The organism is Streptococcus sp. Z554 (assembly GCF_053010305.1).
Map to the genome: position 1 here is coordinate 1 of NZ_JBRKNV010000003.1, position 57,671 is coordinate 57,671.

Genomic DNA, 57,671 nt, shown 5'->3' on the forward strand with positions numbered 1-57,671 from the left:
TATCCGCCATAGCTCAGTTGGTAGTAGCGCATGACTGTTAATCATGATGTCGTAGGTTCGAGTCCTACTGGCGGAGTATTTAAACGTTCTTAGGAACGTTTTTTTTTATTTTATAATTTTTTTAGAACTTTTATTTTTTTACCTATCAATACCTATTTTCTCTTTTTTATGTTAGTTTAGCTTTTGATTCTTACTTTATAGGATTTATGTTCATTTTAGTAGCCTTTTCTGATAAACTTTTTTTATCAATAAGAAAGGTTTTTTATATGCTTCAAAAATACTACGATCGTTCTTTGCTTTTTCTAAAACAAGTCGAAGAAGAATATTCATTTTTTCTACAGAGTAATGATGAATGGGAATTACTTCATCTAAAATTTTTATTATATTACTTAATTCGTTTTAGGATAAAGAATGAGAATGATTTTATTCTCTGTCATTTTAGAGCAGCATATCGTCTTTATCTCAATTATTTACTAGGTAAGAATTTAAATTATTCATTTTAAATTCCTTTTCTTTCATTTTTTACGAACAATATTAATAAATTAATAAAATTTATATAGAATAAGCTAAATAATTGTTGTTTTTCAATTTAAAAATAAAAGAAATCCCTAATCTTTTCTAGTGTTTATCCTTGATAAAATAGGCTTTTTTTCTTATAATAAATTGTAAGATATTATTGTGGGTGAGAGTCCCACCATGTATATGAGAAAGGACGAGCCTTTTGGCTCAGACGAAAATTTATTATGACTTCAGTTGTTGTTGTAGGTACCCAGTGGGGTGATGAAGGTAAAGGGAAAATTACAGACTTTCTTTCAGCTAATGCGGAAGTGATTGCTCGTTACCAAGGCGGAGATAATGCAGGTCACACAATTGTTATTGATGGAAAGAAATTTAAATTGCACTTGATCCCTTCAGGTATTTTCTTCCCAGAAAAAATCTCTGTTATTGGTAATGGGATGGTTGTCAACCCTAAATCTCTTGTGAAAGAATTGTCTTATTTGCATGAAGAAGGTGTTACAACAGATAATCTTAGAATTTCTGATCGTGCGCATGTTATTTTGCCTTATCACATTGAGTTAGACCGTCTTCAAGAAGAAGCAAAGGGTGATAATAAGATTGGGACGACAATTAAAGGAATTGGTCCAGCCTATATGGACAAGGCAGCTCGTGTTGGAATTCGTATTGCGGATCTTTTGGATAAAGAAATCTTCCGTGAACGTTTAGAACGTAATCTTGCTGAGAAAAATCGTCAATTTGTAAAATTGTATGATAGTGAACCTATTTCATTTGATGAGATCTTTGAAGAATACTATGAGTATGGCCAACAAATCAAGCAATATGTGACTGATACTTCTGTTATCTTGAACGACGCGCTTGATAATGGTAAACGGGTTCTCTTTGAGGGTGCACAAGGTGTCATGTTGGATATTGACCAAGGTACTTATCCATTTGTTACTTCATCAAACCCAGTGGCTGGTGGTGTAACGATTGGTTCAGGTGTAGGTCCAAGTAAGATTGACAAGGTTGTAGGTGTATGTAAAGCCTATACGAGTCGTGTAGGTGATGGTCCTTTCCCAACTGAGCTATTTGATGAAGTTGGTGATCGTATTCGTGAAGTGGGGCATGAGTATGGGACAACCACTGGGCGTCCTCGTCGTGTAGGTTGGTTCGACTCAGTTGTTATGCGTCACAGCCGTCGTGTTTCTGGTATCACGAATCTTTCTTTGAACTCTATTGATGTTTTAAGTGGTTTGGATACAGTGAAAATCTGTGTGGCTTATGATCTTGACGGTCAACGTATTGACTACTATCCAGCAAGTCTTGAACAATTGAAACGTTGTAAACCAATTTATGAAGAACTACCAGGATGGTCAGAAGATATTACAGGAGTTCGTAATTTAGAAGACCTTCCTGAAAATGCGCGCAACTATGTTCGTCGTGTAAGCGAGTTGGTAGGTGTTCGTATCTCTACATTCTCAGTAGGTCCAGGTCGTGAACAAACTAATATTTTAGAAAGTGTTTGGTCATAAGAGATTTTTAAGATTTGTTTAAGATAGGTCGATTATACTATAGACAGTTACAAGAAGACCTCCTAACTTGTTGTAACAAATTTCCTAAACTTTTCTTTTTCATAATAATCTCCCTATAAAGTCACCGCATTCGGTGGCTTTTTTTGTCAGCTTTTAAGTCATATTTAAGTGGCTTCTTTACTTTTAAGACTAAGAAAAAAACAGTGGGACAGAAATCTTTAGACCAACTCTCGATTTGGTACACCCAGATCTGTGAGGTTTCAACATTTGGGTAAATTGGTTAAAGTTGTGAATTGAGAAAAGAAGTTTTGGTAAAAGAAGCTTTTTGAATTCTCAAATACCAACAAACCGTTCAATTTGCCATCACATCAGAGATGCATAACTAAGAAAAAATGAGGCTGGGATTTCTGATCCCAGCCTCTGCAGTGAACTATTTTCTTGAGAATTTGAAAGTTAGACAAACTTGAATTTTTTCTGAATCAGCTTACTTGATTATCTGATTTATCACTTTGAAATTGCTTCATTTCGTGCATAAAAGCATCTGCTTTTAGTTTGTCTGTGATGATATTGACACTGACTAGCTTATTTAGTTTTTTTTCATGTCCTTCTAAAAAAATAGGATTTCTAATTTTTATGCTTAACTTTACGCAATTAAAAGGACGCTTTTTAATGGTTATTTGTTCGATATCTTGAAGTCCAAATTGATAATGTAATAGGCTGTGGCCTCTACTGCTATAGGTATAATACTGAACAATATTGTTTTTATAAATTTCTAATTTTACTCCATTTATGAAGAGATAATACCCCATAAACCATATAAGGAGGGGAGCATAAATCAGCGCTACCGCCATAACAATCTTGTCTGCAAAATCAGTATTGTAAGTCATCAGATGCTTCAGAATCCAGAGAATCATAACAGATATAGATATCATGGATGGTCCCCCTACTCTATTAAATGTATCTTTATATGGAAACATCAAGGTAAGTTTTGGTTCATCCTGTAAAAATTCTAATTGCATTAGTTACCCTTTCATCTTGTTTATTATTTAAATCTCAGGATAATCATCTCTTGGAGACTTATGGTTAAAAATCTTCCGACAGATCTGGACATTCTGTATCAGTTGTCTCCATTACTCTCAGTTCATGATTTCTAGTGTTTCTCTAAATTTTGCTACTATTATACTCTTTTTATAACATTATTTCTACAAACCAGAGATTGAATACTATCTAAAGTTGGTTTCTGCAAATATTATAGAGGTCTTTTTTTGTCTAGGAAAACATGCTATAATGATAGAATTGATAGCTAGGAAGAGAGAAGAGATGAATTACACGCTTGAAGAAAAAGAAGCCTTTATGAGGGAGGCCTTAAAAGAGGCAGAGATTGCTTTAGAGCATGATGAAATCCCAATTGGTTGTGTCATTGTAAAGGATGGAGAAATCATTAGTCGGGGGCACAATGCACGTGAGGAGTTGCAACGAGCAGTCATGCATGCGGAAATTATGGCCATTGAGAATGCTAATTTGAGCGAAGAGAGTTGGCGTTTGCTCGATTGTACGCTTTTTGTGACCATTGAGCCTTGTGTTATGTGTAGTGGGGCAATTGGTCTCGCACGGATTCCAAACGTGGTCTACGGGGCTAAAAACCAGAAATTTGGCGCCGCTGGAAGTCTGTATGATATTTTGACAGATGAGCGCCTCAATCATCGTGTAGAGGTTGAAACAGGGATTTTAGAGAGTGAATGTGCAGGCATTATGCAGGAATTTTTCAGAAATCGTCGTAAAAAATAATTTCTCTTTAAAAATAGATGGGAATGTGGTATAATAACTAGTGGAGCAACAGTTCTGCGTGAAGCGGGTCAGGGGAGGAATCCAGCAGCCCTAAGCGAGTGTGAATTGTGTGCTCTTTTTTCGTGCTTTTTTCGAATAAATAAGATAAAATAGCCTAGAATAAAAGATAATAGAAAAGAGAAAATATGAAAATTCGTGGTTTTGAATTGGTTTCTAGTTTTACAGATGAAAACTTATTGCCTAAGCGCGAGACAGCGCATGCAGCTGGCTACGACTTAAAGGTTGCAGAACGAGCTGTCATCGCTCCAGGAGAGATTGTCTTGGTTCCGACAGGGGTTAAGGCTTATATGCAGCCGACAGAAGTGCTCTATCTTTATGATCGTTCTTCTAATCCTCGTAAAAAAGGTCTGGTCTTGATTAACTCTGTGGGTGTCATTGACGGAGACTATTATGGAAATCCTGGGAATGAAGGACATATCTTTGCTCAGATGAAAAATATTACCGATCAGGAAGTTGTTCTTGAAGTTGGTGAACGTGTGGTTCAGGCTGTCTTTGCACCATTTTTAATCGCGGATGGAGATGAGGCAGACGGAGTTCGTACTGGTGGATTTGGATCGACAGGGCATTAGGATGAAGATTATCTTTGTACGCCACGGGGAACCAGATTATAGTATGCTTGATAAACTTGAAAATCCGCAACTCTATAGTGGTTTTGGTCGTGATTTAGCACCATTGACAGGAAAAGGTCGCAGTCTGGCAAAAGAAGTTGCTAAAACTGCATGTTTTGGAAAGGCAGAGATTATTATTTCATCGTCTGTGACGAGGGCTTTAGAAACAGCACATTATATAGCAGTTGAAACAGGATTGGACTTATTTGTAGAGCCGTTTTTTCATGAGTGGCGTCCAGACTTAGATGGCACGAACTCTGATTTAACTAGTGTATTGGTAGCTCATGAATATTATCTAAAACATCAAGGAGTTTTATCTGAAGATTCTCCTTATCGCTATGAAACTGATCTAGAGATGCGTCATCGTTTTTTAAGAGCTTTGGAAAAATATAAAGATTATAAAACTATTATCATTGTAACTCACGGAATGCTCATGCGCCAATTTGTACCAGACGATAAGATTGATTTTTGCCAAGTGATTGAGTGTGAGATAGAGATATAGAAAGAGGTTTATTATCGCAAAGAAAAAGGCGACATTTGTGTGTCAAAATTGTGAGTACAATTCACCTAAGTATTTAGGACGTTGCCCCAACTGTGGCTCTTGGTCTTCCTTTGTGGAGGAAGTCGAAGTTGCAGAAGTCAAAAATGCGCGTGTGTCCTTGACAGGTGAGAAAACCAAGCCTATGAAATTGGCTGAAGTAACTTCTATTAACGTCAATCGAACCAAGACTGAGATGGAGGAATTTAACCGTGTACTCGGTGGGGGTGTGGTACCAGGAAGTCTCGTCCTTATCGGTGGAGATCCAGGGATTGGTAAATCAACCCTTCTCTTACAAGTCTCAACCCAGTTGTCTCAAGTGGGGACTGTTCTCTACGTCAGTGGGGAGGAGTCTGCTCAACAGATCAAACTCCGTGCAGAGCGCTTGGGGGATATTGATAGTGAATTTTATCTCTATGCAGAAACCAATATGCAGAGCGTGCGGGCAGAAGTGGAGCGAATCCAGCCAGATTTTCTCATCATTGACTCGATACAGACCATTATGTCTCCTGAGATTTCGGGAGTTCAAGGGTCAGTTTCTCAAGTGCGGGAAGTGACGGCAGAGCTCATGCAGCTGGCCAAGACTAATAATATCGCCATCTTTATCGTCGGCCATGTGACCAAGGAAGGAACCTTGGCGGGTCCGCGTATGTTGGAACATATGGTAGATACTGTGCTTTACTTTGAAGGGGAGCGCCACCATACCTTCCGTATCTTGAGAGCTGTCAAAAACCGCTTTGGTTCGACCAATGAGATTGGAATCTTTGAGATGCAGTCAGGTGGCTTGGTTGAGGTTCTCAATCCAAGTGAGGTATTTCTGGAAGAACGCTTGGATGGAGCGACCGGTTCGTCCATAGTAGTGACCATGGAGGGGACCCGTCCAATTCTTGCTGAAGTGCAGGCCTTGGTGACGCCGACCATGTTTGGAAACGCCAAGCGTACGACGACAGGGCTTGATTTCAATCGTGCTAGTTTGATTATGGCTGTTTTGGAAAAACGAGCAGGGCTTCTCTTGCAAAATCAGGATGCCTATCTCAAATCAGCTGGTGGTGTCAAATTAGATGAACCTGCTATTGACCTGGCTGTTGCAGTTGCTATTGCTTCCAGCTACAAGGACAAACCAACCAATCCGCAAGAATGTTTTGTAGGAGAGTTGGGCTTGACGGGAGAGATTCGGCGCGTAAATCGTATCGAACAACGGATTAATGAAGCTGCTAAGCTTGGATTTACAAAAATCTATGTGCCAAAAAATTCTTTGACTGGCATTAAACCGCCTAAGGAAATTCAGGTGGTTGGAGTGACGACTATTCAGGAAGTCTTGAAAAAGGTATTCTCCTAATAGTTATGCTCAGTTTTAGATTGTAAAATATTTTATTGCTAACATTTATTAAAACAAGGAGGAATTTCTGATGAAATTTTCTATGGATAGTAACATGCAATTTCCTTTGGTAGAGTTGTCACTCAATCAAGGAGAAACTGTCTATATTCAGCGTGGTAGCATGGTCTACCACACACCCAATGTAAGTCTCAATACTCAGCTCAATGCTAGCGGTTCTGGTTTGGGACGTTTTGTCAAAGCTGTGGGGCGTTCCATGGTTTCTGGCGAAAGCACCTTTATCACACAAGCTGTTGCAGAGTCTGATAATGGACATCTCGCTTTAGCGCCAGATACTCCTGGTCAAGTGATTGCTCTTGAACTAGGAGAAAAGCAGTATCGACTGAATGATGGGGCCTTTCTAGCTCTTGATGGTTCGGCAACCTATACAATGGAGCGTCAGTCTATTGGGAAAGCCCTGTTCGGAGGGCAAGGTGGTCTCTTTGTGATGACGACCAAAGGTCAGGGGACTCTTTTGGCCAATGCTTTTGGATCTATTAAGAAAATTGAGCTGCAAAACCAAGAAATAACCATCGACAATGCCCATGTGGTAGCTTGGAGTCAATCTCTGGACTATAATATCCACTTAGAAAATGGCTTCTGGCAGTCTATCGGTACAGGTGAGGGAGTGGTGAATACCTTCCGAGGTACTGGTGAAGTCTATGTACAAAGTCTTAATCTTCAGAGTTTTGCAGGGGCGCTCAACAAGTATATTCCAAAAAGTAGTTCATAAAAATAAAACTAGGATAGAAACCCAAGCTAGAAGCCGGACGTTTCTGTCCCAGTTTTTTTATATGAAAGTTGACAGCTGACAAGACAAAGAAAAGATGGTAAGATAGGAGATAAATAATTTGGTGTTCAAATTATCTGGCAGACTAGAAAGTGAGTTGTCATGTCCTATTTTGAAAATTTTTTAAAAGCCAATCAAGCTTATGTAGAACTACATGGAGATTTGCATTTATCCATTAAACCCAAGACCAAGGTTGCAATCGTAACTTGTATGGATTCGCGTCTACACGTTGCGCCAGCTCTAGGGTTAGCTCTGGGAGATGCCCATATTTTACGGAATGCGGGTGGTCGAGTGACGGAGGATATGATTCGCTCGCTTGTGATTTCCCAGCAACAAATGGGAACAAGAGAAATTGTGGTGCTCCATCATACAGACTGCGGCGCACAGACATTTGAAAATGGTCCTTTTCAGGAGTATTTGAAAAAAGAACTAGGAGTGGATGTTTCTGACAAGGACTTTTTACCGTTTCAAGACATCGATGAGAGCGTGAGAGAAGACATGCAGTTGTTGCGAGAATCCCCACTGATTCCTGAAGATGTCATTATTTCAGGAGCTGTTTATGATGTGGATACAGGGTGTATGAGAGAAGTATACTAACTTCATAGTTGAAAATTTCCAATGTGCCGTGAAGTAGGATGATAAGATTGATACATTTCATCCTCAATATTACCAATATAAAATAGCACAAGATAAGAGTATAAAAGTCAACTCTTGTCTTATTTTTTATTGAAAAATTGAGAAAAAAGCGCTACAATGGTAGATGGAAAATGTTGCAACAAACACAAGTGATACATAAATACCGGAGGAAATCATGTCTTTTTCTGATTTAAAGCTGTTTGCCCTTTCTTCAAATAGAGAATTGGCAGAGCGTGTGGCGCAAGAGATTGGGATAGAGTTAGGGAAATCGACTGTTCGTCAATTTTCAGATGGAGAAATTCAAGTTAACATCGAAGAATCTATTCGTGGGAAACATGTCTTTATTCTACAATCAACGAGCTCACCAGTAAATGATAATCTACTAGAGATTTTGATTATGGTAGACGCTTTGAAGCGTGCCAGTGCAGAATCTGTCAACGTTGTGATGCCTTATTATGGCTATGCACGTCAGGATAGAAAGGCAAGAGCGCGTGAGCCAATCACTGCAAAGCTCGTTGCAAATATGCTTGAAGTCGCTGGTGTCGATCGTTTGTTGACGATTGACTTGCACGCTGCACAGATTCAAGGATTCTTTGATATTCCTGTTGATCACTTGATGGGTGCTCCATTGATTGCAGATTACTTTGAGCGCCGTGGCATGGTTGGTTCCGACTATGTCGTTGTCAGCCCGGACCATGGTGGGGTGACTCGTGCTCGTAAATTAGCAGAATTCTTAAAAACTCCAATTGCCATTATCGACAAGCGTCGTAGTGTAGACAAGATGAATACTAGTGAAGTGATGAATATCATTGGTAAGGTAGAAGGGAAAACTTGTATCTTGATTGATGATATGATTGACACAGCTGGAACTATTTGTCATGCGGCTGATGCTCTAGCAGAAGCAGGTGCTGTTGAAGTGTATGCGAGCTGTACACACCCAGTCCTTTCTGGTCCAGCAATGGAGAATATCCAGAAATCAGCCATTAAAAAATTGGTTGTTTTGGATACCATCTACCTTCCAGAAGAGCGTTTGATTGATAAGATTGAACAGATCTCTATCGCTCATCTCCTTGGTGATGCTATTGTACGTATCCATGAAAAACGACCTCTTTCTCCATTATTTAGTATCGAGAAAAAAATCTAAACTTTCACTTGAATAAACGAATTTCCTAGCAGACTTTTCTCTTGCTAGGAAATTTTTTGTAGCCAAAAACTGCAAGCCTTTTCAAAATATGCTATACTGATGAAAAAGGAGGGTTTCTATGACTCAAGAATTTATCAATCCAAGTGATGGCGTGGTCCGTCAGTATCTAGCAACTAGTAAAACTCTAGCTGTAGTAGGCTTGTCCAATCGTGAGGAAACAACTAGCAATCGAGTGACTAAGGAAATGCAGGCTCGAGGTTATAAAATTATTCCAGTTAATCCTAAGGCTGCAGGTGGTGAAATCTTGGGAGAAAAGGCTTATGCTAGCTTAGCTGAGATTCCTTTTCCTGTAGACATTGTCAATGTTTACCGACGCAGTCAATTTTTACCGGATGTAGCACGAGACTTTCTCAAGGCGGATGCCAAGATTTTCTGGGCACAACTAGGACTTGAAAGTTTGGAAGCAGAAGAAATCTTGCGTGCTGGGGGATGCGATGATATCGTCATGAACCGTTGTATTAAGAGAGAACATACACGTTTAATTCTTGAACAATAAAAAGGTAGCCTTTAGGCTACCTTTTTTATTAGAAAATGCCAATGAGCGATTGCATACCAAGACTAGTCAGGATGATGGCAATCCAGCAAAGGGCTCCAAGAAGAATGGCCCGTCCACTGGATTTGATCAATCCAATGAGATTGGTTTTGAGGCCGATAGCACTCATGGCCATGACGATGAGGAATTTGGAGAGTTGCTTGAGAGGTGCAAAAAAGTTACTGCTCACACCGAATGAAGTGAGAATAGTCGTTAGCAGAGAAGCTAGGATAAAGTAGAGAATGAAAACGGGGAAGATTTTTTTAAGCTTTACCCCTTGGTTGTTATCTTGTTGACGGCTTTGCCAGTAGGAGAGGAAGAGAGTAATAGGGATAATAGCCAGGGTGCGTGTCAGTTTGACAATAGTGGCAGACTCAAGAGTGTTTGTATGGTAAAGACTATCCCAAGCGCTAGCTGTGGCTGTTACAGAGGAAGTGTCGTTGACCGCAGTTCCTGCAAATAGGGCAAAGCCTTCGTTGGAGAAATGGAGCCAAGAACCTAGAGTTGGAAAGATAAGAGCTGCCAAGACATTGAAGAAAAAGATAACAGAAATGGCTTGGGCCACTTCTTTTTCCTTAGCATGGATGACAGGTGCTGTCGCAGCAATGGCAGAACCGCCACAGATAGAAGATCCAACTCCAATCAAGGTAGCTAGCTTTGTATCCATGTTAAAAAATCGTTGGAAAAAGAAAGCTATAATCAAAGCGATAGAAATGGTTGAAAGGATAACAGGGAGGGAAGATTTTCCAACTGCGAAAACTTGTGAGATATTGAGTCCAAACCCAAGCAAGATAACAGCATACTGAAGCAGTTTTTTTGAGCTATAAGTCAAGCCAGCATCCAGTTGTGTATAGGAAGTGAGAAAGGGATGGAGAATCATTCCGATAAAAATGGCGAAAACAGGTGCTCCCACAACAGGAAGAAATCCTCCTAAAACCCAAGAGATGATAGAAATGATCAGACAGACTAACAGTCCTGCCCAATTTTTTGATAGAAATGACATAAAAACCTCCGAAAAAATACTCCTTATTATAATCTTTTCTGTCAGAAAAGTAAAATAGAAAGTGAGAAGAAGGTTGCAAATAAATGGAATTTTGCGGTCAGGGAGCTTTTGTAGTATAATAGATATATGTTCTTTGATCAAGGAGGGTATCTATGGATTTAACCAAGCGCTTTAATAAACAACTAGATAAGATTCAAGTTTCCTTGATTCGTCAGTTTGACCAGGCGATTTCAGAGATTCCTGGAGTCCTGCGATTGACCTTGGGAGAACCAGATTTTACAACGCCAGATCATGTCAAGGAAGCTGCAAAGCGAGCCATTGATCAAGACCAATCCTACTATACAGGGATGAGCGGTTTGTTGACCTTGCGCCAAGCGGCTAGTGATTTTGTAAAAGAAAAATATCAGTTGGACTACAATCCTGAAAATGAAATCTTAGTCACAATTGGTGCGACAGAAGCTTTATCAGCAACTTTGACAGCTATTTTGGAGGAAGGAGACAAGGTTCTCTTGCCGGCTCCTGCCTATCCAGGTTACGAGCCTATTGTCAATCTAGTTGGCGCAGAGATCGTTGAGATTGATACGACTGAAAATGGTTTTGTCTTGACCCCTGAGATGTTGGAAAAGGCTATTTTGGAGCAAGGGGACAAGCTCAAAGCAGTTATTCTCAACTATCCAGCTAACCCTACAGGAATTACCTATAGTCGTGAACAATTAGAAGCCTTGGCAAAGGTGTTACGCAAGTATGAGATTTTTGTTGTGTGTGATGAGGTCTACTCAGAATTGACCTACACAGGGGAAAATCATGTATCGTTGGGGACTATGCTGAGAGATCAAGCCATTATCATCAATGGTCTATCCAAATCTCATGCCATGACCGGTTGGCGTTTAGGCTTTATCTTTGCACCAGCAAACTTTACAGCTCAACTCATCAAGAGTCATCAGTATTTGGTAACTGCTGCAAACACCATGGCTCAACATGCTGCAGTAGAAGCCTTAACAGCTGGTAAGAACGATGCAGAACCCATGAAGAAGGAATATATCCAGCGTCGGGACTATATTATCAACAAGATGACTGACCTTGGTTTTGAGATTATCAAACCAGATGGGGCTTTTTATATCTTTGCTAAGATTCCGGCAGGCTATAATCAAGATTCCTTTGCTTTTCTGAAGGATTTTGCCCAGAAGAAGGCTGTTGCTTTTATCCCTGGTGCTGCCTTTGGACAGTATGGAGAAGGCTATGTTCGCCTATCTTATGCAGCTAGCATGGGAACCATTAGGGAAGCTATGAAACGACTTGAGGAGTACATGAGAGAAGCATGATTCAATCGATTACGAGTCAGGGTCTAGTACTTTACAATCGAAACTTTCGAGAGGATGATAAGCTTGTTAAAATCTTTACAGAACAGGCAGGCAAGCGCATGTTTTTTGTCAAACACGCTGGCCAATCCAAACTAGCCCCTGTCATTCAACCTTTAGTTTTGGCCCATTTTCTCCTAAAAGTCAATGATGATGGTCTCAGTTATATAGAAGATTATCATGAGGTAAAGACTTTTCCGAAAATCAATAGCGACCTCTTTGTTATGGCCTATGCGACCTATGTTGCGGCCTTGGCAGATGCGAGTTTGCAGGATAATCAACAAGATGCTCCCTTATTTGCTTTTTTGCAAAAGACCTTGGAGTTGATGGAAGATGGCCTAGATTATCAAGTTTTGACTAATATTTTTGAAATTCAGATTTTGACTCGTTTTGGAATCAGTCTTAATTTTAATGAGTGTGCTTTTTGTCACCGTGTGGGTCAAGCCTTTGACTTTTCCTTCAAATATGGTGGCTGTCTTTGTCCAGAGCATTACCATGAAGACGAGAAACGATGTAATCTAAATCCCAATATTCCTTATCTGCTCAATCAATTTCAAGCTATTGATTTTGAGACCTTGGAGACTATCTCACTTAAGGCCGAAATCAAGCAGGACTTGCGTAAGTTTATGGACCAAATCTACGAGGAATATGTCGGCATTCATCTGAAATCAAAGAAATTTATTGATTCCCTAGCCGACTGGGGACAACTACTGAAAGAGGAAGACAAATGAAAAAAATCGCAGTTGATGCAATGGGTGGCGATTACGCACCACAAGCTATTGTAGAGGGAGTTAATCAAGCCCTTGCTGACTTTTCAGATATTGAAGTCCAACTTTATGGAGATGAAAGCAAAATCAAGCAATATCTAACAGCTACAGAGAGCGTTAGTATTATCCATACAGATGAGAAAATAAATTCTGATGATGAACCTACAAAAGCCATCCGCAAGAAGAAAAATGCCAGCATGGTATTGGCGGCTAAGGCTGTCAAAGATGGAGAGGCAGATGCAGTTCTTTCTGCAGGAAATACAGGCGCCTTGTTAGCAGCGGGATTCTTCATCGTTGGTCGTATCAAAAATATCGATCGACCAGGTCTTATGTCAACCTTGCCAACTATTGATGGAAAAGGTTTTGACATGCTTGACCTTGGTGCCAATGCAGAAAATACAGCTCATCACCTGCATCAATACGCCATCCTAGGATCGTTCTATGCCAAGAATGTTCGTGGAATTGAAAAACCTCGTGTAGGTTTGCTTAATAACGGGACAGAGAGCAGCAAGGGAGACCCACTTCGTAAGGAAGCTTATGAATTATTAGCAGCTGATGAAAGCTTAAACTTTATTGGGAACGTAGAAGCGCGTGATTTGATGGATGGTGTTGCTGATGTAGTTGTGACAGATGGTTTCACGGGAAACGCTGTGCTCAAAGCTATTGAAGGTACCGCTATGGGGATCATGGGCTTGCTCAAAAATGCTATTGCAGGTGGGGGACTTAGAGCTAAGCTAGGCGCTCTCCTTCTTAAGGATAATCTCAGAGGTTTAAAAAAACAGCTCAACTATTCAGATGTTGGGGGTGCAGTTTTATTTGGTGTTAAGGCACCAGTGGTTAAGACTCATGGCTCAAGTGATGCCAAGGCTGTCTATAGCACCATACGCCAAATTCGTACCATGCTTGAGACAGATGTAGTTGCCCAAACTGCGCGTGAATTTTCAGAGGAATAAGGAGAATAATATGACAGAACAAGAAATTTTTGACCGTATCGTGACCATCATCCAAGAACGTCAAGGAGAGAACTTTGTAGTTACTGAAAACTTGAGTTTGAAGGATGATTTAGACGCTGATTCAGTAGATTTGATGGAATTTGTCCTAACAATTGAGGATGAATTTGGAATCGAAATCGCTGATGAAGAAATTGATCATCTCCAAAGCGTTGCAGATGTATTAGAAATTATCAAAAATAGAATATAAGAAAAAGCAACATGCAGGGCATGTTGCTTTTTTGTCGTGTGGAATATTTATTTTAACGAATTTTAAAATCCATATGCTTGCTTAAACTTTTAAAAGTGCTATTTGGGTGTAGATACTGTTTTTTTAGAAAGAGTTGTCAATTTCTTATTTTGTTTGGCTAAAATAATCTTACAGAACTTTTAATTAGGTTGTTAAGAAAAGGATAAGAATATGAAATTTAGAAAAAAACACTATCGCTCACAGATGGATCAGAAGGACTGCGGAGTGGCTTCGTTGGCCATGGTGTTTGGCTGTTTTGGAAGCCATTATTCATTAGCATATCTGCGTGAATTAGCCAAAACGACTATAAATGGGACAACAGCTTTGGGTCTGGTGAAGACTGCGGAAACATTAGGTTTTGAGACACAAGCCATTCAAGCAGATATGACTTTGTTTGATTCTCCAAATTTAATCTTTCCTTTTGTGGTTCACGTGCTTAAGGACAAAGAATTATTTCATTATTATGTAGTGACAGGGATGGATAAGCAGAATATCCATATAGCTGATCCAGATCCAGAGGTTAGATTGACCAAACTGTCGCGTGAAAGATTCGAAGAAGAATGGACAGGAACAACTATCTTTGTGGCTCCCTCCCCAAATTATCAGCCACATAAGGACAAGAATCAGAGTTTGACTTCTTTTCTACCTATTTTGATAAATCAGAAAGGTTTGATCACCAATATCATATTAGCGACCGTTCTAGTAACCTTGATTAACATCGTTGGTTCATACTATCTACAATCTATTATTGATACCTATGTACCAAATCAGACATCTTCGACCCTAAGTATTATTTCTATATGCCTTGTTGTCGTTTATGCTCTTCAGCAGATTTTTTCTTTTGCTCAAGATTACCTTTTAATTGTCCTTGGACAACGTCTATCGATTGATGTTATTTTATCTTATATCAAACATATTTTTAATCTACCTATGTCCTTTTTTGCAACACGTCGGACGGGGGAAATCGTGTCACGATTTACAGATGCTAATAGTATCATAGATGCCTTGGCTTCAACCATTATTTCAATTTTTTTGGATATATCTATGATGTTGATGATTTCCATAATTTTGTTTTTGCAAAATAATAATCTCTTTTTCATAAGCTTATTAAGCCTTCCTATTTATGCTGTAATTATTATTGCTTTTATGAAACCTTTTGAAAAGATGAACCGGGATACCATGGAAGCAAATGCAACCCTATCATCTTCTATTATAGAGGATATTAATGGTATTGAAACGATTAAATCCTTAGCTAGCGAAAAAACACGCTACCAAAAGCTTGATAGGGAATTTGTGGACTATCTGAAAAGGTCCTTTACTTATAGCAGAGCAGAAAGTCAGCAAAAAGCTCTTAAAAAATTTGCTCAACTGCTGCTAAATGTCTGCGTATTATGGATGGGTGCTAATTTCGTTATGGATGGAAAGATGAGTTTAGGCCAGTTGATTACATATAATACGCTTCTTTATTATTTCACCAATCCTTTAGAAAACATTATCAACCTTCAGAGTAAGCTCCAAACAGCTCAAGTTGCGAATAGTCGTCTCAACGAGGTGTATCGGGTCAAATCTGAGTTTGAAGGACAGAAAATGGTAGAGGATTTGAGCATGGTTCAAGGAGATATGACTTTTAAGGGAATTCACTACAAGTATGATTATGGTCAAGATATTTTATCGGATATCAATTTGAACATCAAACAGGGCTCTAAAATAGCTCTTGTAGGGGTTTCAGGATCAGGGAAGTCGACCTTGGCTAAGATGATGGTTAATTTTTTCAACCCAAGTCAGGGAGAAATCAGATTGGGGGATATGAATTTAAATCAGATTGATAAGAAGTCTCTGCGCCAACATATCAACTATTTACCTCAGCAACCTTATGTATTTAATGGAACAATTTTAGAAAATCTTCTCCTTGGAGCCAAGGAGGGTACGACTCAGGAGGATATACTACGTGCAGTTGAGCTAGCAGAAATTCGTGAAGATATTGAGCGTATGCCCTTGAATTACCAGACAGAATTGACTTATGATGGAGCCGGGATTTCTGGTGGTCAACGCCAGAGGATTGCTTTGGCGCGTGCTATCTTGACAGATGCCCCTATCTTGATTTTGGATGAGGCGACGAGCAGTCTAGATATCTTAACAGAGAAACGGATAGTGGACAATCTCATGAATCTAGATAAGACCTTGGTTTTCATTGCTCATCGCTTGACTATTGCTGAACGGGTGGAGAAAGTTATTGTTTTGGATCGGGGTAAGATTGTAGAAGAGGGGAATCATGCTGACTTGCTTGCTCAAAATAGTTTTTATGCTCATTTAGTTAACTGTTAGAAAGGAGAAAGAATGCACCTTGAATTTTTAGAAAGTGCGGAATTTTATAATCGACGTTATCATAATTTTTCCAGTCGAGTGATTTTTCCTATGTCACTTTTGGTAGTGTTTATGTTTGGATTTGCAATGTTTGCAGAAAAGGAAATAAGTTTATCTTCGAAAGCTACAGTTGAACCTAGTCGTATCATTGCTAATATCCAGTCAACTAGTAATCGGCGTATGGTAGTTAACCATCTGGAAGGGAACAAACAGGTGCAACAAGGAGATTTACTTGTTCAGTATCAGGAATTAGGTGATGTACTTCAGGATGAAGTCAATGCTAGTCAGTTGGAGAACTTTAGAGACCATCAAAGTAAAACAAGTAATCTGAAGAATAGTGCTACACGGCAAAATATAGGTCTCTCTTCACAGAGTTCTTCGATTGTACAAGAGCAGATAGATTCAGAAGTAGAAATAGGAGAAAAAAGCCAAACTAGCTTACTCGAAAGAGGAACAATAAGAGCCAAGGAGGACGGAGTTCTTTATCTCAATCCTGAAAGAAATCAATCTGCGGTAGTCACAGAAGGAACATTACTGGCTAAATTATATCCACGATTGGATAGAGAAGGAGCAGCAAAATTGACGGCCTATCTTAGTTCAAAAGATATTGTCGGGATCAAGATTGGAGATTTTGTGCGCTTTACCACGACTAATGCCACCAATGATCAAGTAAGACTTGTTTCTACTATCACTAGTATTGATACAATTGCAACCAAAACTGATCAAGGAAATTTCTTTAAAATAGAAGCGGAAACAAAAATAACGCGAGAACAAGCTGAAAAGCTTAGGTATGGTTTAGAAGGCCGTTTACAAATAATCACAGGCAAGAAAAGTTATTTACGCTATTATTTGGATGATTTTTTGAATAGGGAATAAGATTCACTTTTTTAAATAATATTTTAAAACTGTAATCCTAAAAGGATTTACAGTTTTTATCAAACTCAAAGAGAGAATACGTTTTCGTTCGTGAAATATTTGATTTTTGCTTATCCTTGTGTTAAAATGAGGTCAAGCAATACGAAAGGCGAATTATAAAATGTCCAGTAAACTTATTTATACGGGAAAAGCTAAAGATATCTATACTACAGAAGACGAACATGTGATTAGGTCCGTTTATAAGGACCAGGCTACCATGCTGAATGGTGCTCGTAAAGAGACTATCGAAGGTAAAGGTGTGCTCAATAATCAGATTTCGTCTCTTATTTTTGAAAAATTGAATGCTGCGGGTGTGGCTACTCACTTTATCGAACGTATCTCTGATACAGAACAACTTAACAAGAAGGTTTCAATCATTCCTTTGGAAGTTGTGCTTCGTAACGTGACTGCGGGTTCTTTCTCAAAACGTTTTGGTGTTGAAGAAGGTTTAGACTTAAAAACTCCAATCGTTGAATTTTACTACAAAAACGATGAGTTGGATGATCCCTTTATCAATGATGAGCATGTGAAGTTTTTGGATATTGCTAATGATGAGCAAATTGCTTATATCAAGGAAGAAACACGTCGTATCAATGAGTTGTTGAAGAGTTGGTTTGAGCAAATTGGTCTTCGTTTGATTGACTTTAAATTGGAATTTGGTTTTGATAAGGATGGCAAGATTATCTTGGCCGATGAATTCTCACCAGATAACTGTCGCCTTTGGGATGCAGAAGGGCACCATATGGACAAGGATGTTTTCCGTAGAGATTTGGGCAGTTTGACAGATGTTTATAAGGTTGTCTTGGAAAAATTGCAGGGCTTGAAGTAATCTTTTTGAAACGGAAAACCTTCGTCTTCAAGAGCATGTTTGAATAGAAAAAGGAAATAAAATGGATAAACGTATTTTCGTTGAGAAAAAAGCTGATTTTCGTGTAAAATCTGACTCTTTAGTAAAAGAATTACAGCATAATCTTCAGTTGAAAACTCTGAAGGATCTTCGGATTGTGCAGGTTTACGATGTCTTTAATTTGGCAGAGGATTTGTTTGCGCGTGCGGGAAAACACATTTTCTCTGAGCAAGTGACCGATACTGTTTTGGATGAAGCTACGATCAAGGCAGGTTTTGCTAACTATGCTTTCTTTGCTATCGAAAGCTTGCCTGGTCAATTTGACCAACGTGCAGCATCTTCACAAGAAGCTTTGCTGTTGCTTGGTAGCTCAAGTGATGTAACGGTAAATACTGCTCAATTGTACTTGGTTAACAAGGATATTGATGCGAATGAATTGGAAGCTGTTAAAAATTATCTCTTGAATCCAGTGGACTCTCGTTTCAAGGATATCACGACAGGGATTGCCAAGCAGGATTTCTCAGAGTCTGATAAGACCATTCCAAACTTGGATTTCTTTGAAACATATACGGCAGAAGATTTTGCACAGTATAAGGCCGAGCAAGGATTGGCCATGGAAGTGGACGACCTTCTCTTCATTCAAGATTACTTCAAGTCTATTGGTCGTGTGCCAACTGAGACGGAGCTTAAGGTTTTGGATACTTATTGGTCTGACCACTGCCGTCACACAACGTTCGAGACTGAGTTGAAAAACATCGACTTCTCGGCTTCTAAATTCCAAAAACAATTGCAAGCAACTTATGACAAATATATCGCCATGCGTGATGAGTTGGGACGTACGGAAAAACCTCAAACCTTGATGGATATGGCGACTATTTTTGGTCGCTATGAGCGTGCCAATGGTCGTTTGGATGACATGGAAGTGTCTGATGAAATCAATGCCTGCTCTGTTGAAATTGAAGTAGATGTTAATGGTATCAAAGAGCCATGGCTTCTCATGTTCAAAAACGAAACTCACAACCACCCAACGGAAATCGAACCGTTTGGTGGAGCGGCTACTTGTATCGGTGGTGCTATTCGTGACCCATTGTCAGGTCGTTCCTACGTTTACCAAGCCATGCGTATCTCAGGTGCTGGTGATATTACAGCTCCGATTGCTGAAACTCGCGCTGGGAAATTGCCGCAACAAGTCATTTCTAAAACAGCGGCTCATGGTTACTCTTCTTACGGTAACCAAATTGGTCTTGCAACTACCTATGTTCGTGAATACTTCCACCCAGGCTTTGTAGCCAAACGCATGGAGCTAGGTGCAGTTGTCGGTGCAGCTCCAAAAGAGAATGTTGTTCGTGAAAAACCAGAAGCGGGCGATGTCATTATCCTTCTCGGTGGTAAGACTGGACGTGACGGTGTCGGTGGTGCGACAGGTTCTTCTAAAGTTCAAACGGTTGAATCAGTTGAAACAGCTGGTGCTGAAGTTCAAAAAGGAAATGCCATCGAAGAACGTAAGATTCAACGTCTTTTCCGTAATGGGGATGTGACACGTCTGATCAAAAAATCAAATGACTTTGGTGCTGGTGGTGTCTGTGTGGCTATCGGTGAATTGGCAGATGGTCTTGAAATTGACCTAGACAAAGTGCCATTGAAATACCAAGGTTTGAACGGTACCGAAATTGCCATTTCTGAATCTCAGGAACGTATGGCTGTAGTAGTTCGTCCAGAAGACGTAGACGCCTTCATTGCAGCATGTAACAAAGAAAATATTGATGCAGTTGTTGTTGCGACAGTTACTGAAAAACCAAATCTTGTTATGCACTGGAATGGTGAAACCATTGTTGATTTGGAACGTCGTTTCCTTGATACGAACGGGGTACGTGTCGTCGTAGATGCTAAGGTAGTTGACAAGGATGTCAAGCTTCCAGAAGAACGCCAAACATCTGCTGAAACCCTTGAAGCAGATACTCTTGAAGTCTTGGCTGACCTGAATCATGCAAGTCAAAAAGGTTTACAAACTATCTTTGATAGCTCAGTTGGTCGTTCAACAGTCAATCACCCACTTGGTGGTCGCTACCAAATCACACCAACGGAAGCTTCTGTACAGAAATTGCCAGTTCAACATGGCGTGACTCATACTGCTTCTGTCATGGCGCAAGGATTTAACCCTTATGTAGCTGAATGGTCTCCATATCATGGAGCTGCTTATGCGGTCATCGAAGCGACAGCTCGCTTGGTTGCTGCTGGTGCAAACTGGTCTAAGGCTCGTTTCTCTTATCAAGAGTACTTCGAGCGTATGGATAAACAAGCAGACCGTTTTGGTCAACCAGTAGCCGCTCTTCTTGGATCAATCGAAGCTCAGATTCAACTTAGTTTGCCATCTATTGGTGGTAAGGACTCCATGTCTGGTACCTTTGAAGAATTGACAGTACCACCAACCTTGGTTGCCTTTGGTGTGACAACAGCAGATAGCCGTAAGGTTCTTTCTCCAGAATTTAAAGCTACTGGTGAAAATATTTACTATATTCCAGGTCAAGCTTTGGCACAAGAAATTGACTTTGATCTTATCAAGTCTAACTTTGCTCAATTTGAAGCCATCCAAGCTGACCACAAAGTCACAGCAGCATCAGCTGTCAAATATGGTGGTGTGGTTGAAACGCTTGCTCTTGCAACATTTGGTAACCATATTGGTGCCACTGTAACCCTTGAAAACCTTGAGACTGCCTTGACAGCTCAATTGGGTGGATTCGTCTTCACATCTCCGGAAGAGATTTCAGGTGTTGCCAAGATTGGACAAACAGCAGCTGACTTTACACTTACTGTCAACGATGTAACGCTTGATGGAAACAAGCTTGACAGTGCCTTCCAAGGTAAATTAGAAGAGGTTTACCCAACGGAATTTGCACAAGCAACTGAGTTGGAAGAAGTACCAGCTGTGGCATCAGATGCTGTTATCAAAGCCAAAGAAACAGTTGAGACACCAGTGGTTTACATCCCAGTGTTCCCAGGGACCAACTCAGAGTACGATTCGGCCAAGGCCTTTGAAAAAGAAGGCGCCAAAGTCAACTTGGTACCATTTGTCACATTGAATGAAGAGGCAATTGTCAAGTCTGTTGACACAATGGTTGACAATATCGAAAAAGCTAACATTATCTTCTTTGCTGGCGGCTTCTCAGCAGCAGATGAACCAGATGGATCAGCTAAATTTATCGTGAACATCTTACTCAATGAAAAAGTGCGTGCAGCCATTGATAGCTTCATCGAACGTGGAGGTTTGATCATCGGTATCTGTAATGGATTCCAAGCCCTTGTTAAATCAGGTCTCCTTCCATACGGTAACTTTGAAGATGCAAGCAGTACTAGTCCAACCCTCTTCTACAATGATGCCAACCAACACGTGGCTAAGATGGTTGAAACACGTATTGCCAATACCAACTCACCATGGCTTGCTGGAGTGGAAGTTGGTGACATCCATGCCATCCCAGTATCACACGGTGAAGGGAAGTTTGTCGTGACATCTGAGGAATTTACAGAGCTTCGTGACAATGGTCAAATCTTTAGCCAATACGTTGATTTCGAAGGCAAACCTAGCATGGATTCCAAGTACAATCCAAATGGTTCTGTCCATGCGATTGAAGGTATTACCAGCAAGAACGGTCAAATCATTGGGAAGATGGGACACTCAGAACGTTTCGAAGACGGTCTCTTCCAAAATATTCCAGGAAATAAAGACCAACACCTCTTTGCATCAGCGGTTAAATACTTTACTGGGAAATAGGCTTTGCAGATTTTCTAATAGATAACCATCAGTAAATGTAAAATCAAGTAGATCTAACTTACGACAATTGAAAATGATTTATTGTTGCGAGTGAAACGAGCTTCTACCGTATCATTCCGCAGTAGTACCGTTAGGGAGTATTTGAGACTTCGGCTCAATACTAGCTCGAAAATTTCCTGATAGACTTTCTGTTTTTTCGTCGGCATTCATGACGACAATGAAAAAATTAGAAAGTCATCAAAGAAAGTTGAGAGCGACCCTACTACTAAAGGAATGATACACAAATAAAAATTAGGTATATAAAATGACATACGAAGTAAAATCTCTTAATGAAGAATGTGGTGTTTTTGGTATCTGGGGTCACCCAGACGCTGCCAAATTGACCTATTTTGGACTCCATAGTCTTCAGCACCGTGGTCAGGAGGGGGCAGGAATCCTCTCCAATGACCAAGGAAAATTGAAGCGTCATCGTGATATGGGGCTTTTATCAGAAGTCTTCAAAAATCCTGCTAATTTGGATAAATTGACAGGGAATGGAGCGATTGGACACGTGCGTTATGCGACTGCGGGAGAAGCTTCTGTAGACAATATCCAACCTTTCCTTTTCCGCTTTCACGATATGCAGTTTGGTTTGGCTCATAATGGAAATCTGACCAATGCAGGATCTCTCAAGCAAGAATTGGAACAAAGAGGGGCAATTTTCAGCTCGACTTCAGATTCTGAAATTTTGGCTCACCTTATTCGCCGTAGCCACAATCCAAACTTGATGGGTAAAATCAAGGAAGCACTTAGTCTTGTCAAAGGTGGTTTCGCTTATCTCTTGATGTTTGAAGATAAGTTGATTGCAGCTCTTGATCCAAACGGCTTTCGACCTCTATCAATCGGGAAAATGGCTAATGGAGCAGTTGTTGTTTCATCTGAAACATGCGCCTTTGAAGTCATCGGTGCTGAGTGGGTTCGCGATGTGAAACCAGGCGAGATTGTCATTGTTGACGACAATGGCATCCAGTATGATAGCTACACAAACGATACTCAGTTGGCTATCTGTTCCATGGAATATATCTATTTTGCTCGACCTGACTCCAACATCCATGGGGTCAATGTCCATACAGCTCGTAAGCGAATGGGGGCTCAATTGGCACGTGAGTTCAAGCACGAAGCAGATATCGTAGTCGGTGTGCCAAATTCCTCGCTCAGCGCAGCTATGGGATTTGCTGAAGAATCAGGTCTGCCAAATGAAATGGGTCTGATCAAAAACCAATATACGCAACGTACCTTTATCCAACCAACTCAAGAATTGCGTGAGCAAGGGGTTCGGATGAAGCTTTCTGCCGTTTCTGGTGTCGTGAAAGGTAAGCGCGTGGTCATGATTGATGACTCCATTGTACGAGGTACGACTTCTCGCCGCATTGTCCAACTTTTGAAAGAAGCGGGAGCATCAGAAGTGCACGTTGCTATTGGGAGTCCTGCTCTTGCCTACCCATGTTTCTACGGGATTGATATCCAGACACGTCAGGAGCTGATTGCGGCTAATCATACCGTTGAGGAAACTTGCCAAATCATAGGTGCGGATAGTCTGACTTATCTTTCTATTGATGGCTTGATTGACTCTATTGGGATTGAAACAGATGCGCCGAACGGTGGTCTCTGTGTGGCTTACTTTGATGGGAAATATCCAACTCCTCTCTATGACTATGAAGAAGAATATCGTAGAAGTTTGGAAGAGAAAACGAGTTTTTACAAATAAAATTCCCATTGAAGGAAAGGAATAGAAAAATGACAAATAAGAATGCTTATGCGCCACGTCTCACTACTGACTAAAAGCTAAAGCATTTGTCAGTAGACGCTTTGCCCTATGGGACCAAAGCTAGAGACCTGACTAGTATTTTTAGATAAAATAATTGTTTATCTAAAAATACGTCGCACTCTTTCTCAAAAAAGAAAAGGATTAAAAAATGACAAATAAAAATGCATACGCTCAATCGGGTGTGGATGTTGAAGCGGGTTATGAAGTTGTTGAACGGATCAAAAAACACGTAGCTCGTACCGAGCGTGCAGGTGTTATGGGAGCTCTTGGTGGTTTCGGTGGTATGTTTGACCTTTCAAAAACAGGTGTTAAAGAGCCGGTTTTGATTTCAGGAACTGACGGTGTTGGAACCAAGCTCATGCTTGCTATCAAGTACGACAAACACGATACGATTGGACAAGACTGTGTGGCTATGTGTGTCAACGATATCATCGCTGCAGGTGCTGAGCCCCTTTACTTCCTTGACTACGTAGCAACTGGTAAAAATGAACCAGCTAAACTAGAACAAGTCGTTGCTGGTGTGGCTGAAGGTTGTGTACAAGCAGGTGCGGCCCTCATCGGTGGGGAAACTGCTGAAATGCCTGGTATGTATGGTGAAGACGACTATGACTTGGCTGGTTTCGCAGTCGGTGTGGCAGAAAAATCTCAAATCATCGACGGTTCAAAAGTAGCAGAGGGAGACGTCCTTCTCGGACTTGCTTCAAGCGGAATCCACTCAAATGGTTACTCGCTCGTCCGTCGTGTCTTTGCAGACTACACCGGCGAAGAAGTCTTGCCAGAATTGGAAGGTAAGAAACTCAAGGAGGTTCTTCTTGAGCCAACTCGTATCTATGTCAAGGCTGTTTTACCACTCATTAAGGAAGAGTTGGTCAACGGGATTGCCCACATCACAGGTGGTGGTTTCATTGAAAATGTACCACGTATGTTCTCAGATGACTTGGCTGCTGAAATTGACGAAAGCAAAGTACCAGTCCTTCCAATTTTCAAAGCCCTTGAAAAATATGGCCAAATCAAACACGAAGAAATGTTTGAAATCTTCAATATGGGCGTAGGGCTCATGTTGGCAGTCAGCCCTGAAAATGTAGAGCGTATCAAGGAACTTCTTGACGAACCTGTTTATGAAATCGGTCGAATTGTGAAGAAGACAGATGCTAGTGTGGTGATTAAATAATGGCTAAAAAAATTGCTGTTTTTGCCTCTGGGAACGGCTCAAACTTTCAGGTGATTGCGGAACAATTTCCAGTAGAGTTTGTTTTTTCAGATCATCGTGATGCCTATGTACTTGAGCGTGCAGAAAAGCTTGGGATTTTAACCTATGCCTTCGAACTCAAGGAGTTTGAGAGCAAGGCAGACTACGAAGCAGCTATTGTCGAGCTTTTGGATGAGCACGAGATTGACCTAGTCTGTTTGGCTGGTTATATGAAAATCGTCGGTCCAACCTTGCTAGCAGCTTATGAAGGCCGTATCATCAATATCCACCCGGCTTACCTCCCTGAATTTCCAGGCGCTCATGGTATTGAGGATGCTTGGAATGCAGGTGTCGACCAGTCTGGTGTGACCATTCATTGGGTGGATTCTGGTGTGGATACCGGTAAGGTCATCAAACAAGTCCGTGTCCCACGCCTTGAAGGGGATACCCTTGATACTTTCGAGACTCGCATCCACGAAACAGAGTACAAACTCTATCCAGAAGTCTTGGATAGTTTGGGAGTAGCGAGAAAATGAGGAAGTGCTAGAGTTGTGCGAAAATTTTCGACTGTAGCAGAGAAAGAACTTTAAAAAAGGAAAATAAAATGACTAAACGCGCACTAATTAGTGTCTCAGATAAAGCGGGCATTGTTGAATTTGCCCAAGAACTCAAAAAACTCGGTTGGGACATTATCTCAACAGGTGGTACCAAGGTTGCCCTTGACAATGCTGGGGTAGATACCATTGCCATCGATGATGTGACTGGTTTCCCAGAGATGATGGACGGTCGTGTCAAGACTCTCCACCCCAATATCCACGGTGGTCTTCTCGCTCGTCGTGACCTTGATAGCCACCTTCAAGCGGCTAAGGACAACAATATCGAATTGATCGATCTTGTTGTGGTCAACCTTTACCCATTCAAGGAGACTATTCTCAAACCAGATGTGACCTATGCGGACGCGGTTGAGAACATCGATATCGGTGGACCATCTATGCTTCGTTCCGCAGCGAAAAACCATGCCAGCGTTACAGTTGTGGTAGACCCTGCTGACTATGCTGTAGTTTTGGACGAATTGGCAGCTAATGGCGAAACAAGCTACGAAACTCGTCAACGTTTGGCAGCCAAGGTTTTCCGTCACACAGCGGCTTATGATGCCTTGATTGCAGAATACTTCACAGCTCAAGTCGGTGAAAGCAAACCTGAAAAACTCACTCTGACTTATGACCTTAAACAATCAATGCGTTACGGTGAAAATCCTCAACAAGACGCAGACTTCTACCAAAAAGGTTTGCCAACGGCTTACTCAATTGCTTCAGCTAAACAACTTAACGGTAAAGAATTGTCATTCAACAATATCCGTGACGCAGATGCCGCTATCCGTATCATCCGTGATTTCAAAGAACGTCCAACAGTTGTGGCTCTCAAACACATGAACCCATGTGGTATCGGTCAAGCAGATGACATCGAAACAGCTTGGGACTACGCTTATGAGTCTGACCCAGTTTCTATCTTTGGTGGGATCGTCGTTCTCAACCGTGAGGTAGATGCTGCGACAGCTGAGAAAATGCATGGTGTTTTCCTTGAAATCATCATCGCACCAAGCTATACAGATGAAGCGCTAGCTATTTTGACCAACAAAAAGAAAAATTTGCGCATTCTTGCCTTGCCATTTGATGCACAAGATGCTAGTGAAGTGGAGGCAGAATACACAGGTGTTGTTGGAGGCCTCCTCGTTCAAAACCAAGACGTGATCAAAGAAAGTCCCGCTGACTGGCAAGTGGTTACTAAACGCCAACCAACAGAGACAGAAGCGACTGCTCTAGAGTTTGCTTGGAAAGCCATCAAGTATGTCAAATCAAACGGAATCATCGTGACTAATGACCACATGACACTTGGCGTTGGCCCTGGTCAAACCAACCGTGTGGCTTCCGTCCGTATCGCCATTGAACAAGCTAAAGACCGTCTTGATGGCGCTGTTCTTGCTTCAGATGCCTTCTTCCCATTTGCGGATAACGTGGAAGAAATCGCTAAAGCAGGTATCAAGGCCATCATCCAGCCAGGAGGCTCCGTTCGTGACCAAGAGTCTATCGAAGCTGCTGATAAATACGGCTTGACTATGGTCTTCACAGGTGTGAGACATTTTAGACATTAAAAAACAAAAGGGAAGAAAACAGTTTCTTTCCCTTTTTTGCTTAAAAACGCTTAACGAAACAAGATTAAAACGAACGTTTGTGATATAATAATATTAAATAATTCGCAAAAGAGGTTGAGAGATGAAACTGCTTGTTGTCGGTTCAGGTGGTCGTGAGCACGCGATTGCTAAGAAGTTGCTGGAGTCAAAAAACGTAGAAAAAGTCTTTGTGGCTCCTGGGAATGACGGGATGCGATTAGATGGTCTAGATTTGATTAATATCGGAATTTCCGAACATTCTAAGTTGATAGACTTCGCAAAAGTCAACGATATTGCTTGGACCTTTGTTGGACCAGATGATGCCCTTGCGGCTGGGATCGTGGATGAGTTCAATGCAGCTGGTCTCAAGGCCTTTGGTCCGACAAGATTGGCAGCGGAGTTGGAGTGGTCTAAGGATTTTGCTAAGGAAATCATGATCAAATACGGCGTTCCGACAGCAGCCTATGGCACATTTTCTGATTTCGAGGAAGCCAAAGCCTATATCGAAGAGAAAGGCGCTCCAATCGTAGTCAAGGCAGACGGTTTGGCCCTTGGGAAAGGTGTCGTCGTTGCTGAAACGGTTGAGCAAGCAGTAGAAGCCACTCACGAGATCCTTTTGGACAATAAATTCGGCGACTCAGGTGCGCGTGTGGTTATCGAGGAGTTTCTTGAAGGAGAGGAATTTTCACTTTTTGCCTTTGTCAATGGGGACAAGTTCTACATCATGCCAACGGCTCAGGACCACAAACGTGCCTATGATGGCGACAAGGGGCCCAACACTGGTGGGATGGGTGCCTATGCGCCAGTTCCTCACTTGCCACAGAGCGTGGTTGACACAGCGGTTGACACCATTGTCAAGCCAGTACTCGAAGGCATGATCAAAGAAGGTCGTCCATATCTTGGTGTCCTTTACGCTGGTCTTATCTTGACAGCTGATGGACCCAAAGTCATCGAGTTTAACGCTCGTTTTGGAGATCCTGAAACACAAATTATCCTGCCTCGTTTGACATCTGACTTTGCACAAAATATCACTGACATTTTGGAGCGCAAAGAGCCAGCCATCACTTGGACGGACAAGGGTGTGACACTGGGTGTGGTTGTCGCATCAAACGGTTACCCACTCGCTTATGAGAAAGGTGTCAAGCTTCCAGCCAAGACAAAGGGCGAAATCATCACCTACTATGCAGGGGCTAAGTTTGCGGAAAATAGCAGAGCACTGCTATCCAACGGCGGACGTGTCTACATGCTGGTCACAACAGCAGACACCGTCAAAGACGGCCAAAACATTATCTACAGCCAACTCAACAAACAAAACACAGAAGGCCTCTTCTACCGTACGGATATCGGTAGCAAGGCGAACAAATAAAATTTCAAAAGCGACTGAGTCGCCAAAACCGATAATGGTCGCTTAATTTGCGAGCGTTAGCGAGCTGATATAGAGCAATCACCGCCGTTGTGAAAGAACGATTGGATGATAAGCCAATAGTTCAGGGAAATCGGAAGACCTTGGGCTTCCGATTTAGGCATGAGACACCTTTGGTGGCTGCTGCCGTCCCTCACAACCTAAGGTGATTGTCAAAAAAAGAAAAAGGATTAAAAATGAAACCAGTAATTTCCATCATCATGGGCTCAAAATCTGACTGGGCAACCATGCAAAAAACAGCCGAAGTCCTAGACCGCTTCGGTGTAGCCTACGAAAAGAAAGTTGTTTCTGCACACCGGACGCCTGACCTCATGTTCAAACATGCCGAAGAAGCACGTAGCCGTGGCATCAAGGTCATCATTGCAGGTGCAGGTGGCGCTGCTCACTTGCCAGGGATGGTTGCTGCTAAAACAACCCTTCCAGTCATAGGAGTACCAGTCAAATCACGTGCTCTTAGTGGCGTGGACTCGCTCTACTCGATCGTACAGATGCCAGGCGGAGTACCAGTCGCAACTATGGCTATCGGTGAAGCAGGGGCGACAAACGCTGCTCTCTTTGCCCTCCGTCTTCTGTCAGTAGAGGATCAGGCTATCGCGACAGCTTTAGCAGATTTTGCAGAAGAACAAGGAAAAATCGCAGAGGAGTCGACAAATGAGCTCATCTAAAACAATCGGAATTATCGGTGGTGGTCAGCTGGGGCAGATGATGGCCATTTCTGCTATCTACATGGGCCACAAGGTTATCGCGCTAGATCCTGCGGCGGATTGCCCGGCCTCTCGCGTAGCGGAAATCATCGTGGCGCCTTATAATGATGTGGACGCACTTCGTCAGTTGGCAGATCGCTGTGATGTTCTCACTTATGAGTTTGAGAATGTCGATGCCGACGGTTTGGATGCTGTCATCAAGGAGGGACAACTCCCTCAAGGAACTGACTTGCTCCGTATTTCTCAAAATCGTATTTTTGAAAAGGACTTTCTCTCAAACAAGGCACAAGTCACTGTGGCACCCTACAAGGTTGTGACTTCAAGCCAGGATTTGGCAGATATCGACCTTTCTAAAAACTATGTCCTCAAGACGGCGACTGGTGGCTACGATGGGCATGGGCAAAAGGTCATTCGCTCAGAAGCAGACTTGGAGGAAGCCCGTGCACTAGCCGACTCAGCAGACTGTGTTTTGGAAGAATTCGTCAGCTTTGACCTTGAAATTTCTGTCATTGTGTCAGGAAACGGCAAGGATGTGACAGTTTTCCCAGTTCAGGAAAATATCCATCGTAACAACATCCTGTCTAAGACCGTCGTGCCTGCTCGTATTTCAGAAAGTCTAGCTGAAAAAGCCAAAGCTATGGCAGTGAAGATTGCTGAACAACTGAACCTCTCTGGAACCCTTTGTGTAGAAATGTTTGCGACCGCTGATGACATCATTGTCAACGAAATCGCGCCACGTCCGCACAATTCAGGACACTACTCCATCGAAGCCTGCGACTTTTCACAATTTGACACGCATATCTTGGGTGTTCTCGGTGCACCATTGCCAGACATCAAACTACATGCGCCAGCCGTCATGCTCAATGTCCTCGGCCAGCATGTTGAGGCCGCTGAAAAATATGTCACAGAAAATCCAAGCGCCCATCTTCATATGTATGGTAAAATAGAAGCAAAGCACAACCGCAAGATGGGGCATGTGACTTTGTTTAGTGATGTGCCGGATGAGGTGGAGGAGTTTTAGAAATGGAAGAAATCGCACAAGTTCTTTGTAATGTTACTGATGAATTGAAAAGTAGTGAAGTATTTATTGAATTACATCATTATTTAGAAAGTCAGGAGGAGATTCCAGTAGACTCTATTTATTTAATTAGTAAGCCGATAATGGAGTCAAATGAGTATGAATATGATTATAAAAATGGTTTTTTACTCTTAATTAAGAACCATAAAGTGATGTTCTTTACCACAGATTCTTTAGATAATGATGATTTTATTACATTTAAAGAGGATTTTTTGGAGGACACAGGAGCTCTTGCTAGGAAATTCGAATATGTTGGTTTAATAGGCAGAAGTAGGGACTGGAAATCAAAAGGGATTATTTCAAGTATTTGCTTGGATGAAGAAACTGATTTTACTCACCTTCTTCAAGAGAATAAATTAGATGAAGTTAATTCTAGAGTATCTAATTTAATAATTTCTCTATTAACAGGTAGTATAAATAATGTCTCAGAGTTGGATAAGGAACTGTTTTCACAAGAACAAACCTTATTAGAGTCTATTAAGAATAGAATTATGCTTTTTGATACTAATCAAACAAAGTTTGTTTACAATGAAGATAGTAAGTCACCTATTATTAGGATACAGGGACTAGCAGGCTCAGGAAAAACAGAGTTGTTGTTGCATAAATTGAAAAAATTATATGTTGAAGATAAGGGGAGTCGTATAGCGTTTACTTGTTTTAACAAGGTGTTAGCGGATAAATTAAGAGGCCGTGTGCCAGAATTTTTTAACTATATGAAGGTTGATGAGCAAATAAATTATCAGAGATTATTTATTGCTTCTAGCTGGGGTTCTGGTCGTTATCCTGATGCTGGATTATATTCAAAGATTTGTGCAAATTATGGTTTAAAATTTCATCCTTTTTCTAGGACAAAGGATAAGAGTGAAATTTGGAAAGAAGCAATTTCAGAATTAACTTCTTTGAGTAATTTTGAGCCAATGTTTGACTATATTTTAATAGATGAAAGTCAAGATTTTGAAAAAGAATATATTGAACTTTGTCAGTTAGTTACTGCGAAAAAAATATATGTTGCTGGAGATATTTTACAAGATATATTCTCAATCAATAAAGAGACTGAAACAGACTTTCTATTAAACAAAGTTTACCGAACGGATCCTCGGACAGTACTTTTTTCGCATGTCTTAGGTTTCGGACTATATGAGAACAGAGCGGTTCGATGGTTGAGTGAGGAAGAATGGGTAATGTCAGGATATTCTATTGTGGAAGAATCTGCAGATGAGTATGAAATTAGTCGCTCCCCACTAAAAAGATTTGGAGAGGAATTGGATGAGGCGTCGTATAGATCAATTGTTGTAAAAGAAGAAAATGATTATATCAATGGGGTCATTAATACTGTGAAAGAATTAAGAGGTCAGTATGAAGGTATACAACCATCTGATGTTGCTATAATATACATGAACTATGATAAGGAAGCGAGTTCACACGCTGAGGAAGTTAGTCGACGCTTGTATAAGGAGTTTAATTGGTATTCAGTCATAGCTCCTCATGAGAAAAGGGTTAATGATAATGATGAAGTACTAATAACAAATGTTAATAATGTGAAAGGACTCGAGTTTTCATTTGTTATTATTGTGAACAATCATCGAATTGAAGAAATTCAAGATTCTAATATAGAACGAGAAGTTAGGCATAGAAATGCGTTGTATATGACTTTAACGAGATCTTTTATATCATCGACATTGATTATATCTGAAAGATACGCTACTAGAGAATATATTGATCAGATAAAACAATTATCTAATGACTTATATGAACGTGGACCAAGTACAATTGTTCATAAGCCGATTGAAATTATAGATGAGAATGAATTATATCATGTAACTCATCAGGAAGTAAAATCTCAGTTTGATATTATTGAAGAATGCTTCGTTGAGCGATCTATAGTTGGGAAGACCCGAGAAGATATGCTACCAATGCTTATGACAATTCCAGCGATTAAAGACGGAACAACGGAGAAACAAGAGATATTAAAATTGATTATTCAGTTAGAACCTATATTTAAAATAAAAAAATGACAAGATACTATTTAGCGGATGAAAGATTTATAAGAAGTCCATTGAAAGAGACTGCTCAAACATTTGGAGTTAAGAGTAAATTAGATAAAATGAATAATCTTCATTTTAAAGAAAAAATTGTAATAATTGATTTTCTTCTATATGTGTATATTCAAATACTAGAAAAAAAGTTACAACAAAGTAGAGCTCAGAACAAATTTAGTTTTGAAATTTTAAAGAAACAACATAGATTAGTGCTTTTTTCAGAAGAAAAATTTTTTTCTGTTGCCTTACCCTTTAATATACTATCAAATAATGGTGGCTTTTATTTAAAATCATCAAAATATAAAGAAGAAATTACAATAGAAGCCTTGCGAATTTTAAAAATTTTATTCGATAGAATCATAATTGAGGACTTGTCATTATCCCTCTTAGATTATGCGATGCTTGCTGAAGATATTTATAAAGATTATTGTGAAGATAATGGAATAGTTACAACCAATAAAGATGTAATAGAAAAATTATTGTTAGAATTACTAGAGTATGAGTCTTCCTATATTCGATTTGATATTGATTTTAAGAACTGTCGAGATGAAAAGGGAGAAATGACTGATGCAAGAATTGGCGTACATCCGCCTTATCATTTTGATACAGATTTTCGAGATTCTGTAAGTTTTAAAATTGGTATGGACTATCAGTTGGTGGAGGAGGACTTTAAGAGTATGTTTTTTGCAGATGGGGATTGTTTATTTATAAAAAAAGGGTATAAACCCAATGTTTCATATTTTAGGAGAAAATAAAAAATGATTATACGTTACTCTCGCCCCGAAATGGCGAACATTTGGACTGAAGAAAATAAATACCGTGCTTGGCTTGAGGTGGAAATCTTGGCCGACGAAGCATGGGCTGAGTTGGGGGAAATCCCTAAGGAAGATGTGGCTTTGATTCGTGAAAAAGCGGACTTTGACATCGACCGTATTTTGGAGATTGAGCAGGAGACTCGCCACGATGTGGTAGCTTTCACGCGTGCAGTTTCTGAGACTCTTGGTGAAGAGCGCAAGTGGGTTCACTATGGGTTGACTTCTACTGACGTGGTGGATACGGCCTACGGTTACCTCTACAAACAAGCCAACGATATCATCCGCAAGGATCTTGAAAACTTCCTTAACATCATCGCTGACAAAGCGAAAGAACACAAGTTCACTATCATGATGGGTCGTACTCACGGTGTGCACGCTGAACCGACAACTTTTGGTCTTAAATTGGCAACTTGGTACAGCGAAATGAAGCGTAACATCGAGCGTTTCGAGCATGCGGCTGCTGGTGTGGAAGCTGGTAAGATTTCTGGTGCGGTTGGTAACTTTGCCAACATCCCGCCATTCGTTGAGCAATACGTCTGCGACAAATTGGGTATCCGTGCCCAAGAAATCTCTACACAGGTCCTTCCTCGTGACCTTCACGCTGAGTACTTTGCAGTTCTTGCCAGCATCGCAACTTCCATCGAGCGTATGGCGACTGAAATCCGTGGTCTTCAAAAATCTGAACAACGTGAAGTGGAAGAGTTCTTTGCTAAAGGTCAAAAAGGGTCTTCAGCAATGCCTCACAAACGTAACCCTATCGGTTCTGAAAATATGACAGGTCTGGCGCGTGTTATTCGTGGTCACATGGTAACAGCTTATGAAAACGTCGCTCTCTGGCACGAACGTGATATCTCTCACTCATCAGCTGAGCGAATTATCGCACCAGATACAACCATCTTGATTGACTACATGCTTAACCGTTTTGGAAACATCGTTAAGAACTTGACAGTCTTCCCTGAAAACATGATTCGCAACATGAACTCAACTTTTGGTTTGATTTTCAGTCAACGTGCCATGTTGACTTTGATTGAAAAAGGCATGACCCGTGAGCAAGCTTACGACCTTGTTCAACCGAAGACAGCTCAATCATGGGATAACCAAGTAGACTTCAAACCACTTCTTGAAGCAGATCCTGAAGTCACTTCACGTCTTACACAAGAGGAAATCGATGAAATCTTCAACCCAACTTACTACACCAAACGGGTGGATGAGATCTTCGAACGCATCGGTTTGGGTGACTAACCATAAAACAAAAAAGCGAGATTGTATCTCGCTTTTTATTTGTGCTTAATCTTTTTTCTTGCTAAGTCCATATGCTGTGAGTGCAGCCATCAGACCAGTAGCAATCAACCATTCTGAACCTTGGCTTCCTGTTTCAGGAAGTTTATTTTCTTTTGCTACAGGAGCTGGTCCTTGAGGAAGGGTTTTGTTTTCCTCGGCAGGAGCAGTTGCTGGAGCAGGTTTACTTGGAACTTCTAGTTTTGGTTTTTCTTCTGCAATAGGAGCAGGTTTACTTGGAACTTCTAGTTTTGGTTTTTCTTCTGCAGTAGGAGCTGGTTCATTTGGAATCTCTAGTTTTGGTTTTTCTTCCGCAACAGGAGCTAGTCCTTTTTCATCTCCCACATGCGTTACAGGAGTTCCAACTTCGATGATTTGATTAACTGGTTCTTGAGCGACAACACTAGTAACCAATGTCTTCACTTCGCTTCCGTCAGCAGCAGTAGACACTGAATAGAAATGACTACGACGACCCTTAACACCTTCAGTTACTACACGAGTTTCTCCCTTAGGTAATGCATCCGTTTCACGAGTGATCGTTGTAAACGGAATTTCTTCGTCCTCGATGACAACACGTGGTTTGGCATCCGCAACAGGAGCTAGTCCTTTTTCATCTCCCACATGCGTTACAGGAGTTCCGACTTCGATGATTTGATTAACTGGTTCTTGAGCGACAACGCTAGTAACCAATGTTTTCACTTCGCTTCCGTCAGCAGCAGTAGACACAGAGTAGAAATGACTACGACGTCCTTTAACACCTTCGGTTACTACACGAGTTTCTCCCTTAGGCAATGCATCCGTTTCACGAGTGATCGTTGTAAACGAAATTTCTTCGTCTTCGATTACAACACGAGGTTTTTCTTCAGCGATAGTAGCTTGACCTTTATCATCACCAACATGAGTGACAGGATTACCAATTTCTACGATTTGAGTCACTGGTTCTTGAACAACAACAGTGTTGACTAAAGTTTTCACTTCAGAACCATCAGCAGCAGTAGTCACAGAATAGAAATGTGTACGACGGCCATTGACACCAGCGCTCTCCACACGAGATTGTCCCTTAGGCAATGCATCCGTTTCACGAGTGATCGTTGTAAACGAAATTTCTTCGTCTTCGATTACAACACGAGGTTTTTCTTCAGCGATAGTAGCTTGACCTTTATCATCACCAACATGAGTGACAGGATTACCAATTTCTACGATTTGAGTCACTGGTTCTTGAACAACAACAGTGTTGACTAAAGTTTTCACTTCAGAACCATCAGCAGCAGTAGTCACAGAATAGAAATGTGTACGACGGCCATTGACACCAGCGCTCTCCACACGAGATTGTCCCTTAGGTAGTTGGTCGGTTTCGCGAGTGATAGTAGTGAATGGAATTTCTTCTTCCTCAATCACGACACGAGGTTTTTCTTCAGCGATAGCAGCTTGACCTTTATCATCACCGACATGAGTGACAGGAGTTCCAACTTCAACCACTTGATTGACAGCTTCTTTTGTGACTTTGCTTTCAAGAACTGTTTCGGTTTCCTTACCATTTTCAGTAGTAACTGAGACGTAGATTGTACGTTCACCTTTGACACCTTCAGTAACAACTTTTTCTTGTCCCGCTGGAAGGTTAGGATTTTCCTTCTTAACAATCTCAAATGGGATTTCTTCCGTTCTTGTGATTAGCTCTGGTCGGTTTTCAACAGCGGCAGGACTTTCGCTTTCATCAAGACTTCCTGAGTGAGTTGCAGCTGGTTTGAGACCAAGTCTAGCAGCTTTAAGGTTAGCTACAAGTGTATCCAACTCAGCTTGTTTATTGCGGTTGAGATTGTAGTTCAGAGCTTCTTTAGCAGCCTTGAGAGCAGCGAGGCTTTCTGTGCTATATCCTTCTAAGTTTTCAGGGATTTGAGCAAGTTCTTCGCGAAGAGCCTTGTAGTCAGCACGGAAGTAGTCTTTGTTGTGATCTGCAAAAGCAGTCATGAGCTCAAAGATTTCTTCTTCTTTGTACTCAGCGCTTGGTCTATCTGCCCAGATAGCTACCATACTACCAACAGTAGGTAGATCAACCTCAGGATATTTAGTTGAAGCTAGCTGGTTGAATGGAGTTTTTTCAGTGTTTTCGATAGCTTTCTTGAGGAAACCACCACCATCTTCAGGTTTTTGACCGAGGATATAGTACCAGTCTCCGTTAGTGTTAAGGAACTTATACCCCTTGCTTGCTAGATATTGAGGAGATGCAAGGTTATAACCCCACCAACCTTTAGACCAGTAAGAGATGATAACATCTTTATCAAACTCTACATCGTCCTTATCTTCATAGTAGAAGCCATCGTTAAAGGCCATTGGTTGAAGACCTTTTTCTTTAGCCATGGCAGCTAGACTATTAGCATAATCTGCAAACTTACCATAGAGTCCATACCACTTGAGGTAGTACCAACCTTGAGCATTAGTAGCATCATTGGCATACTCATCTGTACCATAGTTAAAGATTTTAGTCTTGCCTGCAAAGAAGTCCATGTATTTGCCGATAAGGGCTTTTGTAAAGTTCATTGCTTCTTCGTTTTCAAGGTCCATGGTTGTTTTTGAAACCTTGTCAAAGTTAGCTTGAGGGTTTGCAATGCCCAATTTTTCCATAGCGACAAGCATAGCATCCATGTGGCCAGGACTGTTGATAGCAGGGATGATTCCAATGCCTCTATCCTTAGCATATTGGATAAGCTCAGTGATTTCAGCCTGGTTCAAAGTTGTTCCATTTGGATCGTCGTAGTAAGATTTTGTTCCTTCAATGATGGCATTTTTCACATCGTCACTTGCATAGGTTTTACCGTTTGCAGTGATTGTCATGTCATCCAAGAGGAAGCGAAGTCCATCATTTCCAAGGAGGAGATGAAGGTCAGAGTAACCAAGTTCGCTAGCTTTATCTACGATACGTTTGAGTTGATCTAGAGTGAAGTACTTACGTCCAGCATCGATTGAGATAACCTTGTTTTTCTCAAGTTTTTCAACTTCACGTTTAGCATCTTCTTCTTTTTGAGCTTCTGGAGTGAAGGTCAAGTTACCGACAGCTTCTTGGAGTTTTGCAATCGCTTGGTCAATGCTATCTTGTTGAGCTCGGCTAAGGTTGCTATCAAGAGAGCGGATGGCTTTTTCAGCCTCTTTAACGGCTGCAACACTTTCTGCTGTATAGCGACTAAGGTCAGTTGGCACTTCTTTCAGAGCTTTTTCAGCAGCCTCGTAGTCAGCAGCGAAGTATTCAGCATTTGAATCTGCGAATTGACGCATGAGCTTGAAGAGACGAGATGGAGAGTAGCGAGCAGATGGAGTATCAGCCCAAGCAGCTACCATACCACCGATGATAGGGATATCGGCACCTTCAGTTTTTGGAACTGAAGTAATCGGTGTACTCTTAATACCATTCAAACCTTGGTCCAGGTTATACCAACCTTGTCCATCAGCATTACGTCCGAGAACGTAGTACCAGGCATCATTAGTGTTGAGGATTTCGTGTCCCTTTTCAACTAGTAGTTTAGAAGAAGCGACATCGTAACCACCCCAACCACCAGTCCACATAGACACGATGATGTCCTTATCAAAGGTACCAAAAGTAGTGTCACTATTATAGTAGATACCGTCGTTGAAGGCCATTGGTTTCAAACCGTGAGATTTAACGATACGAGCTAGATCATTAGCGTAGGCGATGAATTTATCATACCCCTTGTCTGGGAATCCATCTTCTGGGTACCATTTATAGGCTTGTAGGACACTCCATCCTTTGGCATTCGTAGCATCGTTAGCGTATTCATCCAAACCGATGTTAAAGATTTCAGACTTGCCAGCAAAGTAAGCTGCATACTTATCAATCAAAGCTTTTGTAAAGGCAACAGCCTTTTCATTGTCAAGGTCAACAGTACGTTCTGATTCTTTGCCAAAGTAGTTGAAGTTAGGTTTTTCAATACCAAGTTCTTTCATGGCATTGAGAATAGCATCCATGTGACCAGGACTGTTAACTGTTGGGATAAGCCCAATTCCTTTATCCTTAGCATAACTAATCAAGTCGGTCATTTGGCTTTCAGTTAGGTGATTACCATTTGGATCGTTGTAGTAGGCATTGGTTCCGTTTTCAACAGCACGTTTGACATCGTCGCTGGCATAAGTCTTGTCACCTACAGTTAGAGACATATCATCAAGCATGAAGCGCAAGCCGTCATTTCCGACTAAAAGATGAAGGTCAGTATAGCCATAGTGTTTGGCTTTGTCGATGATTTCTTTCAGTTGGTCTGGAGAGAAGTATTTACGTCCAGCATCGATAGAAACAATTTTCTTTTTAGCCAGTTTTTCATTGACTTGAGTTGCTCTTTCTGTAGCGACAGCAGGTGCTTCAACTTTAGCAACTTCTTTGTTTTCTTCTTGTTTTTCAGATTCTGCCTTCTTAGCTTCTTCAGTTACTTCTGGTTTAGCTGGAACTTCTTCGGCTGTGACAGGCTCTGCTACGGCAGGTGCAGGAGCAACTTCAACTTTTGGTGCTTCAGAGTTTGTCGCTGGAGCGGCTGGCGTAGCTTTTTCTGTTGAAGGAGTAGCTGGAGTAGCATTTTCTGTTGAAGGAGCAGTCTCGACTTTTTCTTCACTCGGTGGTGGAGTGACTTCTCCAGTGGTTTGGACAGCAGGCTGATTCTCTGTTGGAGCAGGCACAACTCCGTCAGCAGCAACAGCTTGAGCCTGAAAGGCAAAGCCAATCAATACAGAAGCGGCCCCGATTGCATATTTACGAATAGAGAAGCGCTGTTTATTTTCTGGTTTCATTAAAAATCTCCCTTTTGAATTTTTTGATAGCGTTTTCACATACTAATCCTATTTTATGTTCTAACTAACATAAAGTCAAGCTTTTGAGGAAATTACTATAAAAAATAGAATAATTTATAAATTAAGATACATTTTTCTGCTTTTGACTATTTTTTAGTAAAAAGGTTACTAATTATAGAATTGCTTGAAATGCTATTCTCTTAAAAGAGAGGCAGTGCTATAATGGGTATACAAAAAACCTGAGACAGTTGCCTCAGGATTTTTAAAATTAGTGACCACGGTCACGAGAGATGAATTTAATTTTGTAGAAATCAGAACGTTTATAAGTTTCGATGTATTCCAACACTTGACCAGTTGCTTCAAGCTGCGTTGTCTTCGTTTGGAAAACAGTTGGGAATTTAGTGTCAATCCCTAGGATAGAAGCGGCATGTTTTGGAGTTGGAAATACAATTTCATTGATTTCTTCAAAATGCTCGTCATTCATGTGAATGTGGTAATCCAATTTGAAACGATTATAGATAGAACTATAGTATTCAAGATTTGGATAGTTGGCATTGATGTATTGTTCAGGAATGTATGAATTGTGATAGATATAGGTAACGCCATTTGTTTCACGAATACGTTCGATCTTGTAATAGAATTGATCGCCGCGTAGGCCGAGTTTTTCTAAGTATTTAAGTTCGTTCCCGCGTTCGATAGAAAGAACAGTTACTTTATCATCTTTAGTTTCGAAGATTTCTACATCAGAAAATTCAACGAGTTTGTGTTTACGTGCACGAGCAACGAAAGTTCCTTTCCCTTGTTGGCGGACGATATATCCGTCTTTGGCAAGGTCGTTCAAGGCACGAACTACTGTGATTGAACTAACATCATACATGGAAATCAATTCTGCTTCCGTGTAGAACTTATCTCCACTAGCGAATTGACCAGAAATGATCTTATTTTTCAATTCATCTTTAATGTATTGATACTTTGGAATTGCCATATTTTCACCTCATTTTTTTCCTTCTCCACTTATCATTTTAACATAAAATCTAAAAAATAGCTGAAAAGCACTTAAAAAAATTAAAATATCGGAATGAGAAATTAGAATACATTTAAATAATTCGTGCTTTTTTCTGTATTTTTGCTCTTCAGTCAGAATGTTGATTTTATAGGATTTGAGATGATTTTTAGAAAAGATTCAGTAAAAAAATAGAAAAATTTTAAAGAAAATTTCAAAAAGTATTGACATTATTGCCCGATTGGTTTATAGTTGATATAACAATACATGAAAGCGCAAACTTTTCGCTTTTAGGGGAGGAAGAATGGCAAGATTTGAAATTAAAGATGATTTCTATCTGGATGGGAAACCATTCAAGATTTTGTCTGGCGCCATTCACTATTTTAGAGTTCCTGCGGAAGATTGGCATCATTCATTGTATAACCTCAAGGCATTAGGATTCAATACAGTTGAGACCTATGTTGCTTGGAACATGCATGAACCTACTGAAGGAAACTTCAACTTTGAAGGGGATCTTGACTTAGAGAGATTTCTTCAAACTGCACAAGATTTGGGCTTGTATGCAATTGTACGTCCTTCTCCATTTATCTGTGCAGAGTGGGAATTTGGCGGTTTACCAGCATGGCTCTTGACCAAGGATATGAGAATTCGGTCATCTGACCCGGCTTTCATTGACATGGTTGGTCGCTACTATGATCAGTTGCTTCCACGTCTAGTTCCAAGATTATTGGAAAACGGTGGCAACATTCTCATGATGCAAGTCGAAAATGAGTATGGGTCGTATGGCGAAGACAAGGCATACTTGAGGGGAATCCGACGCTTGATGGAAGAACGGTCAGTTACTTGTCCGCTGTTCACATCAGATGGACCATGGCGAGCAACTCTTAAGGCTGGAACCTTAATTGAGGATGATCTCTTTGTGACAGGGAACTTTGGTTCCAAGGCTACTTATAATTTCTCACAGATGCAAGAATTCTTTGATGAGCACGGCAAGAAATGGCCACTCATGTGTATGGAATTCTGGGATGGCTGGTTCAATCGATGGAAAGAACCAATCATCAAGCGTGAACCTGAGGAATTAGCAGAAGCTGTTCATGAAGTTCTAGAGCTTGGATCTATCAACCTATATATGTTCCACGGTGGAACCAACTTTGGTTTTATGAATGGTTGTTCAGCACGAGGAACTATTGATTTACCACAAGTAACATCTTATGATTACGACGCTCTTCTTGATGAAGCTGGGAACCCGACTGCTAAATATTTTGCAGTCAAAGACATGATGGCGACTTACTATCCTGAGTATCCACAATTAGAACCGCTTTACAAAGAGAGCATGGAAGTTGAAAACATTCCACTGGTTGAGAAAGTTTCTCTATTTGAAACCTTAGATAGTTTAACAAGTCCAACTGAAAGTCTCTATCCTAAGAAAATGGAAGAGTTGGGACAAAGCTACGGCTATCTTCTCTATCGTACAGAAGCTAGCTGGGATGCAGAGGAAGAACGCATCCGCATCATTGATGGACGCGATAGAGCTCAGCTGTTCGTAGATGGGAAATGGGTCGCAACTCAGTACCAGACTGAAATTGGAGAAGATATCTTCTATCAAGGAGAAAAGAAAGCGCTCTCTAGATTTGACATCCTTATTGAAAATATGGGGCGTGTCAACTATGGACACAAATTCTTAGCAGACACACAGCGAAAGGGAATTCGCACAGGTGTTTGTAAAGATTTGCATTTCTTGCTCAACTGGCAGCAATATCCACTTCCACTTGATAACCCAGAGAATATTGATTTCTCTACGGGATGGACAGAAGGGCAACCCGCCTTTTACGCCTTTGACTTTGAAGTCAAGGAGCTGAAGGATACCTACTTAGATTGTTCTGAGTTTGGCAAAGGGATCGCTTATATCAACGGACATCATCTAGGTCGTTTCTGGAATGTCGGTCCAACCTTATCTCTTTATATTCCACATAGCTATCTCAAGGAAGGTGCCAACCGCATCATTATCTTTGAAACCGAAGGGGAGTATAAGGAACACATACATTTAACTTGTAAACCTACACTAAAACTTATAAAGGGGGAAAACTTATGACAATTGTAGGATGCCGTATCGATGGGCGCTTAATTCACGGACAAGTAGCAAACCTTTGGTCTGCTAAACTTAATGTTTCACGTATCATGGTCGTTGACAATGATGTTGTGAACAATGACGTTGAAAAAAGCGGCTTGAAACTTGCAACACCACCAGGTGTAAAACTTAGTATTTTGCCAGTTGATAAAGCAGCAGCGAATATCCTTGCTGGTAAATACGATAGCCAACGTCTGTTGATTGTAGCACGCAAACCTGACCGTTTCCTCGGTTTGGTAGAAGCAGGTGTGCCACTTGAAACTGTCAATGTCGGCAACATGTCTCAAACACCAGAAACACGTCCTATCACACGTTCTATTAACGTTGTTGATAAAGACGTAGAAGATTTCCGTAAATTAGCGGAAAAAGGTGTAAAACTTACTGCTCAAATGGTTCCAAATGATCCAGTTTCAGACTTTTTGAGCTTATTAAAATAGGAAAAAATTTTTAGGAGGTCATTGTTATGATACAATGGTGGCAAATTTTACTTCTCACTCTGTACTCAGCTTATCAAATCTGTGATGAGTTGACGATCGTTTCTTCTGCAGGTTCCCCTGTATTCGCTGGTTTCATTACTGGTTTAGTCATGGGAGATTTGACAACTGGTTTGTTTATCGGTGGTAGCTTGCAGTTATTCGTACTTGGGGTAGGTACCTTCGGTGGTGCTTCTCGTATCGACGCAACTTCTGGTGCGGTTCTTGCGACAGCTTTCTCAGTTTCACAAGGTATCGAAACAGATCTTGCGATCACTACAATCGCTGTACCAGTAGCGGCACTTTTGACTTACTTCGACGTACTTGGTCGTATGACTACTACATTCTTCGCACACCGTATTGATGCTGCGATCGAACGCTTTGACTATAAAGCAATCGAACGCAACTACCTTCTTGGTGCGCTTCCATGGGCTGCTTCTCGTGCCCTTCCAGTATTCTTCGCCCTAGCTTTCGGTGGAGAATTCGTACAAGGTGTTGTAAACCTTGTTAAAGAATACCAATGGGTTGCAGACGGTTTGACTCTTGCAGGTCGTATGCTTCCAGGTCTTGGATTCGCTATCTTGCTTCGTTACCTTCCAGTTAAACGTAACCTTCACTACCTTGCTATGGGATTCGGTTTGACAGCTATGTTGACTGTACTTTACTCAAACGTAACAAGTCTTGGTGGAGCAGTTGCTGGTCTCATTGGCACTCTTCCTGCTGAAGTTGCAGAAACTATCGGTTTTGCTAACAACTTCAAAGGATTGTCTATGATCGGTATCTCTATCGTAGGTATCTTCCTTGCAGTTGTTCACTTCAAGAATAGCCAGAAAGTTGCTGTAGCAGCACCTTCTACTCAGTCAGAAAGTGGGGAAATTGAAGATGACGAATTCTAATTACAAATTAACAAAAGAAGATTTTAATCAAATTAACAAACGTAGCTTGTTCACTTTCCAATTGGGATGGAACTACGAACGTATGCAAGCATCAGGTTACCTTTACATGATCTTGCCACAATTGCGTAAAATGTATGGAGATGGGACTCCTGAGTTGAAAGAAATGATGAAAGTTCATACTCAATTCTTCAACACTTCACCATTCTTCCACACAATCATCGCTGGTTTTGACCTTGCCATGGAAGAAAAAGATGGCGTTGTCTCTAAAGATGCGGTTAACGGTATCAAGACAGGTTTGATGGGACCATTCGCTCCTCTTGGAGATACAATCTTTGGTTCACTTGTACCTGCTATCATGGGATCTATCGCTGCAACAATGGCTATCGCTGGTCAACCTTGGGGTATCTTCCTTTGGATCGCAGTTGCAGTAGCGTATGACATCTTCCGTTGGAAACAGTTGGAATTTGCATACAAAGAAGGGGTTAACCTTATCAACAACATGCAAAGTACTTTGACAGCTTTGATTGAAGCTGCATCTGTACTTGGTGTGTTCATGATGGGTGCTCTTGTAGCAACAATGATCAACTTTGATATTTCATACAAATTGCCAATCGGTGAAAAGATGATTGACTTCCAAGATATCTTGAACTCAATCTTCCCACGTTTGCTTCCAGCAATCTTCACTGCCTTTATCTTCTGGTTGCTTGGTAAGAAAGGTATGAACTCTACTAAAGCGATCGGTATCATTATCGTTCTTGCAGTAGGTCTTTCATTCATCGGTAAATTCTTGCTTGGAATGGGCGCATAATTTATGACTAAATCATTAATTTTAGTGAGCCACGGTCGTTTCTGTGAAGAACTTAAAGGTAGCACAGAAATGATTATGGGACCACAAGACAACATTCATACGGTAGCTCTTCTTCCAGAAGATGGACCAGAAGAATTTACTGCTAAATTTGAAGCTGCTGTTGAAGGTTTAGATGATTTCCTAGTCTTTGCAGATCTTCTTGGTGGAACACCATGTAACGTGGTGAGCCGTCTGATTATGGAAGGTCGCGACATTGAACTGTATGCAGGGATGAATCTTCCGATGGTCATTGAATTTATCAATGCTAGCCTAACAGGCATGGATGCGGACTATAAGAGTCGTGCTTCAGAAAGCATTGTGAAAGTTAATGATTTATTGGCAAGCTTCGACGACGATGAAGATGAATAATACTCTTCAAAAATCAAATTCAAACCACGTCAGCTTCGCCTTGCCGTACTTGAGTACAGCCTTCGGCTAGCTTCCTAGTTTGCTCTTTGATTTTCATTGAGTATAAGATGTGATTGCGTTAAAACGTTAAATCATCTTATAGAAAATATACATGGGAATGGGAGCGACTCCCATTCCCATGTTTTCAATCATGAAACAATATTAGATTAGAGGTTTTCAATGCTAGATTATACAAAAGAAGATTTGCTTGAGTTGGGAGCAGAGATCACCACACGCGAAATTTACCAACAACCAGATGTTTGGAAGGAAGCTTTTGAATCTTACCAAGCCCGCCGTGATGAAATTGCAGCCTTCTTGCAAGGCATTGCAGATAAACATGACTACATCAAGGTTATCTTGACTGGTGCTGGGACTTCTGCTTATGTAGGTGATACCTTGGTTCCTTACTTCAAGGAAGTCTATGATGAACGTAAATGGAATTTTAATGCTATTGCGACAACAGATATCGTTGCAAATCCACAAACTTATTTGAAAAAAGACGTGGCAACTGTTTTGGTATCATTCGCACGTAGCGGAAACTCACCTGAGAGTGTAGCGACAGTTGACCTAGCTAAGGCCTTGGTTGATGACCTTTATCAAGTGACCATCACATGTGCGGCTGAAGGGAAATTAGCACTTCAAGCCCATGGTGATGACCGCAATCTTTTGCTCTTGCAACCGGCGGCTTCTAACGATGCTGGATTTGCTATGACATCAAGCTTTACTTCTATGATGTTGACAGCACTCTTAGTCTTTGATCCAACCGAATTTGCCGTTAAAGCTGAACGATTTGAAGTGCTTTCTAGCCTTGCTCGCAAAGTTCTTGACAATGTAGCAGATGTCAAAGAGTTGGTTGACCTAGAATTTAACCGTGTCATCTACTTGGGTGCAGGTCCATTCTTCGGACTCGCTCATGAAGCACAACTGAAAATTTTGGAATTAACTGCTGGTCAAGTGGCGACTATGTATGAAAGTCCCGTTGGCTTCCGTCACGGTCCAAAATCATTGATCAACGAAGATACAGTTGTCTTAGTCTTTGGTGCTACAACAGACTATACTCGTAAGTACGACTTAGACTTGGTTCGTGAAGTTGCAGGGGATCAAATTGCTCGTCGCGTTGTTCTTTTAAGCGATCAAGCCTTTGGTCTTGAGAATGTGAAGGAAGTAGTGCTTGGTTGCGGTGGCGTTTTAAATGATGTTTATCGCGTATTCCCTTATATTGTTTACGGTCAATTATTTGCTCTCTTGACTTCGCTTAAGGTTGGAAACAGACCTGATACACCATCACCAACAGGTACCGTAAACCGTGTTGTTCAAGGTGTCATTATTCACGAATTCAAATAATAAGGAGATAGGGATGAAAGCATACACAGAACGTGTATTTGGGAAAGTTGACGGCAAGGATATTGTCGCTTATCGCTTTGAAACAGAAGCAGGTTACCAACTGGAAATCATGACCTATGGTGCAACGATTCTACGCTATGTAACTCCAGATAAGGCTGGTAATTTTACCAATGTTATCCTAGGCTTTGATGATTTTGAAAGCTATGTGGGGAATAGCCCTAAACATGGAGCGAGTGTAGGTCCAGTGGCAGGTCGTATCGCAGGTGCAACTTTCGAACTCAATGGCCAGACCTATGAACTCGAAGTCAACAATGCTAGCAACTGCAACCACAGCGGTTCAACAGGTTGGGATTCTAGTCTGTTTGAGCTAGTGGAGGTGAGCGATCATGGCTTGACTCTTTACACAGAAAGAACTGACGGGACAGGAGGTTTCCCTGGAAATCTTAAAATCTGGATTAGCTACTATTTGGAGGAAACTGGTGCCTATGAAATCAGCTACAAGGTAACGACAGACCAAGATACCTTGGTCAATCCAACCAACCATAGCTACTTTAACCTGTCAGGTGATTTTACTCAGACGGTTGATCGCCATGTCTTCCAATTGAATACAGAGGGCATTTATCCAATCGCTCCGGACGGTGTTCCGGCTAAGACCCCAGATGCTAATCGTGATGTGGTTAAACACATCTACAATGGCGCTTTGTTGAAAGATATCTTTGCAGACGAAGATGAACAAATTCAGCTAGTTTCTGGATTGGACCATCCATTTGCTCTGCCTGCGGGACATGATAATGCTGGTTTCTTATATGACCAAGGTTCAGGTCGCTTCCTGCTCTTCAAGACAGAAGCACCTTGCTTTGTAGTTTATACAGCAAACTTTGTGGATGAGAGTGTCATCATCTCTGGACAACCAATGATTCAGCACAATGGGATTGCTCTTGAAGCACAGGCTTTGCCAGATGCTATTCACAGTGATCTGAAAGATCAAGTGATTCTCAAAGCAGGTGAAACTTTCACCAGTAAAACTCGTTATGAGCTTGTTGTTAAATAAAAAAACTCTCTGAAGCCTTTTAGCTTCAGAGAGTTTTTCTTATTCTTCATCTGGTGTGAGAATCATCGGAATGATGATTGGTTCACGTTCAGTATTTTCGTAAAGGAATGGTCGAATAGCGTTTACGATAGCGCCATTGACTGATTGGATGCTGGCATCCTTGTTTTTCAAAGCGATACGAATAGCATTGAAAAGGATGCGTTGACTTTGACGAATCAAGTCACCAGATTCGCGCATGTAGACGAATCCACGACTGAGGATATCTGGGCCAGAAATAATCATCTGAGACTTGAAGTCTACTGTTGCGACAGCAAGCACGACACCATCTTCGGATAGGTCACGACGGTCTTTTAGGACTGCGGCACCGATTTCGCCGATACGATTTCCATCAACGTAGATGTCTTGGGCATTGAAGTGACCTGCAATACGAGCAGAGTCTGCAGTGAGGGCAAGCACATCACCATTGCTCATGATAAAGATATTGTCTTTTTCAACTCCAGTGTCTACAGCTAGTCCAGCGTGGACTTTTTGCATGCGGTATTCACCATGGACAGGCATGAAGTATTTTGGCTTGATGAGGCGGAGCATGAGTTTTTGCTCTTGTTGACCACCGTGTCCAGATGTATGGATGTTGTTAATCTTACCATGGATAACTTCGACACCAGCTTCAGAGATGATGTTAATCAGCTTGTTAACGCTAGTGGTGTTTCCTGGAATTGGACTAGATGAGAAGATAACGGTATCGCCAGGTTGGAGTTGCACTTGACGGTGAGTTCCGTTAGCGATACGAGAGAGGGCTGCCATAGGTTCACCCTGGCTACCTGTACAGAGGATGAGAATCTCTCCTGCAGGGTAGTCTTTGATTTCATTTGGTTCGATGAAGGTTCCCTTTGGTGCCTTAATGTAGCCTAGTTCAATTCCGTTGACAATAGCTTTCTCCATAGAACGCCCAAAGACAGCAATCTTACGACCGGTCTTAACAGCGGCATCAGTTGCTTGTTGGAGACGGAAGATATTTGAGGCAAAGGATGCAAAGATGATGCGTCCCTCGATACCTTGAATAATCTTCATGATAGACTGACCAACAACCTTTTCAGAATTTGTAAAGGTTGGTACTTCGGCATTGGTCGAGTCAGAGAGGAGACAGAGCACCCCTTCTTCACCAAGGGCAGCCATACGGTGCAAGTCTGCGGGTTCACCAACGGGTGTAAAGTCAAACTTGAAGTCACCTGTACAGACGATTTTCCCTTGAGGTGTGTGGATGACGATACCCAAAGGCTCTGGGATAGAGTGGGTTGTTCTGAAGAAAGTTGCCTTGAGGTTTTTAAAGGTCAACTCTGTGTTGTGGTTGATTTCGTGAAGTGTTGCGTTGCGCAAAAGTCCGTGCTCTTCAAGTTTTCCACGGATTAAAGCGAGAGCAAGAGGTCCTGCATAGATTGGGATATTTGCTTGCTTGAGCAAGAAAGGAATCCCACCAATATGGTCCTCGTGTCCGTGGGTAATCAAGAGAGCCTTGACACGGTCGATGTTTTCTACGATGTAGGAGTAATCAGGAATAACGTAGTCGATACCAAGTAGATCATCCTCAGGGAATTTGATCCCTGCATCAACGATGATGATTTCGTCTTGATATTCAACTCCGTATGTATTTTTACCGATTTCTCCTAGACCACCAATGGCAAAAACGCCCACTTCTTCTGGTTTAAGAGTATAGGCCATATTAGAACTCCGTAATTTCGAATGCGCCAGTTTCTTTTTCGTAGTCTAGCAATTTGTCAGACAAGAGCTCGATATATTCAACGTTGTATTCTGGACGATTTTCTTCCACAAGTTGGCGAGCAATGATACGTCCCTCAAGTTCTGAGCTAGCATCGATGTCTAAGTAGAGTGAGCGTGTTGTTTCACGACGTGGACTACGGTCTTTTGTTTCTTGATAAAAAACTTTGTAAATCATGTGTTTCCTTTCTGTTTTCAGGTCAGCTGTATTCAAAAAATTACCAGCTTGAAGCTGTTTATTTCTATTTCATTTTCTGCCTGTATTGACCTTGATTCGTTACAATTACCTCAATTATAACATAAAAAGGGGAATTAGTAAAAGCAGGAAACATGAAAGAAGGAGCTTGAAATGTGTTTCATTTTGCCCGATACAAGTATTTGAAGACCTCAGATTCAAATGCTATAATAAAGTTAGAAAAGAGGTTTTTCCTTATGAAGGAGGGCAGGATATGTTTCAACTAGCTATTATCATTCGTCTTCTGGCCTTTGCGGGATTTGTTGCCTGTGTTTACGGAGGAAATATTTTGTATACTCGGCTAGAGTATCGGAAAGCTAAACTCATTTGGAAGATTGGCTTCGTGACTCTGTATTCGTTTTTCCTTCTCCTTGTAACCTATGTGGTCTGGTTCGTATTTTACTTTGGCTTGAATACTTAATGCTGAGGCTGGGACAAAAGTCCTAGCCTCTCAATTGTCTTTGGATTGTCGAGCAAGACGCAGTGGTTGAGTGGGCTCTACTACGCTGATTTCATCAGCTTTTACAACCCTACTCAACTGTGCGGAGGTGGGACGACGAAATCGAATTCTAACGAATTACCGATTTCTGTCCCACTCTCATTTTCGTTTCAAAACAAAGAAAATTCCCATGCGCCTTCTTTTGTAGTATAATAGTAAACAGACAAAAAGATAGGAATGTGTTATGAAAGTATTAGCTTTTGATACGTCCAGCAAGGCTCTTTCTCTAGCTATTTTAGAGGACAAGCAGCTTCTTGCTGAGACCACAATCAATATCAAGAAAAATCACAGTATTACCCTCATGCCTGCCATCGATTTTTTGATGGCCAGTCTAGATTTGACACCAAAGGATTTGGATCGAATCGTCGTGGCAGAGGGACCAGGTAGCTATACAGGTTTACGAATCGCGGTGGCGACTGCCAAGACCTTGGCTCATACCCTAAACATTGAGTTAGTGGGGATGTCTAGCCTTTTAGCCCTGGTACCAAGCCAGCAGGAAGGTTTGGTGGTTCCTTTGATGGATGCGCGTCGCAATAATGTTTATGCAGGATTTTATGAAAATGCCCAACCTGTCTTTCCCGAAGCGCATTTGTCCTTTGAGCAAGTCCTAGAACAAGTCAAGGATGCTGACCAGGTAACCTTTGTCGGTGAAGTAGGAGCCTTTGTCGAGCAGATCCAAGAGCAATTTCCACAGGCTAACTATCAAGAAAGCTTGCCAAATGCAGCTAATCTAGCTCTTTGGGCCTGGGACAAGGAGGCAGATTCTTTACACGACTTCGTACCTAACTACCTCAAACGTGTCGAGGCAGAGGAAAATTGGCTCAAGAATCATACTGAGTCTGGTGAGTCTTACATTAAACGCCTATGATAGAGATCAAACGAATCCAGCAACAATCTGACTTGGCTCAAGCTATCTACACTGTCATGGCAGATGTTTATCCAGTCAGCCCTTGGACTCTGGAACAAATCCAAGCAGACCTGTCTCAAGGCCAGACCTGGTATGCTCTGGCTTATGATGGGGCAGAAGTGATTGGTTTTTTAGCTGTTCAGGAAAATATCTTTGAAGCAGAAGTCTTGCAAATCGCTGTCAAGAAAGCTTATCAAGGTCAGGGAATCGCCTCAGCCTTGTTTGCAACCTTGCCGACGGATAAGGAGATTTTCCTCGAAGTCAGAAAGTCAAACCAACGAGCGAAAGCATTTTACAAGAAAGAAAAAATGGTGATCATCGCTGAGAGAGTAGCCTACTACCATAATCCAGTCGAGGATGCCATTATCATGAAGAGAGAAATAGATGAAGGATAGATATATTTTAGCATTTGAGACATCCTGTGATGAGACCAGTGTCGCTGTCTTAAAAAACGATGATGAGCTCTTGTCCAATGTCATTGCTAGTCAAATCGAGAGTCACAAACGTTTTGGGGGTGTAGTGCCAGAAGTAGCTAGTCGTCACCATGTCGAAGTCATCACAGCCTGTATCGAGGAGGCCCTAGCAGAAGCAGGAATTAGCGAAGAAGATGTGACAGCTGTTGCCGTCACCTATGGGCCAGGATTAGTTGGAGCTCTACTAGTTGGTTTGTCAGCTGCCAAGGCCTTTGCTTGGGCTCACGGCCTTCCGCTTATCCCTGTTAATCACATGGCTGGCCACCTCATGGCGGCTCAAAGTGTCGAACCTTTGGAATTCCCCTTGCTAGCTCTATTGGTTAGCGGTGGGCACACAGAGTTGGTCTATGTTTCTGAGGCTGGCGATTATAAGATTGTTGGGGAAACTCGTGATGATGCGGTTGGTGAGGCCTATGATAAGGTCGGCCGTGTCATGGGCTTGACCTATCCAGCAGGTCGCGAGATTGACGAGTTGGCCCATCAAGGTCAGGATGTTTATGACTTCCCTCGTGCCATGATTAAGGAGGATAATCTGGAGTTTTCATTCTCTGGATTGAAGTCTGCCTTTATCAATCTTCACCACAATGCTGAGCAAAAGGGAGAAAGCCTGTCTACAGAGGACTTGTGTGCTTCCTTCCAAGCAGCAGTTCTGGATATTCTCATGGCAAAAACCAAGAAGGCTTTAGAAAAATACTCTGTTAAAACCCTCGTTGTGGCAGGTGGTGTGGCGGCTAATAAAGGACTCAGAGAACGCCTAGCAGCAGAAATCACTGACGTCAAGGTGATTATCCCACCCCTTCGGCTTTGCGGAGACAATGCGGGAATGATTGCCTATGCTAGCGTTAGCGAGTGGAACAAAGAAAATTTTGCAGGCTTGGAGCTAAATGCCAAACCAAGTCTTGCTTTTGATACCATGGAATAAAGAGTCAGCTTGAGGCTGGCTTTTTTGTTTGGACAAATGCCAGAGTTTTTTCTCCTCTTTGAATGTGTTATAATACTCTCCGTTGTGACTGTAAATCAGCAGTCGATTACTGAAACACTAGTAAGGAGTTTTATGAAAGAAAAAGGATTTTGGGAAGGAGTCCAGGCAGCTATGCCGACTGCCCTAGGGTATGTTAGTATCGGCCTTGCTTGTGGAATTATCGGAGCTCCCTATGTAACACCTGTTGAGATGGGTTTGATGAGTCTCTTTGTTTATGCTGGGAGCGCCCAGTTCGCTATGCTAGCCTTGATTGCAGTTCAAGCGCCTGTGGCAGCCATCGCCATGACGGTCTTTTTGATCAACCTGCGTCTCTTTTTGCTGAGCTTACACGCTTCGACTTATTTCCGTCATACTAGCCTAGGGCACAATATCGGTATGTCTAGTCTTTTGACCGATGAGACCTATGGTGTCTTGATGGGAGAGTTGGTTCATACGGACAAGGTCAATCCTATGTGGATGCATGGGAACAATCTCAATAGCTATCTAGCTTGGTTTGTGGGAACTGTTGTCGGAACTGCTCTAGGTGGCCTTCTGCCAAATCCTGAGATTTTTGGGCTTGATTTTGCCTTAGTTGGAATGTTTATCGGGATTTTTGCTTCACAGTTTCAGATGATGCAAAGACGGGTTCCCCTGCACAACCTCTTCATCATTTTAGGAGTTGTTGCCCTATCTTTTTTTATACTTTTAACAGTAGTATCTCAATCGCTAGCTGTCCTATTTGCGACACTACTTGGATGTACAATGGGGGTGATTTTAGATGGTCAGTAAGTATCTTTTGTTAGCAGTTGTCTTTTCAGGCCTAGTGACTTGGATTCCCCGTGTGATTCCCTTTATATTAGTCAAGTATAAGGGATTGCCTGCTATTGTCGAGCGTTTTTTGAAATTCCTACCTGTGTCTATTATCTTTGCCTTGATTCTATCAAGTGTGGCAACAGGCAAGATTGGAGATCTCCCTCAAATCAAATGGTTAGACTTGATCGCAGTTTTTCCGACAGGCTTTATCGCCTTTCGCTACCGCAATCTGGTGGGGACGGTTATCTTTGGAGTGGTCTTGATAGCAGTCCTACGTTTGCTCTTTTAATCAGCCATAAAGAAAACCTATCACAAATATAGAAATCATATAATGGCGAAATTGCTTTTTTTCTGTTAAGATAAGACTGTATTTTATTTTGGAGGAAATATCATGAAAAAAATCGTTAAATATTCATCACTTGCTGCCCTAGGGCTTGTTGCCGTAGGTGTACTAGCAGCTTGTTCAGGCGGTGAGAAGAAAGATGCAGCATCTGGTGAAGCAACAACTGCTAAGAAAGAAATCATCGTAGCAACTAACGGATCGCCAAAACCATTTATCTATGAAGAAAATGGTGAATTGACGGGTTACGAGATTGAAGTGGTTCGTGCTATCTTTAAAGACTCAGATAAGTATACTGTCAAGTTTGAAAAAACAGAATGGTCAGGTGTCTTTGCAGGGCTTGACGCAGACCGTTATCAAATGGCTGTGAACAATCTTAGTTATACTAAAGAACGTGCAGAGAAATATCTCTATGCAGCACCGATTGCCCAAAACCCTAATGTCCTTGTAGTGAGGAAAGATGACAACAGCATCAAATCTCTCGATGATATCGGTGGAAAATCGACAGAGATTGTTCAAGCTACTACATCTGCTAAACAGTTGGAAGAATACAACAAACAACACCCAGATAACCCAACTATCCTTAACTATACCAAGGCAGATTTCCAACAAATCATGGTACGTTTGAGCGATGGACAATTTGACTATAAGATTTTTGACAAAATCGGTGTAGAGACAGTTATCAAAAACCAAGGTTTGGATAACTTGAAAGTCATCGAACTTCCAAGCGACCAACAACCATACGTATACCCACTTCTTGCCAAAGGTCAAGATGAGTTGAAGGCATTTGTGGATAAACGCATCCAAGAACTATACAAAGACGGAACCCTTGAAAAATTATCTCAACAGTTCTTTGGTGGTTCTTACCTCCCAGCAGAAGCTGATATTAAATAGTGTTAACATATCTCTGTCCAAGGCAGGGATATTTTTTGAAAACATAGTAAAAAGCCTTCAAGAATAGCCGGCTATCTTTTGACAGCGATTTCTTATTGCGATATAATAGTAGAAAATATATTTAAAGGAGTTATTATGAAATACAAAAAAATTATTTCGTCACTATCTCTAGCAACTGCCCTTTTGGCAGTAACGACTCTCAATCAAGAAGTTCAAGCTAATGAGGCACCAGTAGACACTAAAGAAAAAGCAGTTGTAAATCCATCCGTTTCTGAAAATCAAATTACAGAAGCACAGAAGGAAGTTAAAAAGGCTCAAGAAAACCTTGATGCCAAAGCAGCAAAAGATGCAGAGGCTAAGAAGCAAGAGGCTAAGGCTGATCAAAAAGTAGCTGAAACTAAAGATGCTATCAAGGTTTCTAAAAACGCTGATGCTATCGCAGAAGAGCAAGGCAAGGTTGTAGCTGAGAAGGGTACTGAAAAATCAGAAGCTGAAAAAGCATTATCAGAGGCTCAGTCAACAGATGCTGAAGCACAAGAAGCAGCAAAAGTAGCCAAGGAAGCCAGCCAATCTGCCAATGAAAAGCGTGACGCTAAAGCAGCAGAGGTAAAAGAAAAACAAGCTGAACTAGATGGTATGACGGATGCAGGTATCCAAACTCAAATCTCTAAAACAGAGAAAGAGATTGGAGTTGCAGATCAAGTCCTTCAAGCAGAGACTAAAAAAGCGAACGAGGCTGCAGATAAGGTAGCTGCTAAACAACAAGAGCTCGACAATTACAAACCAACAGTTTTGAAAAATGTCTTGAATCCAGAAGAACAGGGTCATACAGCCCCAGCATCTGAGGATGATTATGACTATAACAAAAAATATCGCCCTAGAGACGCCGCAGGTAACTATGAAATGGAAAATGTTGCCTTCCAAGGTGTTCGTGAGGTCGAAATTGAAGCAACTGAAGAAATGAAACGCTTTACCAAGGCGCTGGCTGATTATAATGCAAACCCTTATGATGCGGTCAATCGCAAAAATAAACCAAGACCAGTTTATAAATTTGTTGTGGATAACCACAAATTAACAGAAGCTTTCCTTGAGCTAGTTAATGAACTCCGTCGTGCGAATGGAGTTACAAGAGACTTTGTCCTTGACGAAACTTACCTTAAAAATGCAGAGGCTCGTGCGAATGAAATGGCTAACAATGGGATTCTAAACCATGATACCAAAATACCACACCCAGATGGAGAAGATTTTTTTGCAGAAAATGTTGGAAGATTAGATCTACAACCTAGAACCGATGGCGGACCAAAATTGGTGGAAAATAAAAATGGTCAGACAGTTTATTATTATGATAAGATAATAAGCTATAAAGAATTTGCTTATGAATATCTCTTGGATTGGTATTCAGACTTTCATAATATCTTTGGAAGAAACTATGGACACCGTAGAGTTCTTCTTGTACCCGTTGGAGGGAGAGCAGGGATAGCCCAGGGAACTGTCGAAGGGAAAGATCCTAATAGCGTTTATCATGCATTTGAGACTGTTCCATATGGAGACGAAACCGCAGCCGAATACAAATCTCACTACGATAACTTTAAAGAAGATGATCCATTACATCCGACATTCTATGGTAAACGGATGAAGTTCTTGCCAGAACATCACTTTGTGTATGTTGAAAAAACAGTGATTGATAAATCAGGTGATATTAAGGCAGCACTTGCATCCTTACAAGCAGCAAAAGCTGAGCAAGATGCACGAAAATCTGAAGCTGAAAATAAAAAATCAGACTTGTTGGCACGCTTGGCTGAATTAAATAAACAAGCAAATAATTTAGAAAATAGTCGTGAACAAGCTAAAAAGGATCTAGATCAAGCGAAATCTGATTTGGCATCTTTGACTGCTGATGCGCAAGCGAAATCTGAATTAGCTGCTGCAAAAGCACAAGCAGCGGACAAGGCAAGTCAAACCCTAAAAGCCTTGCAAGCTAAGGTAACAGAGTTGACTGCGGTCGTTAACAAAGCAGAGGCTAAACGTACAGAAGCTTTGGCATTGAAGGGTCAATTGGCAAGCTTGGAAGCAACTTTGAAACAAGCTGAAGCTGAAAAAGCAACTGCACACAAAGTTGCTGAGCAAGCAGAGCTTGAAATGAGAGTTGCTCAAAAAGCTTTGGCAGAAGCTAAATCTAAACAAGAAGGTTTGTTAGCTGCGCTTGAAGCTGAAAATATGTTGAAAGTGTTTGAAAAAAATGGAGTCTTGGTTGGCTTGCCAAAAGATTCTCCAATTCAGGAACAACTCCCAGAATTTGATATTCGCACTCTCGAACAAGCAACTGCAAAACCTCAAGGTCTAGCAACTGCTAAGCCAGGAAAAAAAGAAGTGGTAGTTCCAAAAGCAGATGGCAAAGGCTTGCCAAACACAGGAACTAACTCAAGTGTGGAAAGCCAAATGGCCTTGTTGGGTGGATTCAGCTTGCTCGCTAGTCTCGGCTTAGCAGGCATCGCGACACGACGCAGAAGACAAGGCAAATAATTCTTAAAAGGCTATCTAGCGAGCAGCTAGATGGCTTTTTTGTGTGGAGGAGAAGTAAATATGATTTAATATTCGCTTAATATGTATAGTTTCAAACTATATGTCTGTCTATCTAATAACAATTTGCGAAATCAAACAAAGTATGAGATACTATTACGGTATTATTTTTAAAGGAGAAAGAATCATGAAAATCAAAAAATGGTTAAGCGTAGCAGCGATTGCTACAGTAGCAGGCCTTACACTTGCAGCTTGCGGAAATTCAGACAAGAAAGCAGACAATACAACTACAGTTAAAATCGCAACTGTAAACCGTAGTGGTTCAGAAGCAGCACGTTGGGATAAAATCCAAGAATTAGTTGAAAAAGACGGAATTAAATTGGAATTCACAGAGTTTACAGACTACTCACAACCAAACAAAGCAACTGCTGATGGTGAAGTAGACTTGAACGCTTTCCAACACTACAATTTCTTGAACAACTGGAACAAAGAAAACGGTAAAGATCTTGTAGCGATTGCAGATACTTATATCTCACCAATCCGCCTTTACTCAGGTTTAAACGGAAGTGAAAACAAGTACACTAAAGTCGAAGACATCCCAGCAAACGGTGAAATCGCAGTACCTAACGATGCTACAAACGAAAGCCGTGCCCTTTACTTGCTTCAATCAGCTGGTTTGATTAAATTGGATGTTTCAGGAACTGCACTTGCTACAATCGCAAACATCACAGAAAATCCAAAGAACTTGAAAATCACTGAATTGGACGCTAGCCAAACAGCTCGTTCATTGACATCAGTTGATGCGGCTGTTGTAAACAACTCTTTTGTTACAGAAGCAAAATTGGACTACAAGAAAGCACTCTTTAAAGAGCAAGCTGACGAAAACTCAAAACAATGGTATAACATCATCGTTGCGAAAAAAGATTGGGAATCATCACCTAAAGCTGATGCAATCAAGAAAATTATCGCAGCTTACCACACTGACGAAG

At 41.2% G+C, this 57,671-nt stretch carries 51 protein-coding genes, 1 tRNA gene and 1 other RNA gene (1 of these 53 running past the window's edge); 47 read left to right on the plus strand and 6 right to left on the minus strand.

Annotated features, from left to right (window positions below):
• The first annotated feature begins 2 nt into the window (after positions 1 to 2).
• The 3 genes from ACVC7R_RS03735 (at position 3) to ACVC7R_RS03745 (ending at position 2,030) form a co-directional block, all read left to right on the plus strand.
• Positions 3 to 76, plus strand: a tRNA-Asn gene (locus tag ACVC7R_RS03735).
• A gap of 190 nt (positions 77 to 266) precedes the next feature.
• Positions 267 to 503, plus strand: a complete 237-nt coding sequence (gene comW / locus ACVC7R_RS03740) for a sigma(X)-activator ComW (protein WP_447263603.1) — start codon at positions 267 to 269, stop codon at positions 501 to 503.
• Between the two features lie 240 nt (positions 504 to 743).
• Positions 744 to 2,030: an adenylosuccinate synthase gene (locus ACVC7R_RS03745; RefSeq protein ID WP_447263604.1), complete on the plus strand. Its 1,287-nt coding sequence runs from the start codon at positions 744 to 746 to the stop codon at positions 2,028 to 2,030.
• Positions 2,031 to 2,509: 479 nt separating this feature from the next.
• Here the strand turns inward: ACVC7R_RS03745 and ACVC7R_RS03750 are convergent, their stop codons facing one another.
• Positions 2,510 to 3,049 carry a hypothetical protein gene (locus tag ACVC7R_RS03750; RefSeq protein ID WP_447263605.1) on the minus strand — a complete coding sequence of 180 codons (540 nt, stop codon included), beginning with the start codon at positions 3,047 to 3,049 and terminating at the stop codon, positions 2,510 to 2,512.
• A gap of 301 nt (positions 3,050 to 3,350) precedes the next feature.
• Here ACVC7R_RS03750 and tadA point away from each other — a divergent pair, with 301 nt between their 5' ends.
• The 9 genes from tadA to ACVC7R_RS03795 all read left to right on the plus strand — a co-directional run bounded on the left by tadA (position 3,351) and on the right by ACVC7R_RS03795 (position 9,525).
• Positions 3,351 to 3,818, plus strand: a complete 468-nt coding sequence (gene tadA, locus ACVC7R_RS03755; protein WP_447263606.1) for a tRNA adenosine(34) deaminase TadA — start codon at positions 3,351 to 3,353, stop codon at positions 3,816 to 3,818.
• A 32-nt stretch (positions 3,819 to 3,850) separates the two neighbouring features.
• An RNA gene (gene ffs, locus ACVC7R_RS03760) (signal recognition particle sRNA small type) lies at positions 3,851 to 3,949 on the plus strand.
• Positions 3,950 to 4,003: 54 nt separating this feature from the next.
• On the plus strand, positions 4,004 to 4,447 hold the full coding sequence (locus ACVC7R_RS03765) for a dUTP diphosphatase (RefSeq protein ID WP_447263607.1): 444 nt from the start codon (positions 4,004 to 4,006) through the stop codon (positions 4,445 to 4,447).
• A 1-nt stretch (position 4,448) separates the two neighbouring features.
• Positions 4,449 to 4,988, plus strand: coding sequence for a histidine phosphatase family protein (locus ACVC7R_RS03770; protein WP_447263608.1), 540 nt, complete (start codon positions 4,449 to 4,451; stop codon positions 4,986 to 4,988).
• Positions 4,989 to 5,001: 13 nt separating this feature from the next.
• Positions 5,002 to 6,363, plus strand: coding sequence for a DNA repair protein RadA (radA, locus tag ACVC7R_RS03775; protein ID WP_447263740.1), 1,362 nt, complete (start codon positions 5,002 to 5,004; stop codon positions 6,361 to 6,363).
• Positions 6,364 to 6,433: 70 nt separating this feature from the next.
• Positions 6,434 to 7,132: a TIGR00266 family protein gene (locus ACVC7R_RS03780; RefSeq protein WP_447263609.1), complete on the plus strand. Its 699-nt coding sequence runs from the start codon at positions 6,434 to 6,436 to the stop codon at positions 7,130 to 7,132.
• Positions 7,133 to 7,291: 159 nt separating this feature from the next.
• Entirely contained in the window at positions 7,292 to 7,786 is a 495-nt protein-coding gene (locus tag ACVC7R_RS03785; protein ID WP_447263610.1) for a beta-class carbonic anhydrase, read from the plus strand.
• Positions 7,787 to 8,000: 214 nt separating this feature from the next.
• Positions 8,001 to 8,969 carry a ribose-phosphate diphosphokinase gene (locus ACVC7R_RS03790; protein WP_373076121.1) on the plus strand — a complete coding sequence of 323 codons (969 nt, stop codon included), beginning with the start codon at positions 8,001 to 8,003 and terminating at the stop codon, positions 8,967 to 8,969.
• 118 nt (positions 8,970 to 9,087) lie between these two features.
• Positions 9,088 to 9,525, plus strand: a complete 438-nt coding sequence (locus ACVC7R_RS03795) for a CoA-binding protein (RefSeq protein WP_447263611.1) — start codon at positions 9,088 to 9,090, stop codon at positions 9,523 to 9,525.
• Between the two features lie 28 nt (positions 9,526 to 9,553).
• On the opposite strand, the gene ACVC7R_RS03800 is transcribed toward ACVC7R_RS03795, so the two are convergent.
• The gene (locus tag ACVC7R_RS03800) at positions 9,554 to 10,564 is read right to left on the minus strand and encodes a YeiH family protein (RefSeq protein ID WP_447263612.1); all 1,011 of its coding nucleotides are present in this window, start codon (positions 10,562 to 10,564) and stop codon (positions 9,554 to 9,556) included.
• Positions 10,565 to 10,716: 152 nt separating this feature from the next.
• Here ACVC7R_RS03800 and ACVC7R_RS03805 point away from each other — a divergent pair, with 152 nt between their 5' ends.
• The 19 genes from ACVC7R_RS03805 to purB all read left to right on the plus strand — a co-directional run bounded on the left by ACVC7R_RS03805 (position 10,717) and on the right by purB (position 34,290).
• The gene (locus ACVC7R_RS03805; protein WP_447263613.1) at positions 10,717 to 11,886 is read left to right on the plus strand and encodes a pyridoxal phosphate-dependent aminotransferase; all 1,170 of its coding nucleotides are present in this window, start codon (positions 10,717 to 10,719) and stop codon (positions 11,884 to 11,886) included.
• A complete protein-coding gene (recO, locus tag ACVC7R_RS03810) occupies positions 11,883 to 12,653 on the plus strand; it encodes a DNA repair protein RecO (RefSeq protein ID WP_447263614.1) in 771 nt (256 codons plus the stop codon). Before ACVC7R_RS03805 ends, recO begins: the two co-directional genes overlap by 4 nt.
• Complete coding sequence (gene plsX, locus ACVC7R_RS03815; protein WP_447263615.1) at positions 12,650 to 13,642, plus strand: phosphate acyltransferase PlsX; 993 nt, start codon at positions 12,650 to 12,652, stop codon at positions 13,640 to 13,642. The genes recO and plsX overlap by 4 nt, the downstream gene beginning before the upstream one ends.
• A 10-nt stretch (positions 13,643 to 13,652) precedes the next feature.
• Positions 13,653 to 13,889, plus strand: coding sequence for an acyl carrier protein (locus ACVC7R_RS03820; RefSeq protein ID WP_447263616.1), 237 nt, complete (start codon positions 13,653 to 13,655; stop codon positions 13,887 to 13,889).
• Between the two features lie 210 nt (positions 13,890 to 14,099).
• Positions 14,100 to 16,253 (plus strand): peptide cleavage/export ABC transporter ComA, encoded by a 2,154-nt coding sequence (gene comA / locus ACVC7R_RS03825; RefSeq protein WP_447263617.1) that lies wholly within the window; start codon positions 14,100 to 14,102, stop codon positions 16,251 to 16,253.
• Positions 16,254 to 16,265: 12 nt separating this feature from the next.
• Positions 16,266 to 17,168, plus strand: a complete 903-nt coding sequence (locus ACVC7R_RS03830; RefSeq protein ID WP_447263618.1) for an HlyD family efflux transporter periplasmic adaptor subunit — start codon at positions 16,266 to 16,268, stop codon at positions 17,166 to 17,168.
• Between the two features lie 160 nt (positions 17,169 to 17,328).
• The gene (gene purC / locus ACVC7R_RS03835) at positions 17,329 to 18,036 is read left to right on the plus strand and encodes a phosphoribosylaminoimidazolesuccinocarboxamide synthase (RefSeq protein ID WP_447263619.1); all 708 of its coding nucleotides are present in this window, start codon (positions 17,329 to 17,331) and stop codon (positions 18,034 to 18,036) included.
• Positions 18,037 to 18,097: 61 nt separating this feature from the next.
• Positions 18,098 to 21,823, plus strand: coding sequence for a phosphoribosylformylglycinamidine synthase (locus ACVC7R_RS03840; RefSeq protein WP_447263620.1), 3,726 nt, complete (start codon positions 18,098 to 18,100; stop codon positions 21,821 to 21,823).
• Between the two features lie 304 nt (positions 21,824 to 22,127).
• Positions 22,128 to 23,570 (plus strand): amidophosphoribosyltransferase, encoded by a 1,443-nt coding sequence (gene purF, locus ACVC7R_RS03845; RefSeq protein WP_447263621.1) that lies wholly within the window; start codon positions 22,128 to 22,130, stop codon positions 23,568 to 23,570.
• 208 nt (positions 23,571 to 23,778) lie between these two features.
• Positions 23,779 to 24,801: a phosphoribosylformylglycinamidine cyclo-ligase gene (purM, locus tag ACVC7R_RS03850; RefSeq protein ID WP_447263622.1), complete on the plus strand. Its 1,023-nt coding sequence runs from the start codon at positions 23,779 to 23,781 to the stop codon at positions 24,799 to 24,801.
• Positions 24,801 to 25,355 (plus strand): phosphoribosylglycinamide formyltransferase, encoded by a 555-nt coding sequence (purN, locus tag ACVC7R_RS03855; protein WP_447263623.1) that lies wholly within the window; start codon positions 24,801 to 24,803, stop codon positions 25,353 to 25,355. The genes purM and purN overlap by 1 nt, the downstream gene beginning before the upstream one ends.
• Before the next feature lie 68 nt (positions 25,356 to 25,423).
• Entirely contained in the window at positions 25,424 to 26,971 is a 1,548-nt protein-coding gene (purH, locus tag ACVC7R_RS03860) for a bifunctional phosphoribosylaminoimidazolecarboxamide formyltransferase/IMP cyclohydrolase (RefSeq protein WP_447263624.1), read from the plus strand.
• A gap of 121 nt (positions 26,972 to 27,092) precedes the next feature.
• On the plus strand, positions 27,093 to 28,355 hold the full coding sequence (gene purD / locus ACVC7R_RS03865) for a phosphoribosylamine--glycine ligase (protein WP_447263625.1): 1,263 nt from the start codon (positions 27,093 to 27,095) through the stop codon (positions 28,353 to 28,355).
• 89 nt (positions 28,356 to 28,444) lie between these two features.
• Positions 28,445 to 28,561, plus strand: coding sequence for a phosphoribosylaminoimidazole carboxylase (locus ACVC7R_RS03870; protein ID WP_080976520.1), 117 nt, complete (start codon positions 28,445 to 28,447; stop codon positions 28,559 to 28,561).
• A 27-nt stretch (positions 28,562 to 28,588) separates the two neighbouring features.
• Positions 28,589 to 29,077 carry a 5-(carboxyamino)imidazole ribonucleotide mutase gene (purE, locus tag ACVC7R_RS03875; RefSeq protein WP_000805604.1) on the plus strand — a complete coding sequence of 163 codons (489 nt, stop codon included), beginning with the start codon at positions 28,589 to 28,591 and terminating at the stop codon, positions 29,075 to 29,077.
• Positions 29,064 to 30,137, plus strand: a complete 1,074-nt coding sequence (gene purK / locus ACVC7R_RS03880; RefSeq protein ID WP_447263626.1) for a 5-(carboxyamino)imidazole ribonucleotide synthase — start codon at positions 29,064 to 29,066, stop codon at positions 30,135 to 30,137. Before purE ends, purK begins: the two co-directional genes overlap by 14 nt.
• Before the next feature lie 2 nt (positions 30,138 to 30,139).
• The gene (locus ACVC7R_RS03885; RefSeq protein ID WP_447263627.1) at positions 30,140 to 32,209 is read left to right on the plus strand and encodes a DEAD/DEAH box helicase; all 2,070 of its coding nucleotides are present in this window, start codon (positions 30,140 to 30,142) and stop codon (positions 32,207 to 32,209) included.
• A complete protein-coding gene (locus tag ACVC7R_RS03890) occupies positions 32,206 to 32,988 on the plus strand; it encodes a hypothetical protein (RefSeq protein WP_447263628.1) in 783 nt (260 codons plus the stop codon). Before ACVC7R_RS03885 ends, ACVC7R_RS03890 begins: the two co-directional genes overlap by 4 nt.
• Before the next feature lie 3 nt (positions 32,989 to 32,991).
• On the plus strand, positions 32,992 to 34,290 hold the full coding sequence (purB, locus tag ACVC7R_RS03895) for an adenylosuccinate lyase (RefSeq protein WP_447263629.1): 1,299 nt from the start codon (positions 32,992 to 32,994) through the stop codon (positions 34,288 to 34,290).
• A 45-nt stretch (positions 34,291 to 34,335) separates the two neighbouring features.
• Here purB and ACVC7R_RS03900 read toward each other — a convergent pair whose 3' ends face one another.
• Positions 34,336 to 39,114, minus strand: coding sequence for a G5 domain-containing protein (locus ACVC7R_RS03900; protein WP_447263630.1), 4,779 nt, complete (start codon positions 39,112 to 39,114; stop codon positions 34,336 to 34,338).
• A gap of 268 nt (positions 39,115 to 39,382) precedes the next feature.
• Positions 39,383 to 40,099 carry a GntR family transcriptional regulator gene (locus tag ACVC7R_RS03905; RefSeq protein WP_447263631.1) on the minus strand — a complete coding sequence of 239 codons (717 nt, stop codon included), beginning with the start codon at positions 40,097 to 40,099 and terminating at the stop codon, positions 39,383 to 39,385.
• Positions 40,100 to 40,421: 322 nt separating this feature from the next.
• On the opposite strand from ACVC7R_RS03905, the gene ACVC7R_RS03910 reads away from it, so the two are divergent.
• From ACVC7R_RS03910 to ACVC7R_RS03940, 7 genes are all read left to right on the plus strand, one after another.
• Positions 40,422 to 42,209, plus strand: coding sequence for a glycoside hydrolase family 35 protein (locus ACVC7R_RS03910; protein ID WP_447263632.1), 1,788 nt, complete (start codon positions 40,422 to 40,424; stop codon positions 42,207 to 42,209).
• Positions 42,206 to 42,682 (plus strand): PTS sugar transporter subunit IIB, encoded by a 477-nt coding sequence (locus tag ACVC7R_RS03915; protein WP_006155184.1) that lies wholly within the window; start codon positions 42,206 to 42,208, stop codon positions 42,680 to 42,682. The genes ACVC7R_RS03910 and ACVC7R_RS03915 overlap by 4 nt, the downstream gene beginning before the upstream one ends.
• Positions 42,683 to 42,708: 26 nt before the next feature.
• A complete protein-coding gene (locus ACVC7R_RS03920) occupies positions 42,709 to 43,614 on the plus strand; it encodes a PTS mannose/fructose/sorbose/N-acetylgalactosamine transporter subunit IIC (protein ID WP_447263633.1) in 906 nt (301 codons plus the stop codon).
• A complete protein-coding gene (locus ACVC7R_RS03925; protein ID WP_006155147.1) occupies positions 43,601 to 44,422 on the plus strand; it encodes a PTS system mannose/fructose/sorbose family transporter subunit IID in 822 nt (273 codons plus the stop codon). Before ACVC7R_RS03920 ends, ACVC7R_RS03925 begins: the two co-directional genes overlap by 14 nt.
• Positions 44,423 to 44,425: 3 nt before the next feature.
• Positions 44,426 to 44,830, plus strand: coding sequence for a PTS sugar transporter subunit IIA (locus ACVC7R_RS03930; protein WP_195183485.1), 405 nt, complete (start codon positions 44,426 to 44,428; stop codon positions 44,828 to 44,830).
• A gap of 219 nt (positions 44,831 to 45,049) precedes the next feature.
• Entirely contained in the window at positions 45,050 to 46,213 is a 1,164-nt protein-coding gene (locus tag ACVC7R_RS03935; protein WP_447263634.1) for an SIS domain-containing protein, read from the plus strand.
• 13 nt (positions 46,214 to 46,226) lie between these two features.
• The gene (locus ACVC7R_RS03940; protein WP_447263635.1) at positions 46,227 to 47,264 is read left to right on the plus strand and encodes an aldose epimerase family protein; all 1,038 of its coding nucleotides are present in this window, start codon (positions 46,227 to 46,229) and stop codon (positions 47,262 to 47,264) included.
• Positions 47,265 to 47,303: 39 nt separating this feature from the next.
• Here the strand turns inward: ACVC7R_RS03940 and rnjA are convergent, their stop codons facing one another.
• Both rnjA and ACVC7R_RS03950 read right to left on the minus strand, forming a co-directional pair.
• A complete protein-coding gene (gene rnjA, locus ACVC7R_RS03945) occupies positions 47,304 to 48,983 on the minus strand; it encodes a ribonuclease J1 (RefSeq protein WP_447263636.1) in 1,680 nt (559 codons plus the stop codon).
• Position 48,984: 1 nt separating this feature from the next.
• Positions 48,985 to 49,218, minus strand: a complete 234-nt coding sequence (locus tag ACVC7R_RS03950) for a DNA-dependent RNA polymerase subunit epsilon (RefSeq protein ID WP_251937678.1) — start codon at positions 49,216 to 49,218, stop codon at positions 48,985 to 48,987.
• Between the two features lie 271 nt (positions 49,219 to 49,489).
• Between ACVC7R_RS03950 and ACVC7R_RS03955 the strand changes: the two genes are divergently transcribed.
• The 9 genes from ACVC7R_RS03955 to ACVC7R_RS03995 form a co-directional block, all read left to right on the plus strand.
• Entirely contained in the window at positions 49,490 to 49,696 is a 207-nt protein-coding gene (locus ACVC7R_RS03955) for a hypothetical protein (RefSeq protein ID WP_414314775.1), read from the plus strand.
• Positions 49,697 to 49,958: 262 nt separating this feature from the next.
• Complete coding sequence (gene tsaB, locus ACVC7R_RS03960) at positions 49,959 to 50,642, plus strand: tRNA (adenosine(37)-N6)-threonylcarbamoyltransferase complex dimerization subunit type 1 TsaB (RefSeq protein WP_447263637.1); 684 nt, start codon at positions 49,959 to 49,961, stop codon at positions 50,640 to 50,642.
• Positions 50,639 to 51,076, plus strand: a complete 438-nt coding sequence (gene rimI, locus ACVC7R_RS03965; RefSeq protein ID WP_447263638.1) for a ribosomal protein S18-alanine N-acetyltransferase — start codon at positions 50,639 to 50,641, stop codon at positions 51,074 to 51,076. Before tsaB ends, rimI begins: the two co-directional genes overlap by 4 nt.
• Positions 51,066 to 52,076, plus strand: coding sequence for a tRNA (adenosine(37)-N6)-threonylcarbamoyltransferase complex transferase subunit TsaD (tsaD, locus tag ACVC7R_RS03970; protein ID WP_447263639.1), 1,011 nt, complete (start codon positions 51,066 to 51,068; stop codon positions 52,074 to 52,076). Before rimI ends, tsaD begins: the two co-directional genes overlap by 11 nt.
• A gap of 132 nt (positions 52,077 to 52,208) precedes the next feature.
• Positions 52,209 to 52,904, plus strand: a complete 696-nt coding sequence (locus ACVC7R_RS03975) for an AzlC family ABC transporter permease (RefSeq protein WP_447263640.1) — start codon at positions 52,209 to 52,211, stop codon at positions 52,902 to 52,904.
• Positions 52,894 to 53,217, plus strand: a complete 324-nt coding sequence (locus ACVC7R_RS03980; RefSeq protein ID WP_447263641.1) for an AzlD domain-containing protein — start codon at positions 52,894 to 52,896, stop codon at positions 53,215 to 53,217. The genes ACVC7R_RS03975 and ACVC7R_RS03980 overlap by 11 nt, the downstream gene beginning before the upstream one ends.
• 102 nt (positions 53,218 to 53,319) lie before the next feature.
• Positions 53,320 to 54,162, plus strand: a complete 843-nt coding sequence (locus tag ACVC7R_RS03985; RefSeq protein WP_447263642.1) for an amino acid ABC transporter substrate-binding protein — start codon at positions 53,320 to 53,322, stop codon at positions 54,160 to 54,162.
• 135 nt (positions 54,163 to 54,297) lie between these two features.
• Positions 54,298 to 56,685 carry a hypothetical protein gene (locus tag ACVC7R_RS03990; RefSeq protein WP_447263643.1) on the plus strand — a complete coding sequence of 796 codons (2,388 nt, stop codon included), beginning with the start codon at positions 54,298 to 54,300 and terminating at the stop codon, positions 56,683 to 56,685.
• Between the two features lie 184 nt (positions 56,686 to 56,869).
• A protein-coding gene (locus tag ACVC7R_RS03995; RefSeq protein ID WP_447263644.1) for a MetQ/NlpA family ABC transporter substrate-binding protein crosses the window boundary here: on the plus strand, positions 56,870 to 57,671 show its 5' portion. 53 nt of this gene lie beyond the right edge of the window; 802 of the gene's 855 nt are visible here — the first part of the coding sequence; its start codon is at positions 56,870 to 56,872; its stop codon lies beyond the right edge, outside the window.

What these genes read in the sequence shown, in the direction of transcription:
- comW (WP_447263603.1), top strand. Translation starts at nt 267, where the DNA reads ATGCTTCAAAAATACTACGATCGTTCTTTGCTTTTTCTAAAACAAGTC.
- ACVC7R_RS03745 (WP_447263604.1), top strand. Translation starts at nt 744, where the DNA reads ATGACTTCAGTTGTTGTTGTAGGTACCCAGTGGGGTGATGAAGGTAAA.
- ACVC7R_RS03750 (WP_447263605.1), bottom strand. Translation starts at nt 3,049, where the DNA reads ATGCAATTAGAATTTTTACAGGATGAACCAAAACTTACCTTGATGTTT.
- tadA (WP_447263606.1), top strand. Translation starts at nt 3,351, where the DNA reads ATGAATTACACGCTTGAAGAAAAAGAAGCCTTTATGAGGGAGGCCTTA.
- ACVC7R_RS03765 (WP_447263607.1), top strand. Translation starts at nt 4,004, where the DNA reads ATGAAAATTCGTGGTTTTGAATTGGTTTCTAGTTTTACAGATGAAAAC.
- ACVC7R_RS03770 (WP_447263608.1), top strand. Translation starts at nt 4,449, where the DNA reads ATGAAGATTATCTTTGTACGCCACGGGGAACCAGATTATAGTATGCTT.
- ACVC7R_RS03780 (WP_447263609.1), top strand. Translation starts at nt 6,434, where the DNA reads ATGAAATTTTCTATGGATAGTAACATGCAATTTCCTTTGGTAGAGTTG.
- ACVC7R_RS03785 (WP_447263610.1), top strand. Translation starts at nt 7,292, where the DNA reads ATGTCCTATTTTGAAAATTTTTTAAAAGCCAATCAAGCTTATGTAGAA.
- ACVC7R_RS03790 (WP_373076121.1), top strand. Translation starts at nt 8,001, where the DNA reads ATGTCTTTTTCTGATTTAAAGCTGTTTGCCCTTTCTTCAAATAGAGAA.
- ACVC7R_RS03795 (WP_447263611.1), top strand. Translation starts at nt 9,088, where the DNA reads ATGACTCAAGAATTTATCAATCCAAGTGATGGCGTGGTCCGTCAGTAT.
- ACVC7R_RS03800 (WP_447263612.1), bottom strand. Translation starts at nt 10,564, where the DNA reads ATGTCATTTCTATCAAAAAATTGGGCAGGACTGTTAGTCTGTCTGATC.
- ACVC7R_RS03805 (WP_447263613.1), top strand. Translation starts at nt 10,717, where the DNA reads ATGGATTTAACCAAGCGCTTTAATAAACAACTAGATAAGATTCAAGTT.
- recO (WP_447263614.1), top strand. Translation starts at nt 11,883, where the DNA reads ATGATTCAATCGATTACGAGTCAGGGTCTAGTACTTTACAATCGAAAC.
- plsX (WP_447263615.1), top strand. Translation starts at nt 12,650, where the DNA reads ATGAAAAAAATCGCAGTTGATGCAATGGGTGGCGATTACGCACCACAA.
- ACVC7R_RS03820 (WP_447263616.1), top strand. Translation starts at nt 13,653, where the DNA reads ATGACAGAACAAGAAATTTTTGACCGTATCGTGACCATCATCCAAGAA.
- comA (WP_447263617.1), top strand. Translation starts at nt 14,100, where the DNA reads ATGAAATTTAGAAAAAAACACTATCGCTCACAGATGGATCAGAAGGAC.
- ACVC7R_RS03830 (WP_447263618.1), top strand. Translation starts at nt 16,266, where the DNA reads ATGCACCTTGAATTTTTAGAAAGTGCGGAATTTTATAATCGACGTTAT.
- purC (WP_447263619.1), top strand. Translation starts at nt 17,329, where the DNA reads ATGTCCAGTAAACTTATTTATACGGGAAAAGCTAAAGATATCTATACT.
- ACVC7R_RS03840 (WP_447263620.1), top strand. Translation starts at nt 18,098, where the DNA reads ATGGATAAACGTATTTTCGTTGAGAAAAAAGCTGATTTTCGTGTAAAA.
- purF (WP_447263621.1), top strand. Translation starts at nt 22,128, where the DNA reads ATGACATACGAAGTAAAATCTCTTAATGAAGAATGTGGTGTTTTTGGT.
- purM (WP_447263622.1), top strand. Translation starts at nt 23,779, where the DNA reads ATGACAAATAAAAATGCATACGCTCAATCGGGTGTGGATGTTGAAGCG.
- purN (WP_447263623.1), top strand. Translation starts at nt 24,801, where the DNA reads ATGGCTAAAAAAATTGCTGTTTTTGCCTCTGGGAACGGCTCAAACTTT.
- purH (WP_447263624.1), top strand. Translation starts at nt 25,424, where the DNA reads ATGACTAAACGCGCACTAATTAGTGTCTCAGATAAAGCGGGCATTGTT.
- purD (WP_447263625.1), top strand. Translation starts at nt 27,093, where the DNA reads ATGAAACTGCTTGTTGTCGGTTCAGGTGGTCGTGAGCACGCGATTGCT.
- purE (WP_000805604.1), top strand. Translation starts at nt 28,589, where the DNA reads ATGAAACCAGTAATTTCCATCATCATGGGCTCAAAATCTGACTGGGCA.
- purK (WP_447263626.1), top strand. Translation starts at nt 29,064, where the DNA reads ATGAGCTCATCTAAAACAATCGGAATTATCGGTGGTGGTCAGCTGGGG.
- ACVC7R_RS03885 (WP_447263627.1), top strand. Translation starts at nt 30,140, where the DNA reads ATGGAAGAAATCGCACAAGTTCTTTGTAATGTTACTGATGAATTGAAA.
- ACVC7R_RS03890 (WP_447263628.1), top strand. Translation starts at nt 32,206, where the DNA reads ATGACAAGATACTATTTAGCGGATGAAAGATTTATAAGAAGTCCATTG.
- purB (WP_447263629.1), top strand. Translation starts at nt 32,992, where the DNA reads ATGATTATACGTTACTCTCGCCCCGAAATGGCGAACATTTGGACTGAA.
- ACVC7R_RS03900 (WP_447263630.1), bottom strand. Translation starts at nt 39,114, where the DNA reads ATGAAACCAGAAAATAAACAGCGCTTCTCTATTCGTAAATATGCAATC.
- ACVC7R_RS03905 (WP_447263631.1), bottom strand. Translation starts at nt 40,099, where the DNA reads ATGGCAATTCCAAAGTATCAATACATTAAAGATGAATTGAAAAATAAG.
- ACVC7R_RS03910 (WP_447263632.1), top strand. Translation starts at nt 40,422, where the DNA reads ATGGCAAGATTTGAAATTAAAGATGATTTCTATCTGGATGGGAAACCA.
- ACVC7R_RS03915 (WP_006155184.1), top strand. Translation starts at nt 42,206, where the DNA reads ATGACAATTGTAGGATGCCGTATCGATGGGCGCTTAATTCACGGACAA.
- ACVC7R_RS03920 (WP_447263633.1), top strand. Translation starts at nt 42,709, where the DNA reads ATGATACAATGGTGGCAAATTTTACTTCTCACTCTGTACTCAGCTTAT.
- ACVC7R_RS03925 (WP_006155147.1), top strand. Translation starts at nt 43,601, where the DNA reads ATGACGAATTCTAATTACAAATTAACAAAAGAAGATTTTAATCAAATT.
- ACVC7R_RS03930 (WP_195183485.1), top strand. Translation starts at nt 44,426, where the DNA reads ATGACTAAATCATTAATTTTAGTGAGCCACGGTCGTTTCTGTGAAGAA.
- ACVC7R_RS03935 (WP_447263634.1), top strand. Translation starts at nt 45,050, where the DNA reads ATGCTAGATTATACAAAAGAAGATTTGCTTGAGTTGGGAGCAGAGATC.
- ACVC7R_RS03940 (WP_447263635.1), top strand. Translation starts at nt 46,227, where the DNA reads ATGAAAGCATACACAGAACGTGTATTTGGGAAAGTTGACGGCAAGGAT.
- rnjA (WP_447263636.1), bottom strand. Translation starts at nt 48,983, where the DNA reads ATGGCCTATACTCTTAAACCAGAAGAAGTGGGCGTTTTTGCCATTGGT.
- ACVC7R_RS03950 (WP_251937678.1), bottom strand. Translation starts at nt 49,218, where the DNA reads ATGATTTACAAAGTTTTTTATCAAGAAACAAAAGACCGTAGTCCACGT.
- ACVC7R_RS03955 (WP_414314775.1), top strand. Translation starts at nt 49,490, where the DNA reads ATGTTTCAACTAGCTATTATCATTCGTCTTCTGGCCTTTGCGGGATTT.
- tsaB (WP_447263637.1), top strand. Translation starts at nt 49,959, where the DNA reads ATGAAAGTATTAGCTTTTGATACGTCCAGCAAGGCTCTTTCTCTAGCT.
- rimI (WP_447263638.1), top strand. Translation starts at nt 50,639, where the DNA reads ATGATAGAGATCAAACGAATCCAGCAACAATCTGACTTGGCTCAAGCT.
- tsaD (WP_447263639.1), top strand. Translation starts at nt 51,066, where the DNA reads ATGAAGGATAGATATATTTTAGCATTTGAGACATCCTGTGATGAGACC.
- ACVC7R_RS03975 (WP_447263640.1), top strand. Translation starts at nt 52,209, where the DNA reads ATGAAAGAAAAAGGATTTTGGGAAGGAGTCCAGGCAGCTATGCCGACT.
- ACVC7R_RS03980 (WP_447263641.1), top strand. Translation starts at nt 52,894, where the DNA reads ATGGTCAGTAAGTATCTTTTGTTAGCAGTTGTCTTTTCAGGCCTAGTG.
- ACVC7R_RS03985 (WP_447263642.1), top strand. Translation starts at nt 53,320, where the DNA reads ATGAAAAAAATCGTTAAATATTCATCACTTGCTGCCCTAGGGCTTGTT.
- ACVC7R_RS03990 (WP_447263643.1), top strand. Translation starts at nt 54,298, where the DNA reads ATGAAATACAAAAAAATTATTTCGTCACTATCTCTAGCAACTGCCCTT.